Source organism: Bacteroides sp. Phil13 (genome assembly GCF_001940965.1).
Classification (GTDB): domain Bacteria; phylum Bacteroidota; class Bacteroidia; order Bacteroidales; family Bacteroidaceae; genus Bacteroides; species Bacteroides intestinalis.
The window spans coordinates 1-57,671 of the sequence record NZ_MSHA01000027.1 but is presented as its reverse complement, the minus strand read 5'-3'; the positions used below and the strand labels follow the sequence as shown (position 1 = coordinate 57,671).

Annotated in this window: 44 protein-coding genes and 1 pseudogene (1 of these 45 running past the window's edge); 28 read left to right on the top strand and 17 right to left on the bottom strand. The window is 42.0% G+C overall.

Going from position 1 to position 57,671, the window contains the following annotated elements; translation table 11 throughout:
* On the bottom strand, positions 1–557 hold the beginning of the coding sequence (locus BWI44_RS04070; protein WP_115502646.1) for a glycoside hydrolase family 28 protein. The gene continues 1,048 nt to the left of window position 1, outside the view; only the first 557 of its 1,605 coding nucleotides appear in the window; it begins with the start codon at positions 555–557; the stop codon falls past the left edge of the window.
* A 514-nt stretch (positions 558–1,071) separates the two neighbouring features.
* Here BWI44_RS04070 and BWI44_RS04065 point away from each other — a divergent pair.
* The gene (locus tag BWI44_RS04065; RefSeq protein WP_007666880.1) at positions 1,072–1,929 is read left to right on the top strand and encodes an enoyl-ACP reductase FabI; all 858 of its coding nucleotides are present in this window, start codon (positions 1,072–1,074) and stop codon (positions 1,927–1,929) included.
* Between the two features lie 121 nt (positions 1,930–2,050).
* Positions 2,051–2,755, top strand: coding sequence for an SAM-dependent methyltransferase (locus tag BWI44_RS04060; protein WP_044533562.1), 705 nt, complete (start codon positions 2,051–2,053; stop codon positions 2,753–2,755).
* Here BWI44_RS04060 and BWI44_RS04055 read toward each other — a convergent pair.
* The 8 genes from BWI44_RS04055 to BWI44_RS04020 all read right to left on the bottom strand — a co-directional run bounded on the left by BWI44_RS04055 (position 2,721) and on the right by BWI44_RS04020 (position 10,770).
* The gene (locus BWI44_RS04055; protein WP_195209845.1) at positions 2,721–3,839 is read right to left on the bottom strand and encodes a hypothetical protein; all 1,119 of its coding nucleotides are present in this window, start codon (positions 3,837–3,839) and stop codon (positions 2,721–2,723) included. The genes BWI44_RS04060 and BWI44_RS04055 overlap by 35 nt on opposite strands.
* A 57-nt stretch (positions 3,840–3,896) precedes the next feature.
* Complete coding sequence (gene lipA / locus BWI44_RS04050) at positions 3,897–4,766, bottom strand: lipoyl synthase (RefSeq protein ID WP_118308461.1); 870 nt, start codon at positions 4,764–4,766, stop codon at positions 3,897–3,899.
* Entirely contained in the window at positions 4,763–6,976 is a 2,214-nt protein-coding gene (locus tag BWI44_RS04045; protein WP_115502644.1) for a S9 family peptidase, read from the bottom strand. The genes lipA and BWI44_RS04045 overlap by 4 nt, the downstream gene beginning before the upstream one ends.
* A gap of 53 nt (positions 6,977–7,029) precedes the next feature.
* The gene (locus tag BWI44_RS04040; RefSeq protein ID WP_115502643.1) at positions 7,030–7,338 is read right to left on the bottom strand and encodes a HigA family addiction module antitoxin; all 309 of its coding nucleotides are present in this window, start codon (positions 7,336–7,338) and stop codon (positions 7,030–7,032) included.
* A gap of 4 nt (positions 7,339–7,342) precedes the next feature.
* Positions 7,343–7,654: a type II toxin-antitoxin system RelE/ParE family toxin gene (locus BWI44_RS04035; RefSeq protein WP_115502642.1), complete on the bottom strand. Its 312-nt coding sequence runs from the start codon at positions 7,652–7,654 to the stop codon at positions 7,343–7,345.
* Between the two features lie 162 nt (positions 7,655–7,816).
* The gene (locus BWI44_RS04030) at positions 7,817–8,578 is read right to left on the bottom strand and encodes a sugar isomerase domain-containing protein (protein WP_007666871.1); all 762 of its coding nucleotides are present in this window, start codon (positions 8,576–8,578) and stop codon (positions 7,817–7,819) included.
* Positions 8,579–8,613: 35 nt separating this feature from the next.
* Positions 8,614–9,759, bottom strand: coding sequence for an MFS transporter (locus BWI44_RS04025; RefSeq protein ID WP_118295491.1), 1,146 nt, complete (start codon positions 9,757–9,759; stop codon positions 8,614–8,616).
* A 51-nt stretch (positions 9,760–9,810) separates the two neighbouring features.
* Positions 9,811–10,770 carry an ROK family protein gene (locus tag BWI44_RS04020; protein WP_195209846.1) on the bottom strand — a complete coding sequence of 320 codons (960 nt, stop codon included), beginning with the start codon at positions 10,768–10,770 and terminating at the stop codon, positions 9,811–9,813.
* Positions 10,771–11,402: 632 nt separating this feature from the next.
* Between BWI44_RS04020 and mnmL the strand changes: the two genes are divergently transcribed.
* From mnmL to BWI44_RS03985, 7 genes are all read left to right on the top strand, one after another.
* Complete coding sequence (mnmL, locus tag BWI44_RS04015) at positions 11,403–12,332, top strand: tRNA modification radical SAM protein MnmL/YtqA (protein ID WP_195209847.1); 930 nt, start codon at positions 11,403–11,405, stop codon at positions 12,330–12,332.
* Between the two features lie 60 nt (positions 12,333–12,392).
* A complete protein-coding gene (locus BWI44_RS04010; protein ID WP_118221957.1) occupies positions 12,393–13,592 on the top strand; it encodes an FprA family A-type flavoprotein in 1,200 nt (399 codons plus the stop codon).
* A gap of 48 nt (positions 13,593–13,640) precedes the next feature.
* Positions 13,641–14,453, top strand: coding sequence for a glucosamine-6-phosphate deaminase (gene nagB / locus BWI44_RS04005; RefSeq protein ID WP_118295487.1), 813 nt, complete (start codon positions 13,641–13,643; stop codon positions 14,451–14,453).
* Positions 14,454–14,670: 217 nt separating this feature from the next.
* Entirely contained in the window at positions 14,671–15,327 is a 657-nt protein-coding gene (locus BWI44_RS04000) for a hypothetical protein (protein ID WP_021968056.1), read from the top strand.
* 47 nt (positions 15,328–15,374) lie between these two features.
* Positions 15,375–17,015: a sialidase family protein gene (locus BWI44_RS03995; protein ID WP_195209848.1), complete on the top strand. Its 1,641-nt coding sequence runs from the start codon at positions 15,375–15,377 to the stop codon at positions 17,013–17,015.
* A gap of 61 nt (positions 17,016–17,076) precedes the next feature.
* A complete protein-coding gene (locus tag BWI44_RS03990) occupies positions 17,077–18,756 on the top strand; it encodes a tetratricopeptide repeat protein (protein WP_171032180.1) in 1,680 nt (559 codons plus the stop codon).
* 151 nt (positions 18,757–18,907) lie between these two features.
* Entirely contained in the window at positions 18,908–19,321 is a 414-nt protein-coding gene (locus BWI44_RS03985; protein WP_007666854.1) for a DUF3244 domain-containing protein, read from the top strand.
* A gap of 136 nt (positions 19,322–19,457) precedes the next feature.
* Here BWI44_RS03985 and BWI44_RS03980 read toward each other — a convergent pair whose 3' ends face one another.
* The 4 genes from BWI44_RS03980 to BWI44_RS03965 form a co-directional block, all read right to left on the bottom strand.
* A complete protein-coding gene (locus BWI44_RS03980; protein WP_044155144.1) occupies positions 19,458–20,468 on the bottom strand; it encodes an AI-2E family transporter in 1,011 nt (336 codons plus the stop codon).
* A 51-nt stretch (positions 20,469–20,519) separates the two neighbouring features.
* On the bottom strand, positions 20,520–21,134 hold the full coding sequence (locus BWI44_RS03975; protein WP_007666848.1) for an L-threonylcarbamoyladenylate synthase: 615 nt from the start codon (positions 21,132–21,134) through the stop codon (positions 20,520–20,522).
* A gap of 73 nt (positions 21,135–21,207) precedes the next feature.
* Complete coding sequence (locus BWI44_RS03970) at positions 21,208–23,217, bottom strand: tetratricopeptide repeat protein (RefSeq protein ID WP_286811880.1); 2,010 nt, start codon at positions 23,215–23,217, stop codon at positions 21,208–21,210.
* Positions 23,218–23,250: 33 nt separating this feature from the next.
* Positions 23,251–24,036, bottom strand: a complete 786-nt coding sequence (locus BWI44_RS03965; RefSeq protein WP_286811878.1) for a Cof-type HAD-IIB family hydrolase — start codon at positions 24,034–24,036, stop codon at positions 23,251–23,253.
* 138 nt (positions 24,037–24,174) lie between these two features.
* Between BWI44_RS03965 and BWI44_RS03960 the strand changes: the two genes are divergently transcribed.
* The 10 genes from BWI44_RS03960 (at position 24,175) to BWI44_RS03915 (ending at position 41,798) form a co-directional block, all read left to right on the top strand.
* A complete protein-coding gene (locus BWI44_RS03960; RefSeq protein WP_138292670.1) occupies positions 24,175–25,053 on the top strand; it encodes a prenyltransferase in 879 nt (292 codons plus the stop codon).
* A 1-nt stretch (position 25,054) separates the two neighbouring features.
* Positions 25,055–25,672 (top strand): CPBP family intramembrane glutamic endopeptidase, encoded by a 618-nt coding sequence (locus BWI44_RS03955; protein ID WP_278705095.1) that lies wholly within the window; start codon positions 25,055–25,057, stop codon positions 25,670–25,672.
* Positions 25,673–25,719: 47 nt separating this feature from the next.
* Positions 25,720–26,886, top strand: coding sequence for a MalY/PatB family protein (locus tag BWI44_RS03950; RefSeq protein WP_118423062.1), 1,167 nt, complete (start codon positions 25,720–25,722; stop codon positions 26,884–26,886).
* Between the two features lie 47 nt (positions 26,887–26,933).
* Entirely contained in the window at positions 26,934–28,595 is a 1,662-nt protein-coding gene (locus tag BWI44_RS03945) for a hypothetical protein (RefSeq protein ID WP_286811871.1), read from the top strand.
* Between the two features lie 559 nt (positions 28,596–29,154).
* Positions 29,155–31,560, top strand: coding sequence for a TonB-dependent receptor domain-containing protein (locus tag BWI44_RS03940; RefSeq protein WP_195209201.1), 2,406 nt, complete (start codon positions 29,155–29,157; stop codon positions 31,558–31,560).
* A gap of 262 nt (positions 31,561–31,822) precedes the next feature.
* A complete protein-coding gene (locus tag BWI44_RS03935; RefSeq protein WP_502688826.1) occupies positions 31,823–33,349 on the top strand; it encodes a pectate lyase in 1,527 nt (508 codons plus the stop codon).
* Between the two features lie 30 nt (positions 33,350–33,379).
* Positions 33,380–34,681, top strand: coding sequence for a pectinesterase family protein (locus BWI44_RS03930; protein ID WP_195209202.1), 1,302 nt, complete (start codon positions 33,380–33,382; stop codon positions 34,679–34,681).
* Positions 34,682–34,916: 235 nt separating this feature from the next.
* Positions 34,917–38,147, top strand: coding sequence for a SusC/RagA family TonB-linked outer membrane protein (locus BWI44_RS03925; protein ID WP_044155142.1), 3,231 nt, complete (start codon positions 34,917–34,919; stop codon positions 38,145–38,147).
* A gap of 7 nt (positions 38,148–38,154) precedes the next feature.
* Positions 38,155–40,176, top strand: a complete 2,022-nt coding sequence (locus BWI44_RS03920; RefSeq protein WP_278705085.1) for a RagB/SusD family nutrient uptake outer membrane protein — start codon at positions 38,155–38,157, stop codon at positions 40,174–40,176.
* A gap of 32 nt (positions 40,177–40,208) precedes the next feature.
* Positions 40,209–41,798 carry a DUF5123 domain-containing protein gene (locus tag BWI44_RS03915; protein ID WP_229036170.1) on the top strand — a complete coding sequence of 530 codons (1,590 nt, stop codon included), beginning with the start codon at positions 40,209–40,211 and terminating at the stop codon, positions 41,796–41,798.
* 93 nt (positions 41,799–41,891) lie between these two features.
* Here the strand turns inward: BWI44_RS03915 and BWI44_RS03910 are convergent, their stop codons facing one another.
* A complete protein-coding gene (locus BWI44_RS03910) occupies positions 41,892–46,247 on the bottom strand; it encodes a hybrid sensor histidine kinase/response regulator transcription factor (protein ID WP_286811856.1) in 4,356 nt (1,451 codons plus the stop codon).
* Between the two features lie 162 nt (positions 46,248–46,409).
* On the opposite strand from BWI44_RS03910, the gene BWI44_RS03905 reads away from it, so the two are divergent.
* Genes BWI44_RS03905 through BWI44_RS03890 form a run of 4 tightly spaced genes read left to right on the top strand, consistent with a single transcriptional unit; the run spans position 46,410 to position 49,463 of the window.
* Complete coding sequence (locus BWI44_RS03905; protein ID WP_195209204.1) at positions 46,410–47,369, top strand: SPFH domain-containing protein; 960 nt, start codon at positions 46,410–46,412, stop codon at positions 47,367–47,369.
* Between the two features lie 10 nt (positions 47,370–47,379).
* Complete coding sequence (locus tag BWI44_RS03900) at positions 47,380–48,720, top strand: alpha/beta hydrolase (protein WP_138292662.1); 1,341 nt, start codon at positions 47,380–47,382, stop codon at positions 48,718–48,720.
* Positions 48,721–48,761: 41 nt separating this feature from the next.
* The gene (locus BWI44_RS03895; protein ID WP_007666806.1) at positions 48,762–48,962 is read left to right on the top strand and encodes a type II toxin-antitoxin system antitoxin; all 201 of its coding nucleotides are present in this window, start codon (positions 48,762–48,764) and stop codon (positions 48,960–48,962) included.
* An 18-nt stretch (positions 48,963–48,980) separates the two neighbouring features.
* The gene (locus tag BWI44_RS03890) at positions 48,981–49,463 is read left to right on the top strand and encodes a hypothetical protein (RefSeq protein ID WP_007666804.1); all 483 of its coding nucleotides are present in this window, start codon (positions 48,981–48,983) and stop codon (positions 49,461–49,463) included.
* A gap of 584 nt (positions 49,464–50,047) precedes the next feature.
* Here the strand turns inward: BWI44_RS03890 and BWI44_RS03885 are convergent.
* Complete coding sequence (locus tag BWI44_RS03885; RefSeq protein ID WP_138292661.1) at positions 50,048–50,662, bottom strand: response regulator transcription factor; 615 nt, start codon at positions 50,660–50,662, stop codon at positions 50,048–50,050.
* Positions 50,652–51,356 carry a hemerythrin domain-containing protein gene (locus tag BWI44_RS03880; protein WP_118221979.1) on the bottom strand — a complete coding sequence of 235 codons (705 nt, stop codon included), beginning with the start codon at positions 51,354–51,356 and terminating at the stop codon, positions 50,652–50,654. The genes BWI44_RS03885 and BWI44_RS03880 overlap by 11 nt, the downstream gene beginning before the upstream one ends.
* 167 nt (positions 51,357–51,523) lie before the next feature.
* On the opposite strand from BWI44_RS03880, the gene BWI44_RS03875 reads away from it, so the two are divergent.
* The 5 genes from BWI44_RS03875 to BWI44_RS03855 all read left to right on the top strand — a co-directional run bounded on the left by BWI44_RS03875 (position 51,524) and on the right by BWI44_RS03855 (position 57,369).
* Positions 51,524–51,886, top strand: a complete 363-nt coding sequence (locus tag BWI44_RS03875; protein WP_007666798.1) for a BlaI/MecI/CopY family transcriptional regulator — start codon at positions 51,524–51,526, stop codon at positions 51,884–51,886.
* A gap of 21 nt (positions 51,887–51,907) precedes the next feature.
* A complete protein-coding gene (locus tag BWI44_RS03870; protein WP_195209205.1) occupies positions 51,908–53,752 on the top strand; it encodes a TlpA family protein disulfide reductase in 1,845 nt (614 codons plus the stop codon).
* Positions 53,753–53,765: 13 nt separating this feature from the next.
* The gene (locus BWI44_RS03865) at positions 53,766–55,889 is read left to right on the top strand and encodes a M56 family metallopeptidase (protein WP_021967184.1); all 2,124 of its coding nucleotides are present in this window, start codon (positions 53,766–53,768) and stop codon (positions 55,887–55,889) included.
* Between the two features lie 15 nt (positions 55,890–55,904).
* On the top strand, positions 55,905–56,672 hold the full coding sequence (locus BWI44_RS03860) for a TlpA family protein disulfide reductase (RefSeq protein WP_007666795.1): 768 nt from the start codon (positions 55,905–55,907) through the stop codon (positions 56,670–56,672).
* Between the two features lie 91 nt (positions 56,673–56,763).
* Positions 56,764–57,369: a TonB-dependent receptor plug domain-containing protein gene (locus tag BWI44_RS03855; protein WP_195209206.1), complete on the top strand. Its 606-nt coding sequence runs from the start codon at positions 56,764–56,766 to the stop codon at positions 57,367–57,369.
* Positions 57,370–57,385: 16 nt separating this feature from the next.
* On the opposite strand, the pseudogene BWI44_RS03850 reads toward BWI44_RS03855, so the two are convergent.
* Positions 57,386–57,671, bottom strand: a pseudogene (locus tag BWI44_RS03850) (peroxiredoxin family protein); the annotation flags it as partial.

Genomic DNA, 57,671 nt, shown 5'->3' with positions numbered 1-57,671 from the left:
CTATTCCATTGACTGGAAGTTAGTTTACCCTTCTTTACCGGGCGCCAGCTATCACCAGAACCATCGAATACACCATTTCCTGTAATGGCTATGTTTTCTGCATTCCAGGCGGAAATAGGAGATTGACAACGACGTGTATTTAATCCTTCGAAAGAAGTTTCAATAATAGGATAGGCTTCAAAATCATCAGTAAATAGTATCAGAGCATTCATTTCCGTATACAGATTGACATTGCTCAACAGTTCGATAGGACCGGTCAGCCATAAACCTCCGGGGATAACTACCTTACCACCGCCTTTTGCATTTACCGCTTTGATAGCATCGTTGATGGCCTTGGTATTCAATACGATACCATCTCCTTTCGCTCCAAAGTCTATAATGTTGACTGTATAATCCGGAAAAGCGGGTTGTTCCACTTTCGGCATATCGAAAGGTAAATTCTCATAGATACTTTCATCTATATAATTTCCGTTTTGGGCGTTTACCGTATTCTGTACAGGTAATAACGGAAAGGATAGCGCTGTTAGCACCAATAGTTTTTTGACAAATGTGTTCATCTGTGATACTATATTTTAGTTATAAGTTATTCTTTATAAGTTATTCATTGCGGATTAACAGGTTTCTTCAACTTCCAACTTTTCATTTTTATTATCCTCCCGCAAACGGCTCTCCCGAGTGGTTTGCGAAAGAAATAATAAGTTAACCTAATTCTAACCTTAAATAAATATTATGAAAAAACCTCTTAATTACCGTTTGCAAATGTATCGGGCTTTAGCTGAAACCATGTGCACAATTTGTTGGTTTAGGTGGATTTTTTGTGGTTTTGGCCTTTTCTTTGTACACTTTCGGGGTTTTTATGCAGAAAGTTCATATCTTTAAATAAGATAGGCGGCATTTCAGCATAGCAAAAATAAGCAAGCTTATTTTGCTATGCGTTCAATTTGCACTATCTTTGCGGCCTCAAAAAACAGTAAACGAGGTGATAAGATACAAGTCGACGGGGAAAGGTACATAAAAGTAATACCTTGTTGACTTGCTTGCTGAAACCTCGCAAACTTTAATATTATAGGTATGAGTTACAATTTGTTGAAAGGAAAAAGAGGCATTATTTTCGGTGCTCTGAATGAGCAGTCCATTGCCTGGAAAGTAGCTGAAAAAGCTGTAGAAGAGGGTGCAATAATCACCTTGTCAAACACTCCGGTAGCAGTTCGCATGGGCGAAGTTTCTGCACTGGCAGATAAATTGCAATGTGAAGTTATTCCTGCTGACGCAACCAGCGTAGAAGATTTGGAAAATGTATTCAAACGCTCCATGGAAGTATTGGGCGGTCCAATTGATTTTGTACTTCACTCTATCGGTATGTCTCCGAACGTTCGTAAGAAACGCACATATGATGACTTGGATTATGATATGCTGGGTAAGACTCTTGATATTTCTGCCGTATCTTTCCATAAGATGATACAGGCAGCTAAAAAACTGAATGCAATTGCCGATTATGGTTCAATCCTTGCATTGAGTTATGTGGCTGCACAACGTACTTTCTACGGATACAACGATATGGCTGATGCAAAAGCATTGTTAGAGTCTATTGCGCGTAGTTTTGGTTATATCTATGGTCGTGAACATAATGTACGTGTCAATACCATTTCACAGTCTCCTACGATGACAACTGCCGGTTCCGGTGTGAAAGGTATGGATAAGTTGTTTGACTTTGCCAACCGTATGTCCCCACTGGGTAATGCATCGGCAGACGAATGTGCTGACTATTGTATCGTGATGTTCTCCGACTTGACTCGTAAGGTAACCATGCAGAACCTATTCCACGATGGTGGCTTTTCCAGCGTGGGCATGAGTTTGCGTGCTATGGCTACTTATGAAAAAGGGCTGGATGAATATATGGATGAGAATGGGAATATTATATACGGTTAATATATAATGATTAACGGTTAGTGATGAGTGATTAGTGACTATACAGCATGATGTTGTAGGGAAGTTAATCACTCATCATTCGTTTTTATCATTTATCACTAATAATAAATCATTTATCAACGTGGAAACTGCTCTTTATCTTTTACCTGTTACTTTAGGTGATACGCCGATTGAAACGGTATTGCCTTCTTATAATAAGGAAATTATTTTAGGTATTCGTCATTTCATAGTGGAGGATGTGCGCTCTGCGCGTCGTTTTCTGAAGAAAGTGGATCGGGAAATAGATATTGATGCGTTAACTTTTTATCCGTTGAATAAACATACTTCGCCTGAAGATATTTCCGGTTACTTGAAACCATTGGTAGCAGGGCAGTCCATGGGAGTGATTTCTGAGGCTGGTTGTCCGGCTGTGGCTGATCCGGGAGCGGATGTAGTAGCGATTGCACAGCGAAAGAATTTAAAGGTGGTTCCTTTGGTGGGACCTTCTTCCATTATCCTGTCTGTGATGGGGTCAGGCTTTAATGGACAAAGTTTTGTTTTCCATGGCTACCTTCCTATCGAGCCGGCCGAACGTGCTAAAAAACTAAAGACTCTGGAACAACGGGTCTATGCTGAACAGCAAACCCAACTTTTTATTGAAACTCCTTATCGCAATAATAAAATGGTAGAAGATATCCTGAGTAACTGTCGACCGCAAACCAAACTCTGTATTGCTGCAAATATTACGTGTGAGGGAGAGTATATCAAAACCAAGACTGTAAAAGAGTGGCAAGGTAAAGTACCTGATCTTTCTAAAATTCCTTGTATTTTTCTCTTGTATAAATAACATCTTTCAGGTGTTCGTATTCGTTCTCGAAGCAACAACTGAAAAAGTTCTTGTCTAAATTGTGTTCTATTTGCTGGAAGGTCCATAGCTTTCCATCTCTGGTTTGTTTGTCCCGCAAAAGATTCTCGTCTTCTATTTCAATAAGGAAAAGATAGATCAGACGATTGGTTACTTTATTCTCAAAATGATACATGATATTAAACTGCAAATCCTGTATAGGGGCTTGCGGAAACGATTGTTTAACGAGCCGCACAATGGCTTGCTCCAAAGTTTCTCCATATAAAAGATAACATTCCAACGGTATATCTACTTTCCCGGCATCCAGCATACAACGCTGAGATCTTGGACGGAGATACAACATACCATTGTGGGAAACGGCGATACGGATCACCGGGTTGATATATTCATTCTTCTGGTTAATGGCATCCACTGCCAGACTTCTGCCTATTACATCTCCTTTGGTATTCACTATAGGAACAAAAGCTGTATGTTTCATCATAATGTTGAAATACAGAATACCGAACTGGTTGAACAATATGCTTAGCAGGAATACAGCAGGTGGGCAATAGCGGAACAAGACATCACGGGATGTTTCGCTCAAGGGACCTGGTAGTAAAATTGCGATGAAAATGGCAAAGAAATGGAGGAAAGCAATGATTATTGTTACCCTTGTAGAAACGATAGCAGATTCTGCCCCTTGTGCAAAAAGTTGTTTGCAGCATTTCTTTGATTGGGAAATCTGGTGGGCGAGAAATCTTTTTCTATTCAGGAAGATGACAACTATCGGTATCAGAGCACTGATTTCCAATGTCAGTGGTAGCATTTCATGCGAACTGCAATCGCCAAATAATAGAGTCGTAAAAGTTAATAGCAGGAGCATTCCTGTAGTACAGTAAAGCAGAAAGTTTGGAATCTTGGCCCCTTTACCCCACATTGTATATAGGCTATAGAGGACTCCAACACCTGCACCGATGTAGATGGAAATGTCCTGGGTCGTAAATTCGCATAATACAATGGATACGATAACAGGAATAAATCCCAAAGACATATTAAATTTAGATGATAGAACTCCTTTTTTAGACATTGCTAACTTTATTTTGCCGTTACTTCATACATAACAAATAAGTAGAGCAATTGGTTTTTATTCTGTTCCTTTTTTATAGAACCGAATTTGTTTCTCGGCATGATAAGAAGAACGCACCAGCGGTGCACTCTCCACCTGGTCGAAACCTTTAGCGAGTCCTTGCTCTTTATACGAAACGAATTGTGTAGGAGTAACGTATTCTGCCACAGGATAATGCTTATGCGAGGGTTGCAGGTATTGGCCGATAGTCAGTATCTGGCAGCCTGCCTGGCGCAAGTCATCCATCAACTCTTCCACTTCTTCCGGTGTCTCTCCCAGTCCTACCATAATACCCGATTTGGTAGTTGTTCCGCTTGCAGCTACCTGGCGTATAACTTCCAGACTTGTTTCATAACGGGCAGCACTACGAACCAGGGGACTGATGCGTTTTACAGTCTCCATGTTGTGGGAGATGATTTCCGGACGGGCTTCAATAACTTGAGCTACCAATTCTTTTCTTCCTTGGAAATCGGGGATCAGTACTTCTACTGTCGTCTCTGGGTTGAGGCGTTTGATTTCCTGAATGGTACGTACCCAATGTGCGGCTCCGAGATCAGGTAAATCGTCCCGGTCTACGGAAGTGATTACTACATGAGATAATTTCATCAATGCTATGGATTCAGCCACATGAGTAGGCTCATTCGGATCCAATGGCAAAGGTCTGCCTGTTTGTGTGTTACAAAATTTACAGCAACGGGTACAGATATCACCTCCTATCATGAAGGTGGCGGTTCCTTTTCCCCAGCATTCGCCCATATTGGGGCAACGTCCGCTGCTGCAAATGGTGTGCAGGCAGTGGGAGTCAACGATACGTTTGGTTTCCGTATAACGTTCGTTGGCTCCAATGCTTATCTTGAGCCATTCGGGCTTACGTACTCTATCTTTCATTTCAGCTCTCTTTCAAAGAAATTCGTCAGCTTCGTATACAGATGATAGCGGGTGTTTCCACCATAGATACCATGGTTACGGTTGGTATACACCTGCATGTCGAACTGTTTGTTCAGTTGTACCAGATGTTCTGCGTATTCTGCACAGTTCTGGAAATGAACATTGTCATCAGCCATACCATGTACCAGCAAAAGGTTTCCGTTCAACTGATTGGCACGAGTGAAAGCGGAGGAACTTTTATAGCCTTCGGCATTCTCTTTGGGAGTACGCATGAAACGTTCTCCATATATCGTATCGTAATAATTCCAATCGGTAACAGCTGCTACGGCAACTCCGGCTTTGAATACGGGAGTACCTTCACTCATACTCATGATGGTCATGTATCCACCATAGCTCCATCCCCAGATGCCGATGCGGCTCTTGTCTACATAGGATTGGCTACCCATATACTGGGCTGTTGCCACCTGGTCTTTTGCTTCCTTCACGCCCAGGTTCAGGTAAGTGCATTTTTCGAAGTCTGCACCACGTCCGCCTGTACCGCGTCCGTCTACACAGACCACGATGAAACCACGGCTTGCCATATAGGTTTCCCAACTGATACTCCATGTGTCGAGCACTTGTTGTGAACCGGGACCGCTGTATTGATACAGCAATACAGGATATTTCTTGGATGCGGAGAAATCCGTAGGTTTCATCATCCAGCCATTCAAAGTTACTCCGTCCTGAGTCTGGAAGGTAAAAAATTCCTTTTGAGGTACGTTGTATTGTGTCAGGGTCTTTTTCAGATTATCATTGGTAACAAGTGTACTCAGCACCTTACCGGCATTGTCGTTTAGGGTAATGACAGTAGGAGTACTCAGATTAGAGTAACGATTCATATAGTACTTCATGTTCGTACTGAACTGGGCAGTATTGATACCGGGTTGTGTAGACAATTTGGTCTTTTTCCCTTTACGGTCTATCTTGTATACAGCTTTCCGCAGGGGACTTTCTTCATTACTGGTGAAGTAGAAGCTGTTATCGTCGGCATCCCAGCCTAAGAAATCTTTCACTTCATAGTTTCCGGCAGTAACTTGCTTAAGCAGGTTGCCCCCCATGCTATACCAATATAGATGATTGTAACCACTCTTTTCGCTCACAAAACTGAAATTCTCCGGATAGAAGATAATATTATCAAATACGGCTTCCTTTATATAAGCATCGCTTTCGTCGCGCAGCACTTGTTTGCAAACAGTGGAACGTGGGTCACCAAAGTACATGTCAAGGCGGTTCTGGTGGCGGTTCAGCGTTATAATAGCCAATTTGTTAGGATCATGTGTAAAGCGGATGCGCGGAATATATCCATCGGCATCCATCGGTACCTGCATTTTACGTGTCACTTTCGATTTAATATCAAACGTATGTACAGACACTTTAGAGTTAGCTTCTCCGGTCTTTGGATATTTATAGGTGTAATCTCCCGGATACTTTTTGAAAGCTGTGATATGAGGATTGCTTCCTGCAAAGACGGGAAAACTGTAAGAGGGGACCTCTGTCTCATCAAAACGGATATAAGCAATCATCTTGCTGTCGGCACTGAATTCCAGTGCACGGTTGAAGGAGAACTCTTCTTCATATACCCAATCGGGAATACCATTCAGTACGGCATTACGTTTACCATCCTCTGTCACCTGACTTTCACTGTTACCATACAGGAATTTGACCAGATAAATGTTGTTATCCCGCACGAAGGCAACCATGGTGCCGTCCGGTGAGAATACCGGCACCTGCTGTGGACCACCGTCTGAGAGCTTTTCTACAATGTTATTGATTTCTCCATTGATATTTCGTTTCAGACTGTATATATAATGTACAGCCGTATAAGAATGGCGGTAGATTGGTGTCGTTTCTGTTGCGATAAGTAATTTGGTGCCATCCGGTGAGAAACTATAACTATCGAATGTCTTGAACGTACATTCACGGGCAGTGGCAGCATCAAATAGTACTTCCACCGGTTTGCCTGTTTTGAAAGAGTATTTGATGATCTGTGTTCCTTCCGGATTCATCTGTGAATAATGTTCTCCGTCTCCGGGAATGGGAATAACTCCGTAAATGTTTTCTGCGCGGAATTTCCCCGATACGATGTCTTTTAAATCAAGTGCCTGGCCGCCTTGTGCGAAACTTGCCAATGTGCAGAGGCAAAGAAGAATTGCAATACTTATCTGTTTCATAATTGGGTTTTGATTTCTTTAGAGGGCAAATATAGAGATAAATAAAAGAAAGACTATAATAAGGTGGCGCACATCTTGCGTATTTCGTGCAACCTGTTGGCCAGTGCGCTTTCTTTACGAGCAACAGCCATGTTATAACGAGTTTGCATATTAACGAGTAGTTCCGCATTAATATCCAAAGCAGCTTCCACCATTAAAGCAAAGTCACTGGTTACGGGACGTTTCCCATTCAGTATCTCATTGAGCATAGTATAGGATACTCCTAAAACTTCTGAAAATTTCTTTTGGGAAATTTTACGGCATTCTAATTCTTCTTTCAAAACATCTCCCGGATGAGTTGGTATTCTCTTTATTGTATCCATAATTCTATTGATAATGATTGGTTATATCCAATACGGTACATATGGTTAAAACAGTCTCATTTCCTTCTTGCTTTACTTTGAATTCCAGTCGGTAATGATAGTCTATGCGTATGGAAAAACTGTCCTTACCACTCAGTGCCTCAAAATTCAATGAGTTGAAGACAAATAAGTCCTCAATTCTTGTTGCTCCCATTAAGGTATCTATACGTTTCTGGTATTTCTTTATTACAGATGTATCAAAGCGATGTTTTTTGTTTTTGCATTTGCCATCTTCATAAAGCTCACGCAGATAGTCTTTATCGTATTCAATAACCATTGTCTAACATTTATGCTACAAAGATAATCCTATTTTGATATATTCACTCATTTAGTGAATCTTTTTTCATTTTATTCATAAAGAAAAGCCCGTCCAGCTTTGTGGGGGCAAAGCTGAAACGGGCTACCGTCACTCATAGATAATGATTGAATTTTCTATTGGTTAGAGGATTTTTACTTTCTTCTGATATTCGGCAATAGCAGCATCCAGTCGTTCGTGGGCTGTCGTGTCTCCCGGAACGTTGTGAGACGGATGGATATACAGATGCACACCGCGATCTGCCAGAATCTCGGCAACTGTGGTGATAGTCATCCATACCATGGTAACGAAACTAAGGGTTGACAACGGACCTACTTTATCGAAATGATTCTTCAGAGGCACGGAAGCGTCTACTAAGGGCACGCAAGAGTCTACTACAATATCAGCAAGCTGGAACAGGTTTTTACCGCTGGAATGGCGGCTTGCTTTGTCACCTGTTTCTCCTGCCGAGCCGTAAACAATTACTTTCATGCCACGTTTCTTGGCTTCCAATGCGATGTCGATATTTACTGCATTGATGCCTGTGTGAGAAAATATCCAAATGCAATCTTTAGCGTCGAAATCATAGTTCTTCATAATTTCCTGTCCGTATCCTTCAGCTCTTTCCAGGAACAGGAATTGGTGGATACCCATCTGGCCGATGATTTGTGTAAAGAATGTCAGCGGGAGTTCGCACAGCGGGTGGAAACCGACGAAACTACCGATACGCGGATACATTTCCTCAACAGGGATAGTGGCATGGCCGCATCCGAACGTGTGTACCCAACGACCGGCTTCGATAGAATCTGCCATAACGGTGGCTGCCTTTTTGATATTCTCCAATTGCGTGGCTTCCAGTTTTTCCATGATGCCATGCGCGTTTTTTAACCATTCAAGTGCTAACATAATTTTCTGTTTTTTTAGGGGGTAAATAATTTCTTTTATTTGAGTGAACGTTTAAACAATAGAAGCATAATCAGCAGTGAAACTATCATCATATACGGGTATACAACGATGCCGTATCCCTGTGAGATAATTCCGGTGAGGCTGTTCAGTAGTGTCTGTCCGATAAGAGCGATAACAAGGGCTACACTGAATGCCGTTCCCGATAAGGAGGCATAACGACTGCCGATAATGCTGAGTATGACCGGGAAAGTGGATGCCAGCCCTGCCCCGATAAGTGCCATACCTATGGCAGCACGTGCAAAACCGGGTGCGAATGTCAAGAGTGCAAAGCCTGCTACAGCAGTAATCAAACTGGTTCGCAGAACTGTCTCTTGCTTAATCTTCTTGAAAAGGACTACCAGTAACAGGCGGGCAACGGTCAATCCGGCTACCATGCAAGTCAGCGCTATAAGTGCCCGGTTTTCGGGGATGCCGGTGGTTTGTCCCAAATAAAGGGTAGTCCAGTTGTTACAAACTCCTTCAATGCCACTTTGGAAAAAGAGGATGAAGCTAAGCAATAATAAACTACTTTCCTTTAATAGTCCCAATCCTTCCTTAATAGGGAATCCTTGCGGTTGTTTCGGGGCGGGGAAGCGGATGCCAAGGCAGAACAAAATGCCAATCAGCATGATCATACCTGTACCTTGCAGGATGATTTCAAAAGAATAGTATTCAGCCAGGAAGCTTAACAGTACGGGAATACCCAATGCACCGATGCCATAGAACGCTCCGAGCAGGCTGAGACGCGAGCCTTTTTCTGCTTCGTCGGAGATATCTGCTACCAAAGCATTGGTTTCACCATTCAGGATACCACCTCCCAATCCGATTCCTATAATAGAGACCTGTAATAGCGGAATACTTGTGAAGAAAGCAATTCCTTCCAGTCCGAACAGCACAATTAGACAACTGAGTAGCAGTAGTGCTTTATGGCCAAAGCGGTCTACAATAGGACCGAAAAGCAGGGAACCTCCCAGTAGGCCGAGAGGCAGGAACGTCACCAGTGCAGTTGCCTGGAGATTGTCCAGAGTCAGTTTGGTAGTGAGGGATGGTAGTACCGCCCCCAAAGTGATCATCGAAATGCCAAAGAAGCACATGCCGATGCACGCAGCTGTGAATACCAGATTCTTGTTGTAACTACTCATATCAATAAAGATGATAAGGTGATAAAATAATAAGGTGATAAGGCGGGGAGATTACTCATACAGGTGCTTTTTGATAGCAAGAAAAGCAGCTCCTATCAGTCCGGCATTACCGGACAACTGAGAGGCAACAAATTCCACCTGTTTGATGCTGAGCGGTTGTGCCCATTTGCAGGCTTCTTTGTAGATATCGTCTATGAAGATGGAGGCAGGGCCGAATACACCGCCTCCCCAGATTATTTTTTGCGGGTTTAGTAAGCTGACCAGGTTAGCCGAAGCCATTCCCCACATTTCTATAGCCTTGTGCAAGACAGAAACAGCAATCGGATCGCTCTCATTGTATGCATTGAATACGTCGTAAGCCGAAATCCGGCAGATCGGTTTCTGGCGCAAGCGCCCTTTATAAGCTTTATTTGCACGGACTGCGTCCCGTACTCTGGCTCCAATTCCATTTCCTGAGGCATAGTATTCAAAACAGCCGCAGGCATCATATGCTTCTTTATAAGGCGGTTGCAGTGCCATCCAGCCAGTGGCGCCGATGATATCGTTTGCCCCGTGCAATACATGTCCGTCAATGATGATTCCTGCACCTATACCTGTACCTACGGCAATGAACACTGCGCTGTGGCATTCTTGGGCTGCTCCCTGCCACATTTCTCCATACATATAGCAGGTGCGGTCACTGTCGATATAAATTTCAATACCCGGCGCGGTCACGGTACGCAGTACTTCCTGTAGCGGATAGTTTTCCCAACCGGGGATATTCGGAGCCCATACGCGGCCTGTTTGCGAATAAACGATGCCGGGTACACATACACCGACACCATCAATTTGAATGCGGCTTCTGCGGGCAATAGTCAGTAACTTAGCGAGAATTTCTGCAGCAAGCTTGCCTACTTCATGTCCTGTTCTTCCTTTTAGCAGGCGCTTCCGGTTGAACAACATACTTCCGTCGGGGAGGAAAATAGCACTGGCTATTTTGGTGCCGCCTATATCGAGAGCGATAGTAGCCATGGTAATTATAGTATTAATAGGTTGATTGACCGAGGTTTTAGGCAAAGCTATGAATTTATTTCGTTTTCCATGCCTGTAAACGGAAGAAAATGTGTGTAAAATACGTCACTAATCATTAAAATGTGTTTAGCAGAGTGCCCCTTTTACGTATATTTTATGAGGTAGGATATTGATAATCTGTAGGTGCAACATTTTTTAGTGCAGGTGAAAAATATTTATTTTATGTTCGTTAACAAATAGGCGGTTTGTGTATTGCAAGGTTATGATAGTACGGTGCGTAAACTAACTGAATAGAGACCAAAACCGGGGTTGGAAAGTATCTGGGTCGTATCAACTCCGTAGCAAATTCGGTTAGAAGTACCGCTATCCGAGTTTGCTACGGAGCAAATAGGGATTTGAACCCTCTTTGATACGGTTCTTGCAGGATGCTGGACAGCCTCTAATTCCGTTAACGGGTTTACTCCTTTTTTTAATAGGAAAGAGAAGGTGAAGGATGAGTCAGACTTAAATACACTTTAATTCTGAGGAAGGTGTATCAGTGTGAACAGTTCTGAATTATTCTTTTATTTGTAAACACAAAATGGCTTACTATTCAAAGAAAAGACTTATTTTTGTCATTAAATAACAGGGATATGGATACCTCACCTATACTATATAATGAATTTCCACTCTTTCTGAAGCGTTATTTTCCGTATAAGGTACAGAAGATATCGCTCAATGCCGGTTTCACCTGTCCAAATCGAGACGGTTCAAAGGGATATGGTGGCTGTACCTACTGCAATAACCAGACTTTCAATCCAGAATATTGCCGTACGGAAAAGTCCGTTACCCAGCAACTGGAAGAAGGAAAGATATTCTTTGCACATAAGTATCCTGAGATGAAGTACCTTGCTTACTTCCAGGCATATACTAATACTTACGGTGAGTTAGAAGCCTTGAAGCGGAAATATGAAGAAGCACTTACAGTTCCAGATGTAGTCGGTCTGGTCATCGGCACCCGGCCGGATTGCATGCCGGATGCATTGCTTCATTATTTGGAAGAGATCAATAAGCACACCTTTCTGCTGGTGGAATATGGCATTGAGAGCACGAATGATGCTACATTGTGCCGTATCAATCGCGGACATACTTATCAGGATACGGTAGATGCGGTAGAACGCACTGTCGGCTGTGGTATTCTTACAGGTGGGCACGTTATACTGGGACTTCCCGGAGAAAGACACGAAGATTTGGTGGCACAAGCTTCTGCTCTGTCACGTATCCCCCTTACTACTTTGAAAATGCATCAGTTACAACTGATACGCGGCACCCGGATGGCACATGAATATGAACAACATCCCGAGGATTTCCATCTGTTTGACGTAGAAGAATATATTGACTTGGTAGTGGACTACATCGAGCACCTACGCCCGGATTTGGTATTAGAACGCTTTGTCTCACAGTCTCCTAAAGAATTGTTAATAGCACCCGACTGGGGACTGAAAAATTATGAATTTAACCACCGTATACAAAAAAAAATGCGCCAGCTTGGAGCTTATCAGGGAAAGAAATATGAAATGTGAGAAAAAAGCCTTATTTTTGCGGCTGTTTGAATATAGAATCAATCTAAATAAAGAAGTTTTATGAACCAGAAGACTATGATAAAAGGAAAAATACACTATGTAGGAGTAAATGACCGTAACAAACACCTCTTTGAAGGTTTGTGGCCATTACCTTATGGAGTGTCTTATAACTCTTACCTGATAGACGACGAAACAGTGGCTCTGATTGATACGGTGGATGCTTGTTATTTTGAGGTATATCTCCGTAAAATAAAAAGCATCATAGGCGAACGCCCTATCCAATACCTTATCATCAACCATATGGAGCCCGATCATTCCGGTTCTATCCGCCTCATTAAGCAGCATTATCCCGATATTGTTATTGTAGGTAACAAGCAAACTTTCGGTATGATCGAAGGTTATTATGGAGTGACAGGTGAACAATACATTGTGAAAGATGAAGACTTCCTGGCATTAGGACATCATAAACTACGTTTTTATCTGACTCCCATGGTGCACTGGCCCGAAACCATGATGACTTTCGACGAAACGGAAGGTGTACTATTCTCCGGCGACGGTTTCGGCTGTTTCGGTACATTGGATGGCGGCTTCCTCGATACTCGCATCAATACCGATCGTTATTGGGACGAAATGGTGCGTTACTACTCTAATATTGTAGGCAAATATGGTTCTCCGGTACAGAAGGCTTTGCAAAAGCTGGGCGGTTTGCACATTACGACTATTTGTTCTACTCATGGTCCTGTTTGGACAGATAATATTAGTAAAGTAATAGGCATTTATGATAAACTGAGCCGTTATGCTGCCGATGAAGGTGTGGTAATTGCCTATGGCTCCATGTATGGCCATACAGAACAGATGGCGGAAGCTATTGCTGCTGAACTTTCAGCACAAGGCATCAAGAACATTGTGATGCATAATGTAAGCAAGAGTAATCCTTCTTATATTATTGCAGACATTTTTAAATATCGTGGCTTAATTATTGGTAGCCCTACTTACAGTAACCAGATTTATCCGGATATAGAATCTTTACTCTCTAAGATATTGATTCGTGAGATAAAAGGTCGTTATCTGGGCTATTTCGGTTCGTTCACTTGGGCAGGCGCTGCGGTGAAACGTATGGCTGAATTTGCTGAAAAGAGCAAATTTGAAATTATAGCCGATCCTGTAGAGATGAAACAGGCAATGAAGGATATTACTTACGAACAATGCGAACACCTGGCACGTTCTATGGCAGACCGCCTGAAGAAGGACAGGGAATAATTGACTGAAAATACCCCTAATTTATTAACCTGATAAAAAACAATTGCAATGAGATTAATCATTCAACCGGATTATCAATCCGTATCTAAGTGGGCTGCTCACTATGTAGCCGCTAAAATTAAGGCCGCTAATCCGACGCCTGAAAAACCGTTTGTCCTGGGTTGCCCTACCGGTTCATCACCGCTTGGCATGTACAAGGAGTTAATCGACCTGAACAAGAAAGGGATTGTTTCCTTCCGGAATGTAGTTACTTTTAATATGGATGAGTATGTCGGCTTGCCGAAAGAACATCCAGAAAGCTACTATTCTTTCATGTGGAATAATTTCTTCAACCATATCGATATCAATCCGGAGAATACTAATATCTTGAACGGTAATGCTGCCGATCTGGATGCTGAGTGTGCCCGTTACGAAGAGAAGATCAAATCTTATGGTGGTATCGACCTCTTTATGGGTGGTATTGGTCCCGACGGACATATTGCTTTCAACGAACCGGGTTCTTCTTTGTCTTCCCGTACACGTCAGAAGACGCTAACGACGGATACTATCATCGCCAATTCCCGTTTCTTTGATAACGATGTGAATAAAGTGCCTAAAACAGCCTTGACAGTAGGTGTAGGTACGGTACTTTCAGCTAAGGAAGTGATGATTATTGTAAACGGACATAATAAAGCTCTTGCACTCTATCATGCTGTAGAAGGTGCCATCACACAGATGTGGACCATCAGTGCATTGCAAATGCATGAGAAAGGTATCATTGTTGCTGATGATGCAGCTACTTTTGAATTGAAAGTAGGCACCTATCGCTACTTTAAGGATATTGAAGCAGACCACTTGGATCCGGCTTCTTTGCTGAAGTAATTTTTCATATAAAAGTAAATTGCGCAATTCGTTTTCCGCTGATAAGTGTGAAGCGGGTTGCGCATTTCTTTTCTGAATTGTCCACCTTTCATTAGAAAAATCTCTTTTTTAATGAGGTAATGTGCTGAAAATTAATTGTCTTTTGGATGTTAATTTTGTCCACTCTCTTTTGCTTGTTATTATCTTTATCATTCCTATCTTTATAGCTTCGAAATGAATGAATCGTTTGAATATGAATGATGCGGATTGCTCCTTTGATGACTTGCTGTGCCAATCTCTCTCATTATTCCACCAGTTCCGGTTGTATGACGACCGTATGGAAGAGGATAATGCTTTTAAATTCTTGAGAGAAGCGGAAAAAGTAGTCGCTGATAATAAAGATGGAGTCTGTGTGGCTAAATTGGGATGTGTAATAGAATGCCTTGCACACAGGTTTTATATAAATGATAATACAGACGGCATATTGGAAGAAGTGGATACTTTCCTGATTAAATTCTGGAAAGGGATAAAACAGCCTTCTTCCGAGGCATTCATTGCTTCTTTATGGGTTGGAGAATATTTTCTGTTACGTTTGAAAAATCCGGAATCCCGTTTCCGTAGCCGTAGTAAAAAGATGGTATCTAAAATTCTGTCGTTTATGGCAGATATGCTTCGCAAACCGGAAAAGCAAAAGGCACTCACCCTCTCTTCTGTCGTTGTTCTTGAAGAAACAGTGGACTGGATTAAAGAAATATGTGATATGCATATTTGTGAAAAGCAGCTTGTCGTTCTGCTGGAGAGGCTTTATCATCTTCAGGAAATAGGGATGTTACAGCAAGAGGAAGATGAAACAAAAAACACTTTGAGGCGGCAAATGTGGGATTTTTATTATTGAATGTTATCTTTGTAACTTCTAACATTCTTATTAACTTTATCTATACTATGAAGAAGCCGATATTTTTGCTTTTTATACTTTTCTGTTTATTGTGTGTCATCCCGGTGGTCCGGGCTGCAGATACAATTTTTATCCGTGAGACACAAGTTCCGGTTTTGATAGAAAGAGTGGATAATGTATTGTTCTATTTGCGTTTGGATGCAAAGGAAAGTACGATGTTGAACAGAGTCATTCTGAATTTTGGAGAAGATACTAATCTTTCTGATATCCAGTCGGTAAAGCTTTACTATAGTGGTACTGAAGCCCTGCAGGACAGAGAAAAAGGACGCTTTGCTTCCGTAGAATACATATCAAGTCATGCTGTCGGAAAGACTTTGGCGGCAAACCCTTCCTATTCCATTAAAAAGGCGGAAGTGATTGCCCCAAAAAAACACTTTATTCTCGATGCTAACCAGAAGTTGTTTCCGGGGATTAACTTCTTTTGGGTCAGTTTACAGATGAAACCGGAAGCTTCGTTGAATACTAAGGTCAGGGCAGCCATTGCTTCGGTTACTCTGGATGGTAAGGAAGCTCCTCTGAATGTTATTTCTCCGCAAAGTATTGAGCATCGGATGGGTGTAGGGGTACGTCATGCAGGCGATGATCTTTCGGCAGCGTATCGTATTCCGGGATTGGTGACTACTAATAACGGAACTTTATTAGGTGTTTATGATGTACGCTATAATAGTAGTGTCGATCTTCAGGAACATGTAGACGTCGGTTTAAGTCGTAGTACGGATGGGGGAAAGACGTGGGAAAAGATGCGTCTGCCTTTGGCTTTTGGTGAAACGGGTGGACTGCCCTCGGCACAGAATGGAGTGGGTGATCCGTCTATATTGGTAGATACGAAGACTAATAATGTATGGATAGTTGCTGCTTGGACACATGGTATGGGGAATCAACGTGCTTGGTGGAGTTCACATCCGGGGTTGGACCTGAATCATACGGCACAACTCGTCCTGGCAAAGAGTGCGGATGATGGTAAAAGCTGGTCAACTCCTATAAACATTACTGAACAAGTGAAATATCCTGCTTGGTATTTCTTGTTGCAAGGACCCGGACGTGGGATCACAATGGAAGATGGAACATTAGTGTTTCCCATTCAGTTTATAGATGCTACCCGTGTGCCGAATGCGGGTATCATGTATAGCAAGGATCAAGGTGAAACTTGGAAAATACATAATCATGCACGTACCAATACCACAGAAGCGCAGGTTGCTGAGGTGGAACCGGGAGTCTTGATGTTGAATATGCGCGATAATCGGGGTGGAAGTCGTGCTGTAGCAATTACGAAAGATCTGGGCGAAACATGGATTGAACATGAATCTTCGCGCAAAGCTTTACAAGAACCTGTTTGTATGGCAAGTCTGATTCATGTAAAAGCTGGTGACAATGTTTTAAACCGGGATTTACTCATATTCTCTAATCCCAATACAACGAAGGGACGCCATCACACTACTATTAAGATTAGTTTGGATGGAGGCGTAACCTGGCTGCCGGAACATCAGTTATTGTTGGATGAGGACAACAATTGGGGATATACTTGTCTTACCATGGTCGATAAAGAGACGATTGGTATCCTCTATGAAAGTAGCGTGGCTCATATTACGTTTCAAGCCATAAAATTGAAAGATATTGTTAGAGACTGATTCGCATAAATAGCTAAAATCACTATCTTTGGCACTGTTATAAAACAAGAAGACTTGAAACATGCGAAAGCACCTATATCTGATACCTGTATTATCATGTCTATTAGGACTTCTCTGGGCTTGTACTCCTTCTGCCGATAAAGCAGATGTTCTTCTGGTGCATGCCGGAGAGTGTATGGAGGCATATCCGGACAGTGCACTATATCTTTTGCAACAAATACCTCATCCGGATAAACTGCATGGTCGTCAACAAGCAGATTATGCCTTCTTGCTGACACAAGCGCGAGACAAGAACTATCTGGATAGTTTGCAATCTGATTCTCTGATAAAAATTGCAATAGATTATTATGAAGACCATAATGACAAGGTAAAGGCCGGAAAGGCTTCTTTTTATTATGGAACTATGCTTTCGTATCAGGATAAAAGTACGGAAGCAATGAATGCTTATCTGAACGCACAGATTTTACTGGAGGGAACTCAGGAGTATAAATTGCAAGGGCTGCTGGAGGAAAATATCGGAATGTTGAATTACAACCAAAGAATGTATGATGCTTCTATCCTGAACTTCAGGAAAACGGTTGATTACTATAAATTGGCAGGGGATACTTTAGGCGTCGTATATGGATACCGGAATCTGGCCCGTGGATATATGATGAAGGCCAGTAATGACACTGCCAGACGCTATGTGGATGAAGGATTGAAACTTTTGCCGGATACTACTCACCGGGTACGTTCCTCTCTTTTTCAGATACTTGGAATCATGGCTGAAAAAGAGAAAGATTATGAAGCAGCTATTGGCTTCTTCTGGAAAGCTCTTTCGAGTGATTCTAATACTTTTAGTCAATATCATTATTATATATCCTTAGGTAAGGCTTATCTGTCTATGGGAAATTTAGATGAGGCCGAACGATGCTTCAAGAAAGTGGTGAAGAGTAGTAAGAGGTATACACAAGCTGGAGCATATAATTATTTGTCTGGGTTAGAAAAAGCAAGGAAAAACTACAAGGATGCTCTTTTTTATAAAGAACAATCCGATTCTTTGTTGGAGATTGTACATAATGAAGACTTGCGGAAACAGATATTAATCCTGCAAAAAAAATATGATAATGAGAAGTTAAGAATGGAGAATGAACAGATTAAGTTGGAAAAAGAGAGTCAGTTCTACTTAATTTTGTTAATTACTATTCTAATGGTGATTGCTATCGTAATAATCAGGACTAAATATAGAAGACGCTTTCAGCGGAACATCGATACAATCAGGAAAAATCAAGAGGAAATAGAAGAATATGCATTCCGCATAGGTGAGTATAAACAGAAGAGTGAAGAAGAGCAGTTAGCAAAAAAGAAGAAGATTGCCGATCTGAACGGAAAAATAATATTATTAACTGCAGAAAATAAAGAGCTACGCGAAAATACATGCATAAAAGCTTCTTGCGTATTAGAACAGCTGAATAAAGGAGAACTGATCGTTCAGAGAATGACTTTGGAAGAGAAGCGGAACCTCTTTGATTTTATGGACTTGATCTTCGCAAATTTTATATCCCGTTTAAATTCAAACTATACTCTGACAAAAACAGATCTTATCTTGGCGACCTTACTGAAGGTAGGATTTACGACTAATCAGTTGATGTTTGTTTTCGATTGTGAGCGGAATTCTGTTTACCGGATGAAGCTAAGACTAAAGGAACATTTGTGTATAGACAAAGAAAAGTCATTGGAAGAGTTTATTTTATTCTTTTAATGGGGGCGTTTTTTGTCCATACTTTCTTGAATGTTTTTATTCTATTGCTTTGATTAATAGTGAATTATCTTCCCGTTTTTTGTCCATATTCAATTTTAGGTTATGTGGCTTTAGAGCTTTATCTTTGAGCCAAAATTAAACAATAAAAGCAATGAAACTAAAGTCTGTTTTATGTCTGGTAGGATTTTTCTTCCTGTTTACAGTTAATGCCCATTCATCCATGATTGGTGATTTGGAAATAGTAGGTGAGATTACTTTATCTGGTAATGATATTCCTTTTGAAACAAATTCTGATGATGGAAATAGGCACCGTTCAATAACCCCTGATATTCCTATTATTGCAACGTTGTGCGGGAATAATTTGGTAGAAATCAATTTCTTTGCTGCTGTAGGCGAAGTTGAAATAACCATTACTCAAGATGGTGTTCCGGTGTATACTTCTTCTGAGAATATCACTACTTCTATTTTGAAGAATATTCAATTGTCATCTGATGTGACTGGAGCATTCTTGATAGAAATAAAAGGAGATAACGGGGCTTATGCTTATGGATGGTTCAATCTATAAGTCCCGGCATCACAGACACTGTTACTATATTTTCATTATAACTACTGGTTAGGGTGTTGGATACTCAACTATCTAAATACTCTACAGGCGGAAGTTCCTCTGTTGATAGAGGGATTTTCCGCCTTTGTTTTTTTATCTATTTCGACTTATCCAGATACTCTCTTTTAAACATATCTACGAACAAGAAGAATAATGAGAGTAATAGCGGTCCGAATATGACTCCCATAAATCCGAATAGAGACAATCCGATAACTACCCCGAAGATAGTGATTAGCGGGTGTATATCAGCCATTCTTTTTTGCAGGATAAAGCGTATCAGGTTATCGAGCTGAGAAATAATCAGAGTTCCGAATATAGCCAGGCCGATGCCATTGAAGAGATCGCCGGATAATGCCATATAGACAGCAATCGGGAACCAGACCAAGGCTGTACCTACCATAGGGATGACTGTTGCAAGGCAGGTGAGAAATCCCGTTAACAGAATATCCGGAACATCAAAGAACCAGTAACCTATCATGGCCACTCCACCTTGTATGATTGCCAGTAAGGGAATGCCAACCGCATTGGAGTGTACAATCATTTTTATTTCTCTTACTACATGATCTGTATTCGACTTATTAAAGGGAAGTATGTCACTGATGTATTGCTCCATCTTTTGTCCGCCTATCAGCATGAAGTATAGAACAAATACCAATACAAAGAGATTGACGGCGAAGCTACTGATACTACCCATTACGAATTGTCCTATGGCAGGCAGTGCAGAGATAATAAAAGAAGTGGTATCTTTACCCAGAACATCATAGCCAGTCCTGTCTTTTATGATATTTGCCATATCTTCAATGGGGGCAATAATGCTTTCAGGATCCAAATTGATATCTTGTAGCTTGCTGACTAATAGCCATACAGCCAATGCCAAAGGTACTAAGAAGAAGAGAATGGCTTCAGTGGTAATGAGGGTAGCAGCAATGCTTCGTTTCATGTTCCGCTTGTCGGTCAGATGTATCATCTGCTTTCTGACTAGTATGTAGATAGTCAGTGCACCTAATAGACCACCCAGAAAGGGAGTAATCTGTAAAAACAGGATTATCCCCAGTCCGATGATAATAGTAATTAGTGAATATTTCCAGTATTGTTCTTTTGTACTCATATCCTTTTTGACTGTTTTCTTAAGAAACAAACAAAATGGGTATTTGGTTGGTTACCCTTCATTCAACCAGCCTTTTCCTTGTCGCACAATTTCTGTCTCTCCATTGGTACAGTCCACAATGGTAGAAGATTCTGTGCCACCGATTCCACCGTCGATAACCAGATCGACAAGGTCACCGAACTTTTCATCGATTAATTCCGGGTCGGTACAGTACTCCATGTCTTCATGTTCTTCGTGAGGTAGGGTAGTAGTCATAATAGGGGCATCCAGAACACGGGCTATCTCCTGGATAATGGCATTATCAGGCATACGGATACCAACCTCCTTCCGGTTACGGAATATTTTAGGCAAACGGGTAGTGCCGTTCAGGATGAAAGTGAAAGCACCAGGCAGGTTCCTTTTCATCAATTTGAATGTATTGTTATCTACTTTGGCATATTCACTGATGCTACTCAGGTCATAGCAAATAATAGAAAGGTTGTTTTTGCGCGGATCAATTTCTTTGATACGACAAATACGTTCGATAGCACGCTCTTTCAGCCCATGGCAACCAATGGCATACATGGTGTCGGTGGGATAGATGATAAGTCCACCGTCATTCAGAATATCCACTATCTGTTGCAGGTCTTGTGGATTGTTGTTCTTTTCGTACAGTTTTAGAAGCATAGGACTGGTTGTTAGTCTATATATAATAACACAAAAGTAGATAATAAGTTTCTTATTATCAAATAAGTGTGGCTTATTTCTTGGATGATTTTTTTCGAAGTTCTTCTGCCAGCCTCCACTGTAATGCAGCTTCTACTTCTTTTCCTGCCTGCATCAGGGCATCGCCAAAGAGTTCGTGTGCTCCGGCATGGTCGGGTTTCAGGGTGGTAGCCTTGTCCAGATCGGCAATAGCGCCTTCTGTTTCCTGTTGTTTCAGTCGCAGTTTTCCCCGGTTATAGACAGCTTTAAATTCTGCCGGACGTAGTTTTACTGCCCGTGTGAGGCATTCTTCCGCTTCAATATATCTTCCGTCATTGAAGAGGGTGATTCCTTTGCGTATCCACGCATCCGCATATTCGGGATAGAGTTCCAGCGCCTTATCATAGTTGGCAATAGCGGCACGGGAGTCATGGGCAAGAGTGATAGATTCATTGCCCATAAGGTAATACTCTCGTGCATAGGCTTGCAGTCGTTTTTGCTGTTCGGCCATCTGGGCTTTTAGTTGATCGTTGTTGTCACGTAGCTTGTTGATAACACCTAACTTGCGACGGATGAGGCGTTGTATAACAGGCTTTTCTATGTCGTATCGGGAGTGTATAGCCTTGAAGAAATGATTGAGAAAGACTTCGAAATCTCCTTGGTCAAAAGCTTTGGTCGCAGCAGCATATTCCACGTCGGCCTGTGCTTGTTTCAGGGCGCGGTCTATGGCTTGCCGGTTGTTAAAGCGTTCGGCAAAGTTTACTATTTCCGGGCGGACAAAGATATCAGCGCGGTTGACAGGTTTCTTTAGCTGGATGCCTTCCAATGAGGTGCAACGACTGAGGGCAACATAGGCTTGCCCACCGGCGAACACGCCACCGGTGAAGTCGATAACCACACGGCTGAAAGTCAGTCCCTGACTTTTATGAACAGTGATTGCCCATGCCAGCCGTACGGGGAACTGAGAGAAAGTACCCAGGACTTCTTCTTCAATCTCTTTTTTCTTTTCGTTGTATTTATAGCGGATATTTTTCCAGTGTTCCGGCTTGACGTCACATTCTTTTCCATCATCGGTGATGACGTAGAGAGTTTCTTCTATTTCATCGAAGCCGCTGACTATGCCAATAGTACCATTTACCCAGCGGCGGTCGAAGTCATTTTTGATAAAGATAACCTGAGCTCCCGGTTTCAGTACCAGTTCGCGCGATGTGGGCAGGCTGCTTTCAGGGAAATCTCCCGTGACTTCACCTCGGAAGGTAACAGAGTCACCGGGTAGTTCTGCCAGTTTCCGGTCGTTGATGTAGTCTACGTTATCGCGGCGTGTGGCGAGGGTGATGTACATATCTTCCTCATTTTCCTCAATGTCAGTGCCATAGCGCGTATTGAGTAATTGCAAGTCGGCTGCACCGGCGGTGTTACTGCGGATATGGTCCAGAACACTGACAAATACTTTATCCGTCTGACGATACACCTTTTGGAGTTCGATGGAAACAAGGTCTATCTGGCTGAAAACTCTTGCAGAGAAAAAGTAGGGAGTAGGATAGAATCGGTTTAATATTTCCCGTTCATCCCCTTTAACGACAGGCTCGAGCTGGAAAACATCACCTACTAACAGAAGCTGTTTTCCACCGAAGGGCTCACGCAGGTTGCGTGAATAGACTCGCAGGATGCGGTCTACGGCATCGATAATATCCGCCCGTACCATGGAAATCTCGTCGATAATGATAAGTTCCAGTTCTTCCAGTAACTTTCGCTGCGGCTTGGTATACCTGAAGAATTCATGGATGCGCCCGCGTTGCAGGCTCAGGTTCGGATCATCGGGTAGCAGAGGATGAAACGGTAATTTGAAGAAACTGTGCAAGGTGCTGCCACCGGCATTGATGGCGGCAATACCGGTAGGAGCCAATACTACATGTTTCTTTTTTATATTCTCGCAGATGTATCGCAGAAAGGTAGACTTACCCGTACCTGCTTTCCCGGTTAGAAATACGGACTGGCGAGTATATTGTATAAGGCTCAGGGCATCCTGAAACTCTTTATTGTTGGTATCTATTGACTGCGTCAAAATTAAAAATTAATAATTAAAAATTAAAGGAGGCTATATGACGGAGAAATGTTTGAGCGCATTGGCTATTCCGTCTTCGTCCACTGAAGTGGTGATGTAGTTGGCATGTTCTTTCACTTCATCCACTGCATTACCCATAGCCACACCAATGGCTGCATGGCGTAACATGCTTACATCGTTGCCGCCATCTCCGAATGCCATCGTCTCTTCCAGACGAATGCCGAAATGACGAATAATTTCGTCGATTCCTTTTTGCTTGGTATTTCCTTTTGCGGTAATGTCGGCAAAAGCGGGGAACCAGCGTCCAGCTTCACAACCGGGAAGTTGTGGGAGAATGACTTTCTCTTGTTCCAGTGTGATGAATGGAGTCATCTGGAAGATTTCCCGATGAATAGCCTCTTTAGGAGTTTTAACAGGGAGTATATCTACTTTCAGGTAATCATTGAATATCTTTTTCACCATCTCATCCGGCTGGCAAACACAGATATCATGCTCGCCTACAAAGATACAGGGGAAATTCTGTTCAGAAGAGATGCGCGCCATTGTCTGTACGTCAGTGGCAGGAATTGCACTCTTGTAAATCACTTCTTCGCCTACGAAACAATATCCGCCGTTCATGGTTATATAACCATCTATGAGTCCACGGTCCTGCAAGGCAGAAAGGTTGTTGATAATAACAGCAGGACGTCCCGTAGCGATAAATATCCGAATACCTTTGGCTTTGGCAGCGGCGATGGCTTCGATGGTGGTTTCGGGGATAGCATGTGTATCAAAACTCACTAAAGTGCCGTCGATGTCAAAAAACAGGGCTTTAATCATATATTTTTTTATTTTACTTGGATGCAAAAGTACTCAAAAGTGAGGATATTTTGTACTTTTGTCTCCTAAAGAAATCGTAAATAGTGACTATACATTAATAAAATAGCAAAAGCTGTTTTGAACGTAGTTAAATCGTAGATGAAAAAGCATTCTTTCAAAGATTGGTTGATCGCTGTACGCCCTTGGTCATTCCCGGCGTCGGCAATGCCGGTGATTGTGACGCTGGCGTATTTGTATTGGGCATACGGGGTAATAGAGTGGGCGAACGGACTGCTGGCGTTGGTCGGTATTGTTATTTTCCATGCTTCGGGAAATGCATGGAGTGATTATTTCGACTTTGAACGAGGAGTGGACCGCGTAGATACCTTCGGTGTGAAGACCCTGACGAGTGGGCAATTCATGCCATTGGAAATACGTAATCTGGCTATAGGATTAATGGTACCGGCAGTGATTATCGGTCTTTGGCTGGTTATGCGTACCGGACTTCCCTTGTTATGGATAGGAGTTTGCGGTGCCATGTGTTCATTGCTCTATCCGTGTCTGAAGTACCGGGCTTTCGGTGATTTTGTTATTTTCGTGGCTTATGCCATTCTGCCTACTTTGGGAATAACTTATATAACAATGGGGAAATTCCTGCCTGATGTATGGTTGATCATTGTTCCGGTAGGATTGATAACAGTAGCCATCCTGCATGCTAATAATACGCGTGATATCGGTACGGATGTACGGGCAAAGATCAGTACTCTTGCTATGAAGTTGGGAGTGAAGACTGATATTTACCTCTATATGTTTGAAGTACTGTTCCCATTTTTGTGGATTGCGATTTGTGTACTACTGGGCTACTTCCCATGGTGGTCTCTGCTGACTATAATAGGAATTCTGCCGGCTATAGCCAATGCGCGTACCATGTTGCGGTTACAGAAAGAAGGGATTATTGTAATCTCTAATCTGGATGAAAAGACTGCGAAACTGCAACTCTTGTTCAGCTTACTGTTTACGGTTACATTTTTAATATAGTATGAAACGAATTATTATCCCTTTATTGATAGCTGCTTTCTTGTGGTTTTTCATGTTCTCTCCCTGGACAAGCGGCATATTCAACTTCTGGACAGCAATGAGCTTTTCAGCGGTTATACTGATGAATATGTCTTTTGCACTTCGTCCGCAGTGGTGGGTAGAAGATGTGAAGTTCGATTGGAAGAATATTGCCGGAGGTGTGGCCTTGTCCGTTGTATTATGGGGAATATTCTGGGTAGGGGATAAAGCTTCTGCCTGGCTTTTTGATTTTGCCCGCCCGCAGGTGGAACTTATTTATGGTATGAAGACCGGGGAAAATCCCTGGCTACTCTCTATACTGCTACTCATATTGATAGGCCCTGCAGAAGAAATCTTTTGGCGTGGCTATGTACAGAATGCACTATCAAAACGTTGGAACCCGAATACAGGTTTCATTGTGACGACGCTGGTCTATGCCTTGGTGCACATTTGGTCGTTTAACTTTATGTTGGTGATGGCAGCATTGGTAGTTGGAGCTATCTGGGGGCTGGCTTACAGGCTGTATCCGCAGAAGTTAGGGACACTGATCGTGTCGCATGCGGTGTGGGATGTGGCGGTGTTTGTACTTTTTCCGATATGAGAATGGGTACTATGATTTGTGTGGCTTACGTAAATAGAAATAGAACGATGAAATACAATTTTGATGAAATCATTGAACGCCGTGGTACCAACTCCGTGAAGTGGGATGGCGTAAAAAATATCTGGGGACGTGATGATTTACTCCCTATGTGGGTAGCTGATATGGATTTCCGCACTCCGCCTTTTGTAATGGACGCTTTGAAAAAGCGCCTGGAACATGAGGTGTTGGGATATACTTTTGCCTGTGAAGAATGGTATACTTCCATTTGTGCATGGTTGCGCGATCGTCACGGATGGGATATATCCCGTGAGATGTTGACATTTGTCCCGGGGATTGTTCGTGGACAGGCTTTTGCCTTGCAGTGTTTCACTAATCCGGGCGATAAAGTGATGGTGATGACTCCTGTCTATCATCCTTTCTTTCTGGTGACCGAACGCATGGGCCGTGAAGTGGTATATTCGCCTCTGGAACTATGTGACGGACAGTATCATATTGATTTTGATCGTTTCCGCAAAGACATACAAGGTTGCAAAGTGCTCATTCTGTGTAATCCTCATAATCCCGGTGGGCGTGTCTGGACGGCGGATGAACTGAGAGAAATAGCTGCCATTTGTTATGACAGTGGTACTTTTGTAATCTCTGATGAGATACATGCTGACCTGACTCTACCACCTTATAAGCATCATCCGTTTGCTACGGTTTCTGAAAAAGCAGCTGCAAATTCTCTTGTTTTTATGGCTCCCAGTAAAGCATTCAATATGCCGGGGTTGGGCAGTTCGTATGCAATCACTGTTGATAAAGGTATTCGTGAGCGTTTCCAGACTTTTATGGAAGCTGGTGAGTTTTCCGAAGGACATTTGCTTGCTTATATCGGTGCGGCAGCGGCTTATATGCATGGTGCAGAATGGCTGGAACAGATGCTCGACTATATAAAAGGAAATATAGACTTTACTGAGAACTACCTGAAAGAATATATTCCGGGCATCAGTATGATACGTCCGCAGGCTTCTTACCTTGTTTTTCTGGATTGTCGCGCTTTAGGGCTGACACAAGAGGCATTGACTCGTCTTTTTGCAGAGAAAGCACACTTGGCTCTGAATGATGGAACCATGTTCGGTGTGCCGGGAGAAGGTTTTATGCGATTGAATATCGGTTGTCCCCGTTCGGTGCTGGAGCAGGCTTTGAAGCAACTACGTGATGCGGTTGTACAGTGATTTAGAAAGGAGACTATACCTTTGTTGCCTGTGAAGGGCTATACTATATGAAGAAACTCTTATATCTTTTCATCATAAGTAGTATTCTGCTGTGTGCTTGCAGGCATACGGACAATACTACTTCGCTTCGCCAGGCGGATGCAGTGATTTATGGAAATTCGGATAGTGCTATGAAGCTTCTGTCATCAATCAAGAATCCGGAGCGGTTGCCGTTTGAGGAAAAGATGCTGTATGGTTGGCTGCGTACATTTGTGCATAATGTACGGGGAAATTCCATGACGGAGGACTCTCTGATTCTTCCGGCATTCGATTACTTTGTTGCCGGTCCGGACACGGTGAAAATGCTTAATTCATTTGTGTTGAAATCCAAGTATTTATATTGGCAGAAAAGACATGAAGAAGCTATGTCTGTACTTGATAGTGGTATCGCAGCAGCTACAGCCTGTAGAGATACTTATCTGATGGTCAGCATGCTTGCTGAGAAAGCTAACAGGCATGTATATGTTGATAAGGACTATAAAAAGGCAATAGAAGCACACCTCCGGGCGATTGCTATTCGTGAAGATGAAGGATTGTACTATTCTTTGGGTATTGCCATGGGACTGCAGGGGAATGATTCTGCTTCTTACTATATGGACCGGAGCATTGCGTTGGTGGAGCAGAAGAAGGATACGGCTCGCTTGGTACATTATCTGCGAAACTATGCACAAATGTTGTCTTATATCGGCAATGATTACGAAAAGGCAGCAGTTGTTTCGAAACGCTTGCGAAGCCTGACGCCGGACGGAGGGCAGATTGCAATGACTGATCTGGTGCTGACAGAATGTTTTCTAAAGATGGGAAAACTTGATTCTGCCCAATATTATCTTGACCAGGGCAGATCGCTGCTTGCTTGTCAGGAGAAGTTTCTGACCACAGAAAATATGATGAATTATTATCAGGGATTGATAGATTATACTCGTCATCGCACGTTTGACTTCCTGAAAGTGATGCGATATAATGACTCTGTTCACAATGCCCTTTATGCCTTGCAAAGTACTATCCGGCGAAAGGACGAAAGCAAAGAGTCACTTTCGAATGCTAACTTGATGCTGACGGTGGAACGGCAAGAGGCACAGCTGACATTATTAGGTTGTTTGCTGTTGTTGGTTGTAGTAGGTGGCGGGGCCTTTTTTTATATCCGGAGGCGTCGTCATCGCTTGATTGAGGCGGAAGAACGTATTGAAACACTAAATCGCTTGCTGGTAGATGCTACAAAAGGAGATGATGAACAGAGAGTTGCCGGAAGTACTGATAAAGAAGTGGAAGATGGACAGTTTTTCCGAAAGATACTTTTGCAACAGTTGGGCATTATACGCTTGGTTGCTACACAACCTACATCTCAAAATCAGGAGTTGCTTCGTCGTATATCCGGTATCACGAACCGCGAGTTGCCGGTAGAAAGCCTTTTAGTGTGGGAGGATCTGTATCCCGTAATCGACCGTATATATAATGGGTTCTATACCCAAATGAACCAGCGTTTCGGTTCTGTGCTTATTGATAAGGAACAGCAGCTTTGTTGTCTGCTTTGCGCAGAATTCTCGACGAAAGAGATTAGTGTTGTGACACAACAAAGCATTCCAACCATTTATCAGCGGAAGACAAATATCCGAAAGAAACTTGGAATGGGAGAGAAGGAGGATATTGTCGGGTTCATTTTAGAGAAATAAGGCTTGTTTTCTCGTCAACTAATTCATATCCGGAAAGAAATGAACTAAATGCAATAGCTAATTCCTTTCTTAGGCATTCCTATGCTTTTTCCCTTCCAACGGTTAGCCTTTTCCATCCGAACGCTTATTCTTTCCACCGTGGAGTTTCTTTCTTTCCACCATGGTGGAAAGAAAGTTTCCCCGTGATGGAAAGCAACTTTCTCCATGGTGGAAAGAATAAGTACCTACTACAATTTTCCTTAACCGTCGCAGCGAAAAGGGATAAAAGTGGCGATGCGGCGGCTTAACCTCTGAAACTTAATATTATTTATGCGGATCAGGAGTTGGATTGTGTTCATAACCCAGCAAAAATGAACCCTTTCTTCAATGCATATAGATAGTATATAGACCTTAAAAAGGTAAATATAGAGAAAGAAGAGTGTAATTTATTGATAATGAGGTGTGCTGGTGCTGCTGATATAGAACTTTTATATCCTGATATAGACCGTTTGAGATACGTTTCACCCTTAAATTTGCATCAGGTAAAAACGAAAAGTGAAACATTAAAATCAATCAAACGATGAAAGCAAATTCAATGAAGTCTATTGGGAGAAGACTTACGTTCTTATTCCTTATGTTATGTGTAGCAGTTTCTATTTCTGCTCAAAGCTATCAACTCTCCGGTTGCGTACAAGATGAAAACAATCAGCCGATGGAAGTAGCAAACATCCTTTTAAAGCAAGCTAAAGACAGTACATACATTACAGGTATGCTGACGGACGCACAAGGTTGTTTTACTTTTACTCAACCTAAAGGGGAATATCTGTTGCATATCACTCTAATCGGTTGTGAAGACATCTACCTGCCTGTCTCTTTACAGGAAAATAAGAATGTAGGTATGCTCACTCTGAAATCCTCTTCTACCTTTTTAAATGAAGTGACTGTTACAGCCGCCCGTCCGGTAATTAAACGTCTGGTGGACAGAGTGGTTTTTGATACTCACAACTCCATTGCCTCTGCCGGTGGAAATGCACTCGACCTTTTGCGCGAAGTACCTGGTTTGCGTGTAGGACAGAATAGTATTGATATTATAGGTAAAGGAGGAGTGAAAGTGTATATCAACGACCGTGAAACGAAACTTTCCGGCGACGAACTGATCGACTATCTCCGGTCTTATGACGCTTCACAGATACAGAAAGTAGAAGTGATCACCACTCCACCGTCCAAGTATGATGCAGCAGGTAATGCAGGCATCATCAACATACGCCTGAAATCGCGTCCTAAAGATTACTTGGGAGGTACGGTATCCACTTCGTATAATGTCGGTGAGAAGGAAAATTACGGCTATGGCGGAGTAAATCTGAATATCAGTAAAGGCCGTGTATCCTCATTCGTCAATGCAGGTACCACACAAGGTAACTATGAAACGCGTGAAGCAAACCGCCGCTATTTCGCCAAGAATACCTGGGACGGACGTACGGATTACAAGAAGTATATGCAGAGTTATTATGGTCAGGCAGGTGTGGACGTTGCTTTGGAGCGTAACTGGACTGTAGGCCTGCAAGCTGTTTATAATTATGGTAATCCTAAAGATGCCAAAGCCGTTTCCGTTACGGAAGTTTATGATGTAGCTACTACCCGTTTGGATTCTCTTCTGTTCTCAGATAGCAAAGAAGGAGGCAAGTCCGATCGTCTTAACTTGAATTTCCATACAGATAAGACTTGGGGTGATAAAGGCAAAAAGATGAGTTGGGATGTGGACTACCTGCGTGATAACCGGGATAGTTATATGGGCTTCCTGTCCGAAACTCAGACTCCTGACGGTGTAGCAATACCTGGAACCAATTTTGATTATAGCTATCTGCAAGACCGTAAGGTAGACGTATTCTCTTCTGCACTCGACTTTACACTTCCGTTTGAAAAGTATAAGGTAACTGCAGGTGCCAAGGTCTCTTTCACAGATACCCGCAATCGCATCAATTATGATACTTCGGACCCGACACTGGTGCAGGATGATTACTTCCATTATAAGGAACAGATTTATGCCCTTTATGCCGATTACAATCGTGCGTTCTCCAAACAGTTTTCTATGCAGTTGGGCGTACGTATGGAGCACACCCGTACTACCGGTATTTCCGAGTCGGCGAATAAGACAGACAAGCATGATTATACCCGTCTGTTTCCTACGCTCTACTTCTTGTACTCACCTAATGAACTGAATGCATTGAATCTTAGTTTATCCAACCGTATTTCACGCCCCTCGCAGAATATGGTGAATCCGTTCCCTTTCTATCAGAATAAGTACACTTATGCTTGTGGAAAGGAAGATTTGAAACCGAGTTATACGTATAATGCCGAATTGGGATATACATTTAAGAACAATCTTAATTTTTCCGCTTTCTATTCTTATTCGGACGATGTATTCTTCCAGGTGGTAGGTTTGGATCCGGAAACAAATGTCAGCTCTTTCCTGTGGGATAACTTTATGGAAACGCACTCTTTTGGATTGAATAATTCATATACATTCCGTACAGGATGGATGCAGGCTTATGTACAGCATGGGGTAAACTATAGCCGTACGACTTCCAGCGCTGCTTCCACATCTGCCGAAGAGAAAGGATGGGCCTATAATGCCAGTTTGCGCAATACGTTCTTCTTCAATTCGAAGAAGACATTCATTGGAACGCTTTCCGGCTGGTTCACTTCACGTCAATATAGCGGGGTTTATCTGATAAAGCCTAATTACGGTATCAGTGCAGGTTTGCTTTATCGTATGCTGGATAATAAACTCAGTCTTAGCCTGAATGTGAATAATATCCTGATCAGTCATTCCAAACTTGAGACGGTATCCAACGGTGTCCGGATGACGACGGATAATCAGTTTGCCTTTACCGGTTTCCGCATCGGTGTCTCCTACACATTTGGTGGAGATATCCGCAGCAAAGGGCAACGTAATAGTAACTCAGATATTCAGAATAGATTATAAATATTGCTTTCATCGTTTTTACCTATTTGAAAGCACTCCTGTAACGGGAGACGGGCGGCTTGTCGATATGAGACGGAGGTTTCAATCGGGAAGCCGTCTTTTGGTGTGAATGTGGTTTGATAGGTGGTTTTCGCCGTTTTATAGCATCAGTCCCCCTTTTCTATCAGTTTTTCCCCCTCTTTTTACTATGGATTCCTCACTTTTGCATCACATGAACCAATCTTAGAAGAGAGTATATATGAAAAACGAAATGAAAAACAGAATGAACGGGGCGTACATTATACGTTTCTTATGTCTGGCCTTATTCCTGCTTCCAATCATACCGGCAGGAGCGAGTGTCCTGCCTGATGATGAACAAACGGAAACAACAAAGGAACTGATAGCTTTTCCCGGCGCCGAAGGCTTCGGGCGGAATACAACAGGTGGCCGTGGAGGCAAAGTCTATCATGTAACGACTTTGGAAGATGGTCTGCAGGAAGGGACGTTACGCTACGCCCTATCACAGGAGGGAGCACGTACGGTTGTCTTTGATGTAGCTGGAACGATCTTCCTGGATAAACGCCTTGATATCATTAATGGGGATTTAACCATTGCTGGGCAGAGTGCGCCGGGACAAGGTGTCTGTATAGCCCGTTATCCGGTAACTATCAATGCTGATAATGTAATAGTCCGCTATTTGCGTTTTCGTGTAGGCAACGAAGGAGGTGGAGAGCCTGACGGACTTGGAAGTACAGATTGCAGGAATCTAATCATTGACCATTGCTCTATTAGTTGGTCGGTAGATGAATGTTGTTCTATATATGGTGGTGAGAATCTGACTGTTCAATGGTGCCTGGTTTCCGAAAGTCTTCGCACAGCAGGTCATGCTAAAGGCAAACATGGATATGGAGCCATCTGGGGAGGAGCAAAAGCTTCTTTTCATCATAATCTACTGGCACATCACGAAAGTCGTGTACCCCGTCTGGGACCTCGTCCATTTACTCAGGAACGCAAACACATGGATATGAGGAATAACGTATTCTACAACTGGGCTGGAAACGGTTGCTATGGCGGAGAAGGCATGTGTATCAATATTGTGAACAATTATTATAAACCAGGACCGGCTACACCGAAAAACAGCCCTGTCCGCTACCGTATTGCCGCCATAGGAGTACGCACAAAGAAGTATTGCACGAATGCAGACGGCACTTCCAATGCCTGGAAACCAATGGAACACGTATGGGGGAAACTCTATGTAGACGGCAATATCATCGAAGGAAATGAGGAAGTAACCCAAGATAACTGGACCAAAGGTGTTTACGGGCAAATCAATAATGCTTCTTGTGACAATACATTCACAAAGAAAGTGAAAAAGGAAATGCGTCTGTCCGAACCTCTGGATGCAGGCATTATCACTACTCATAGTGCAAAACAAGCTTATGAGCTCGTATTGGATCAAGCGGGATGTTCCAGGCAACGGGATGCCATTGATATACGTGTTATAGAAGAAACTAGAAACGGTACGGCTACCTATATCGGTAGTGTGACAAAAGGAGCGGAAAGTGTTCCCGGCCTGATAGACTTGCCGGCAGATGTGAAACCGGAAGGAGCCACCAACCCTTGGCCTACATTGAGCGATGGAGGCATTACAGCCGATGAACTGCGGGATACTGATGGAGACGGCATACCCGATGTTTGGGAAGCGGCCCATGGACTGAATCCGAAAGATGTTTCCGACGGTATTGCCACTACATTGAGTAAAGAAGGTTATACCAATCTGGAAGTTTATCTGAACGGCCTGGTAAAGTAAAATTCAAACCAATTATTAAATATATTAAGTATGAAGAAGATAATTCTTACGGCATTATTTATGGGCATTTTATTAGGAGGTCATGCCCGGAATACTGCATCACCATTTCAGGCTGTAGTGGCCCAGGATGGTAGTGGTGACTACACAAGCATTCAGGCTGCTATTGATGCAGTACCCGACAACCGGCAAGAGCCGTGGTTGATTTTCGTAAAGAACGGTTCGTACCGGGAACATGTGGTAGTACCCGAAACCAAAACGTATGTCCACCTGATCGGTCAGGACAAGGATAAAACCATCATTCATCATCTCCTGAATGTAGGTGGAAAGCCTGAAGAAGGTACAGAACCGGCAAAGACGGCTTTTTGGAAACATTCAGTTCATAATCCTTCTTCCGAAGTCTATAAGTTTGAGGGAAGCGTTGTTAAGGTGAAAGCCGATCATTTTTATACTGAGAATATCTCTTATGTGAATGATTGGGGAGTAGAGAGCCAGAATGGTCCACAGGCATTGGCTATGAGCAGCCAGGCAGATTGTGCAGCGTTCAATAACTGCATTTTCCGTTCTTTTCAAGACACCTGGATGACTTCTACTAATGATTCTCACCGCCACTATGTGAAAGACTGTTGGATTGAAGGTGCAGTCGATTATTTTTATGGTGGGGGAGATGCTTTACTTGAAAACTGTACATTATATAATGTACGTAGCGGTTCTGTAATTGTCGCTCCCTGTCATAAGGATGCAAAGTTCGGATATATTTTCCGTGATTGCATTGTGGATGGCAATGCCTCTGCTGCCGACGGTAAACAGAAGTTGGGGCGTCCCTGGCACAACTCGCCGCGTGCTGTCTATATACATACCACTATGCGCATTCCTCTTGCTCCCGAGGGTTGGACCAATATGGGAGCTATTCCCGGATTATTTGCAGAGTATGATAGTCGTGATGCCGAAGGTAATGTACTCGACTTGAGCCTACGCAAAACAGAATATGACGGACGCGGACCAAATAACCCGCCAAAAGGCTCTTGTCGTGCTATCGTTACCAAAGAGGAGGCGGATAGCTATGTATACGAACGTATCATTCCGGGTAATGACGGATGGGATCCTCGTACAATGATGGAAAAACTACCGGCTCCGCAGAATCTGAAAAAACAAGGAACGAAGATTACTTGGAAAGCTGTATCCGATGCTGCCGGTTATATCATTTTCGATAATGATCAGGTGGTGGGTTTTGCTCAAAAGCCGGTTTTCGAAACAAGATTCGTGATGAAAGGAAATTTAAAAGTACGTGCGGTCAATCGTTATGGTTCATTAGGACTTGAGAGTGCTCTTTAAGTTAATGAATCGTAATGGCACTATAACACATTGACATTTTTTGCATGTGAGATCCCGGGCTTGTGAAAGTCTGGGATTTTTTGTGTAACCCCCTTGTATTTATTGTTCTAACAGATATTTTCCTCTTTTTCCGATAGTTTTTACTCCTCTCTCCATCCGTAAATTGTCACATTTGCAACAGGAAAAAATATGTGAAACTAAATCCTTTATTAATGTGAAACAAAAATCTGTAGAAATGAAAAACAAGTGTTTTGTATGGCTAATGGCTATACTGTTGATGGTTCCTATCGGACTGTCTGCACAAGAGATTACTGTTAAAGGTAATGTGACAGACTCCACGGGAGAAGGTGTTATCGGTGCATCCGTTGTAGAAAAGGGTAATGCAGGTAACGGAACGATTACCGATATAAACGGTGATTTTACTCTGAAGGTCAGTGGCAAAGGTAAGAAACTGGTTATCTCATATATAGGTATGCAGGCCCAGGAGATAGATGCCGTTGCCGGGAAGACGCTAAGTATTAAGCTTCAGGACGACTCTAAAATGTTGGATGAAGTAGTCGTTGTAGGTTACGGTACGATGAAGAAGAAAGACCTGACCGGTTCTGTTTCTTCTATGAACGACAAGGTACTGAAAGATATCCCTGTAACTTCTGCCTTGCAGGCTATGAGCGGACATCTGGCAGGTGTGAACGTAACGGTAACGGACGGTTCTCCCGATGCCGAAATCAAAGTACGTGTACGCGGTGGTGGTTCTATTACCCAGGATAATTCTCCGCTTTATATCGTAGATGGCTTTATCGTGAAGAATATTAATGATATTCCTCCCGGTGACATCCAGGATATCAGTGTATTGAAAGATGCTTCTTCTACGGCAATCTATGGTGCCAAGGGTGCTAATGGTGTAGTTCTGGTGACTACAAAGAGTGGTAAAGCCGGTAAGACAGTGGTAGATGTGAATTCTTATGTTGGTATAAAGAAAACCTACAATCTGACGGATGTCCTTTCTCCTTATGAATATGTATATTATCAGAAGGAAATCGATTCGAGCCCGAATGTATCCAGTGCAGGCTTCTACAGCATGTATGGTATGTGGGATGATATAGACCTTTACAAATACCGTGAAGGTATCGACTGGCAGGATCAGCTGTACGGCAATACCGGTGTACAGAAGAATTTCAATGTATCGCTTTCGGGTGGTACGGAAACTATGCGCTACAATATCAGTTATACACGTGATGATGAAGATTACATCATGTTGAACTCTAACTATGTACGTGATAACTTCAACATTAAGCTGAATAAATCTTTTGGTAAAGTCATTGATCTGGACGTTACAGCCCGTACCACGAATACGGTGATTGATGGTCCCGACGTATCCGGTGGACGTAAGCTCCGTGATGGTGTCAAGTATGCTCCGGTAAAGAGTATAACGACTTTGTCTATGGAGAACCTGGTGGGTACCAGCGAGGAGCTCGACTGGGCAGAATCTGCCAGTATGTTGAATGATCCGATTTACAACATTACCAATGAGTTTAAGAAACAGTACTCATTTGTTAATTCTTATAATGTCGGTTTGACATTCCATATCATCAAAGGTTTGGATTATCGTGTTCAGGGTAGCTACTCTTACGAGAAAGCACATACGGATAATATCTGGTTGAAGAAGACCGGTGAATCTAATGCTAATGGTGGACAGCCCGTTGCCAAACGTGAATATACCGATGGTTATCGTTTTACGATACAGAATCATCTGACGTATGATTTTACGGTTGCAAAAGATCACCGTTTCAATATTATGTTTGGACAGGAGATTTTCTCCGGCAAATCGGACAAGATGACCCTTCAATCCAAATTCTTCCCGAAGGACTTTACAGCAGAACAAGTATTGGCTATGTGGAATTATGGTGAACCGTTGCCTACTTATAATGATATAGGTGAGCCGTCGCGTACCTCTTCTTTCTTCGGTCGTCTGAACTATACGTTGAAAGACCGTTATTATCTGACTTTCACAGCTCGTGAAGATGGTACAAACGTATTTGCTCCGGGCAAACAATGGGGTTTCTTCCCCGCTGGTGCTTTGGCATGGCGTCTGTCTGAGGAGCCTTTTATGGAAGCTACTAAAAGTTGGCTTTCTAATGCTAAGCTTCGTTTAAGTTACGGACAGGTAGGTAATGCACGTGTAGGTTCTTACTGGCGTCAGCAATACAGTTTCGAAAGCTCTGCAAACAGACTCTACTATATCGGTGAGAAAGTGCAAAGTGGTTTGAAACCAACCAATACACTCCGTAACGAGAACCTGACTTGGGAAACCAAGACTTCTGCCAACATCGGTTTGGATCTGGGATTCTTTAATGATAAAGTGAATGTGGTAATCGATGCTTATAAGGATGTAACTAAGGATTTGATTCTGGCTGTGGATATCCCGACTCATTCCGGTTACGGCACTCAATACCGCAACCTGGGACAGACTACTAACAAAGGTGTGGAGTTGACAGCTAACTGGTATGCCGTTGAAACTAAGGACTTCAACTTGTCATTGGGTTTCAATATCTCTTTCAACCGCAATACTGTTGACAAACTGGATGGTTCCGACTCTATGATTGCTACTTCCGGCTGGGGAGTAAGTATCGGTTCGGATGATTATCGTGCCATTGTAGGTAAATCCATTGGTCAGATCTATGGTTACAAACAAGATGGTTTCTATTCTTTCGATGACTTTACTTTTAACGAAGAAACGAAACGTTGGATCATCAAACCGGGTGTAGCCGATTGTAGTGATATTATCGCAACCAGCGGTAACTGGTTTGGTCCTGGACACATGAAACTAAAGAAATTGACGGATGATGGTTCTGATAAAGTCACTACGAATGACCGTACCGTCATTGGTAATGCCATGCCGAAACATACCGGTGGTTTCAATATCAATGCGGACTATAAAGGCATCGACTTTGGTGTACAGTTCAACTGGAGTTATGGTAATGACATTCTGAATGCCAATAAAATAGATAATACTACGTATGCAGGTTCCAAGAAGTATCAGAATCTGAGTAGCGATATGGCCTTGGATAAGCGTTTTACCACTATCGATCCTGAAACCGGTTACAATATCATGTATGGTGAATATGCGAATCCGGCACGTTTGCAGGAAATCAATCAGAATGCTACGATCTGGCATCCATTGATGAACTCTACGGTCATGACGGATTATGCTATCGAAGATGGTTCATTCCTTCGCCTGAGTAATCTTACAATCGGTTATACTTTACCGAAGGCTTGGACTAAGAAGTTCCTGGTTGAGAAGTTGCGTGTATACTTCACTGGTTATAACCTGCATTGTTGGACAAAGTATTCCGGACAAGATCCTGAGGTAGATACCCGTCGTAGCACTCCATTGACCCCGGGTGTTGACTACTCTGCTTACCCGAAAGCTCATTCATTCTTATTTGGTATTAACCTGACACTCTAAAAAACTAATGATCATGAAGAAATTATATATATTAACTTTGGCAGCTGCCATGCTGATCACTACTTCATGTGATGATTTTCTGGCAACTGACACCCCCTCCAAACAAAGTAACACAAATGTGTTCAATACCGAGGCTATGGCCGAGGCTGCCCTGATGGGAGTTTATGCTACCATGTCCGATACGTATGTTTACGGACAGAAAATATCTGTGAACTGGCAGAATATCAGTGATACGGAAAATTGTAACCTTTATCTGACTAACTATAAAGAAGTAAACAGCGACTATGGTCAGAACCACTATTATGGTAATTCCGGTAACTCTACCACTCGTTGGAACAATATCTTCCGTTTTGCAGAACTTGCTTCCGCTGCCGTAGAGGGAATGCGTGAAGGCGAATTGCTGAAGACAAACCCGACTGTCGGCAAACCGTTACTGGGTGAAGCTTTGACTCTGAGAGCATTGGCTTATTTTGAATTGGTGCGTATCTATGGAGATATTCCTTATAAGAAAACAACTTCCAATTCTGACCTTTCCAATGTATATATCGGTAAGATTGACCGTGATACTGTATATGCCGACCTTGTGAAGAACTTGCAGGAAGCCATCGAATACCTGCCTTGGTTAGGTAGTGGTAAAGCTTCTACTGCTGAACGTATCAGCAAAGGTTTTGCTAAAGGCCTGTTGGCACGTGTGGCCTTATTTGCAGGTGGATGGTCGTTGCGTGATGGTAATCAATTCCCTGATATGCAGCTGGAGAAGCATCCTACCATCCCTGAAATGAATGGATATTATGTAGGTCGTGTGAAGAACTATAAAGAGTACTATGAAATAGCAGCTAAACAATGTGCTGAAATTCTGGGTGATCCTGAGAATCCGCATCAATTGGACCCTGACTTTGAGAATATCTGGAAAACGGTAAATCATCTGGATCAGAATCCTTATAATGAAAATCTTTATGAAGTTGGTTTAGGTGTAGGTAATACCGGTGACGTGGGTACTCTGATGGGTTGGGAAGTTCAACAAGGCTCTATGTACGGACAGCAAGGTATGGGTAGTAGCTATGTTACTTCTACAATTTATTACTTCTATTCTTTTGGTAAGACGGATAAGCGCCGTGACGTTACATTGACTTTCGGTCGCTGGCGTAAAGAGAATTATGAGGATTTGAGTCTGAATGCTACGAATGTACACTATGCTAAATGGCGTATGTACTGGACCAGTGAAACCTATCGTGCCCTTCACCTGGCTGCTGCCGGCCGTGTGGCTACCGGTATCAACTGGATTGTAATGCGTTATTCTGATATTTATCTGATGTTTGCTGAGGCTATGAATGAGCTTTACGGACCGGATCATCAGAATACAACGGCAGGTATGACAGCCCGTCAAGCTCTGGAAAAAGTACGTGAACGTGCATTTGGATCCGGTTCTTCTGAAATTGCGAAGTATGATTCTGACTTCTTCAATGCTATTGTGAATGAACGTGCTTGGGAATTTGGTGGTGAAGGTGTTCGTAAAATGGACCTGATTCGTTGGGGGCTGTTGGATAGTAAGATTGAAGCTATGAAAGAAAGCCTTTGCCTGATGCTTGATAACCAACATCCGGTGACCATCTTTGATAAGACTTATCAGCCTTCGGATTTCCCGACTGTATTGTACTATAAGATGCGGACAGATGATAAACTGTATGTGGATTATTCATCACCTAATTATTATCAGGAACTGGGTACGGCTCCTGCAGGCTATGAAAAGATTGACTGGTTTCCGAAAACTTATGCAAAACCTGAAACCGGGTCAGGCACTACTTATCGTGACGAACTTGCCAAGATTCTGGTAATGGCTACTGGTATCAATGCATCTTACGACTATAGTGCATTACTGGGAAAACTGAAGAATGGTGGTGAGATTGGTGATATGTTGAAACAATATCCTATTGGTAACGGAACTTGTAACTATCGTCATCCTTATGCTATCTATGATACGGATATTTATCAGTCCAAGGGCTTTTTGGTAAATTCCTATGGTTATTAATAAACGGACAACAGAATTAAAAAATGAAGATTATGAAACTTAAAAGCATATTCGCATCCCTTGTCATGACAGCCGCACTCTTTTCTTCGTGCGACCGTGACGTAAACGATTGGGAAGTGGCCACCGGTGAGAACCGTTTGTTTAAGCCTTTGATTTTCGAGGCAAGTACGTTGAAGCCTACTTCCATTCAGATTAAACACACTAAAGTAGTTGACGCTGCTAACTATGTATTTGAATTCAGTAAAGATGCCGACTTTGCAACGATTGACAAATCTGTTGTTATTCTGGCTGATACTCTGACTCCGTTTGCAGATTCAAATACAGCGATGAAAGTAGAATACCGTACTTGGTTTGAAGGGCTTGATGGTACTACCAATTATTGGGTACGTATGCATGCTGAGAATGCAGATGCATCATTAAAGTCAAAGTTGAGCTCATTTACCTTTATCACTCCGGCGGAACAAATATTCAGGAGTTACAGACCTACAGTTAATAGCCTGACTTTCCTTTGGGAAGAGACAGATCGGGTTACGAATCTTGTATTGATGAATGAAGATAGTACAGTAGTTGAAAACCGTGTGCTGACTACTGCTGAGATACAGAATGCTGCTGCAACATTTGAAGGTCTGGATATGGGAGTACCTTATATTGCTCAGATTTTCTACAATGAAGTATTACGTGGAACGCTGAATACGAAAACTTCAGGTTCGTCCGGCAGTCTGATTTTTAATATCAATATACCAGGTATTACTGCTGAGGATATATCAACGGCTTTGGCGGGGCATGCTGCTGAAGGGACTAAAAAAGTTACTGTGAATTTTGCATCTGGTATGGAATTTAATATGGAGGGAACCATTACAATTCCAACGGGTATACAGGATATTAGCTTTGTTGGTTCGGAAAATGCAAGTGGCAAGTTGTCTCAATTGAATAAAGTTTATTTTGCTATCGAAAGCGAAGTGAATGATGTTAATTTTGAATATCTCAGCATGAACTCCGATGGTGGATTTATGTTCCAGGTAGGTGCGCAGAAGTTCCACGATATTACTTTTGAAGGCTGTGAAGTGAAACAAGTTAATTCTGCTGTCCGTCTCCATAGTGGTGCAGAAGGTAATAGCGTTAACTTCAATAACTGTTGGGTGTCGAACACTGGTGGTTGGAGCTTCCTCAATGTAGGTTCAGGCTGTACAATTCCTGCTATCAATGTTACGAATAGTACATTGACTGAATTCAATACCCGTATTGCCGATATACGTGTGAAGACTGATATCAAATTCAAGAATGTGACTTTGGTAAATATTGCAGAGAAGATGACTCACCTTTGGTTACTTGACAACAACTCCAAACCGACTGTGACTATTGAAAACTGTATTTTTGCCGGTCCTAATGGTGGTCAGAAGCTGCACTCTACGAATGGTAACTATAGCAATGTTACTATTTCCTATGGTGGTTCTTACAAGACAAATGATTTAATAGAAGATTCTCGTCCGCTGGATGATATTACGGTTGTGAACCTGGATATCTATGGCTTGTTTGTAGATCCTGCCAATGGCGATTTCCACATCAAACAAGGTGCTGGATTTGCAGGAACCGGAGTAGCGGGAGACCCGAGATGGTTTTAATAAGTAGGTATTAGATTCAGGATAAGATTCTCTCAAAAAGGAAAGTCCGGACTTTTTTAAGCCCGGACTTTCTGTTTAAATGCTTATCACTAATCATTTTTTCCCTTCTTTGTATTCCGAAGGTGTCATCCCCACCTGCTTCTTGAAGCATTTGCTGAAATACTTGGGATCGTTGAATCCCGTCATATATGCTACTTGTGAGAAGTTGTATTCTCCGCTATCTATCAACTGTACGGCACGTTTGATTCGGATTTCCCGTATGAAATCCACTGGTGACAGGCCGATGATAGATTTCAACTTTTGATAAAAGACGGTACGTCCCATATTCAGTTTCTGTGCAAACTCCTCGATGGTCAGGTCGGAATTATCCATTTCTTTTTCCATAACTTCCATTACTTGCTGCATGAATTGTTCATCGAATGGAGTGATTTGCGGCTGTGATGGGGATATGTCAATAGATGGTGCAGCGGGACTTTCCTGTTTTTCAGACCATTGTTTCCAGAGAATATCCTGTAACTGCTTGCGCTGGTGTAGCAACGATTTGATACGTGCTTTCAGATAAGTAGCACTGAAAGGCTTGGTGATATAATCGTCGATCCCCTGTTCCAATCCGGAGATGCGGTCATCCAATGATGATTTGGCGGATAAGAGGATGATGGGGATATGACAGATTTCTCTGTTTTCTTTAATGTTCTTCACCATATCCAGACCGTCCATTACAGGCATCATAATGTCGCTGATGATAAGATCAGGAACATGCTCTTGTGCACGTTCTAAACCTTCTTGACCGTTAATTGCCTCAATGACTTTGTAATTTTCCGAAAGAATAGTATGCAAGAAGCTCCGAAGCTCCATATTGTCTTCCACAATCAGAATGGAAATCGGATCAACTTTGTCGGTATCCATAGGCATATCCTGAGATACCTCGTCTATTTCATTGTCGGTTTCTGTAGAAGCTCCGTCATTCAGAATGAATTCAGTGTTTTCATGAGTTTCATATATTTCCTGTCCCATTGGCAGGGTGACAATAAATTCACTACCCACTTCGGGCTGGCTCTTTACTTCAATACTACCACAATGCAACTCTATTAATTCTTTTACGAGTGACAAGCCGATGCCGGAGGAAGGTTGTAATATATTGTATTTCACTAAAGTTTCAAAGCGTTGGAAAAGCGTTTGTTGCTTCTTAGGGTCAATACCGATTCCCTCGTCAGCTACGGATACAATCAGCTTGTCTCCTTCCACATTGGCATGAACAGTAATAGACTTGTTGGCAGGCGTATATTTGAAAGCGTTGGACAACAGGTTGAAAATTATCTTCTCGAATTTATCCTGATCAATCCAGGCAGATATTATCTCCTGGTTTATCTGTAATTGATAGTTTATATTCTTTTCTTCAGCAATAAGACGGAAATTATCCATTACCTTTTCCAGCAAGACAACCACATTGGTCTTTTCCAACAGTACTTTCATCTTCTTATTCTCTATTTTACGGAAATCCAGAATCTGGTTTACCAAGTGGAGCATACGTTCCGTATTTTTGTGTACCAATGTCAGGTGTTTACGTGCATTGGCCGATAGAGTCGTTTCATGTTCTAATACTTCGGTTACCGGACTGGCTATCAGTGTTAGCGGGGTGCGTAACTCGTGAGATATGTCAGTGAAGAAACGTAGTTTGATGTTTGCCAGTTGTTGTTCCAGATTGATCCGGTGGCGCAGACGGTATATATAGAGAATGATATAAACGATCGTTGCAGTCGATACTATGAATAAAAAGGCATAAAGTATCCATGCCCAATAGGTCTCCCAGAATGTAGGGAGCACTATAATAGGAAGAACACGTGTACCGCTTTCCATCCATACTCCATCGCTGTTGGTGGATCGTATCTGCAGTTCATAATCTCCGGGAGGAAGGTTGATATAACTGGCAGACCGACTATTGTCTACTTCATTCCAGTTTTCTTCCAGACCTTTCAGACGATAAGCGTAACTGATGGATTGCGGATCAATGTAATCCAGCGCAGCAAACTGGAAGGTTACATTTCGTTCGGAAGGTTTCAGCTTTAATTCTTTCAGATCATCAATATCCAGATCCTGGGAAGCTCCTTGTATCTTGAGTCCAGTGAATACGATAGGAGGAACATAACTACTTTTTTGAAGCTGCTCAGGGAATATCCTCAGAATGCCGATATCTGTTCCCAGTAATAGCTGGTGATGTTGGCTCTGCACCGGAGCGGCTTCGGTGAAGTATAGATCTTGTTGCAGATATTTCTTGTCGTAATGTTCAAAGGTCTCTTTGTCCGGATGAAAACATGCCAGTGCATTTTCTGCTATTATCCAGAGATTCCCTTTATTATCTTCTATCATGGATTCCACAAGGTCTGAGGGAAGGCCGTTTTGGGTAGTGTATGTTTTAAATTCTATTTCGTTGCTTAGCAGGTTCTCGGATAATATTTTATTGAGACCTCCGGTAAATGATAGGACATAGGTATCTTTCCGGCTGTCGGTATAAATGTAGATGACATCGTTGCTGCAAAGGCTGGATACTTTATCAGGGATACGTATGTTTCGGTAGAATTCAATTTGTTCCGGTTGTGTAAATTCACTGGAGAAGGTGAGTAAACCCTCTGTTGTTCCCACCAATAATACTTGGTTTGCTTCAGTGATGTACCGGACTTTGGCAAAGCGATCTTTCGAATATCCCGTTAATTTATTGCCGCTATGCAGAAAGCGTATGTTTCCTTCCTGCGTTTCTTCAATCAGGTTCAATCCGCCCCCGTAACATCCTACCCATATACGTTTTTTGCTATCCTGAAAGATGGTATAAATACTGTTGTAGCTTAAACTGTACGGATCGTCCTTTTGATGGGTGAACTGGCGTATTTTGAAACGGTTTTCTCCTGTTCTTTCCAGACGGAAAAGTCCGTCCTGTTTGCTACCCATCCAAATGATACCTTCTTTATCTTCCATGAAACAATAAATGTTCTTGGAAAACGACACAGGATTAAGACTGATAGTTCCTTCCGGAGTCAGATAGCCCTTCAGACTACCGTCCGTCCGATATATCCTGACAGAGCCTTTTTTGGTAGATGTCCAGAGATTCTTTTCCTTATCTATAAGAAAAGCACGGGTCTCGAAGCCGGTGTCAATGGATTGCAGGTGGCAGGCGTGCGGGAAGAAAGATATCTTGGTAACATCCCAAGTATTGCAGAACCATAGGTTGCCCTGGCGGTCCAGGAAGTAGTTTAGAATGTTGGGATTATACTTCGAATTTGGATTGTCGTAATCTGTATAATAGGGTTTCAACTGGCGGTTTCTCCGGTCGTAGTAACAGAAACCACCCTGATGGGGGACCATCCACAAGGTTCCCTGTGAATCTTCGAAAATGAAATCACGGTTTACACGTTCGGCATTCGGCAGATCCTCCTTGGGAGTGATGTAGTGTTGCTTATCTTCTGTAACCAAGTTATACCTTACTACTCCCGGGGTATCGCCAAACATCCATAATTCTCCGTGATGATCTTTGAATACGGATAATACTTTGGGAGAAGGTTTGGTTGAAGTACGAGGATCGATAAGTCTGTATCTGCCTTCTCCGGCAAAAAATATATATAAACTTTCATCTGTACAAAGCCCAATACTATCTTTGCCGAGATTCTGCATGGAATTAATGGTATTAGAAGAGAGGAAAGGTGCTTCATTAAACTGTAATTGCTGTGTCTGGGGGTTATATATCACCAATTGATTGTCATCGGATATCAGATATATCTTACCATTATTTTCTTGAATGCTCTTGAATGGTATATCCGATTCAATTTTCTTTTTGCCGATGATGGATATTCCTTTATCAGTCAGGATCCACTCATCTCCTTCACTGTCCTGATGTACAGTGATAATGTGACTCCCTTTCAGATTCTTTTGTTCCGGACTGTAAAGAGTGATACCTTCTCCTTCTTTACAACTCAGTTCGTCGATTCGGAATGCTTCCTGTTCGCACAGAATCCAGCTGATACCCTTTGGTAGAGCATAAATGGTACGTACGGCATACGTTTGTTTGCTCTGGTTTTCGTAAGGACGCAGAACATCTATAAACTTCTCGCTACGTGTATCGAACAGATAAACGCGGAGATCATAAGTCTGACACCAGATGTCACAAGTCTGAGTCTGAGTGATGGAAGATAGGCGGTTGCTCGTCAGGTTGGAGCCGTCTCCTGGAAATGCTTTGTAATTTTTGAAGGTATACCCGTCGAATTTATTCAGACCATTCCAGGTTGAGAACCAGATAAGCCCTTTTGAATCTTGTACGATGTTCGTTACCGTTCGCTGTGCTAATCCATTGTAAGCAGAGAAATGTTGTATCTGGCACACTGGTTGGGCAGCAGCTTTACAGGTAATGAAGAGTATAAATAGCAGTAAATAAATAGTTTGTGATAGAATGTACTTTCTCATTGTATGACTGATTGAGTTTTCTTATGCAAATATACAACAAAAACTACTCTCTTCCTTAATATTCTTTAATTCCCCGGAAAATCTTCTTAGATTGCTTGTTTATATGCTTGATAATTCGATATATTTGTGATATTAAAATGATATCAATTAAATCTATAAAGTATGGAAGCAAAAGAATTGAATTTTAATGGATTTAAGATGAACGGTTTCTTAGGATTATTCATTCATCTTATCGTGTTGCCGGCACTTATTTTCTTCGGCTTTATCACATGTATTCCGACAGCGGTTGTAGCTGGTATCCTTTGCATTGTCTGGTGCATCATGTTTGCCGGTTATATGCAATTGGAACCGAATGAAGCCCGGGCTATGGTGTTCTTTGGTAAATACAAAGGAACATTTAAAGAAACAGGCTTTTTCTGGGTTAATCCATTCCTGGATAAGAAGAAGCTCTCTCTTCGTGCACGAAATCTGGATGTGGAACCTATCAAGGTGAACGACAAAATTGGTAATCCTATTCTGATTGGCTTGGTGCTGGTATGGAAACTCAAAGATACCTATAAGGCTATGTTTGAAATTGATTCACAGACCATGGCATCTTCTGCACATACCGTAACAGGCAATGCGAATCAAATTAGTATAGGTAATGCAGTTGCCAGTCGTATGAATGCCTTTGAGAACTTTGTAAAGATACAAAGTGATGCCGCTTTACGTCAGGTGGCCGGGCAATATGCTTACGATGATAACGAAGCGGATACTGAAGAGTTGACACTTCGTTCCGGCGGTGAAGAAATAAATGAGCAATTGGAACAGAAATTGAATGAACGCCTTGCTATGGCAGGTATGGAAGTAGTGGAAGCACGTATCAACTATCTGGCTTATGCACCTGAAATAGCTGCAGTGATGCTTCGCCGTCAGCAGGCTTCAGCTATTATCACTGCCCGCGAGAAAATAGTGGAAGGTGCTGTTTCCATGGTAAAAATGGCTTTGCATAAACTTTCCGAAGAAGAGATTGTTGAATTGGACGAGGAAAAAAAGGCGGCTATGGTCAGTAACCTATTGGTAGTGCTTTGTGCGGATGAGGCTGCACAACCAATTGTAAACGCAGGTACATTAAATCATTAATTCGAATAGTATGAATTTCTCTTTTTTATATAAGTGGGCATTAGTGCTCGGCTTATTGCTGGGACATGTAGTAGCGGTTTTTGCTCAGGATGCAAATATAAATCGTGCAGAGCATGTATATGAATTGTTTGTAGAAAATCAGGCTGATAGCATCCATGCTCTCCTGAACAAGAATTTGCAGGAAAAATTATCTCCGGAAGTTTTTAGAGATATGTTCAAGCAGTCGGAAAAGCAGTTCGGGAAACTTCAGTCCAAAGGCGAATGGCGGAAAGAAAGCGCTGAGGGGATTACGCTCTATCATCGTGATTTGAAGTTTGAGCGTTACGACCTTCGTTTCCTGTTGTCTTTCGATGCTGATGGTGAGATGAATACGATTCGTCTAATGCCTGTGCCTGCTGCTTCTACAGCAAAGCCGGTGGTTTATAATAAAGAGAAGATGCTGGAACGGGATATAACGGTTGGAGCGGATGGCTTTAAACTACCCGGGACAATAACATTGCCTGTAGGGAAGAAAAAGGTTCCTGTGGTAATTCTCGTACATGGTTCCGGTCCGCAAGATCGTGATGAGACTGTTGGACCGAATAAACCTTTTCGTGATTTAGCCTGGGGATTGGCGGAACGTGGCATTGCAACGATCCGTTATGATAAACGTACGAAAGTCTATGGTGCCGCTTGTGTACCGGAAGGTCGTGAAATTGATTATGACACAGAAAGTGTGGATGATGCTATAGCTATTGTTGCTTGGGCGAAGACGTTGCCGGAGGTTGATGCTGACAGTGTTTATGTGTTAGGCCATAGTTTGGGTGCCACACTTGCCCCTCGTATTGCAGAACGGGCCGACGGATTGACTGGAATTATTCTTGTTGCTGCTTTGGCCCGTCCGTTTGAAGATGCAATTGTTGAGCAGATGACCTATATTTCTTCTTTGACAGATTCTTCTGCCCGTGCCAAAGAACAGATTGCTGAAATAAAAAAGCAGGCAGATAATATAAAGAAGTTGGGTACACCGGATTTTGATGACAAACTTCCTTTGCTATTGAATGTTCCTCGTCCCTATTGGGAATTTGCTAATGCTTATAAACCTGTGGAAGTGGCATCTAAATTGACTTTGCCTATGCTGATCTTACAAGGTGAGCGTGATTATCAGGTTACTATGCAGGATTTTGGCTTATGGCGTTTTGGACTTCTGCGTAATAAGAATGCTTTCTTTAAATCTTACCCTAAACTTAATCATATGTTGCAGGAAGGTAGTGGTAAGGCTACTCCATTTGAATATAACCAGGCATCACCTGTAGTGGGATATGTTATGGACGATATTGTATCATTCATCCATAACGGAAGTCTGTTATGATACAAAGTCAATAGTAAATTGTTTAATTGTAAAATAGAATCGTGGCTAAAAAAGAAACTTCAACCAAAAGCTTTGTCTTGCGTGTAGATGCAGCGACTATGGATGCTATTGAAAAATGGGCAGCCGATGAGTTTCGCAGCACTAACGGACAGCTTCAGTGGATTATTGCTGAGGCTTTGCGGAAGAGTGGGCGGATGAAGAAAACTAAAAATATTCCTCCGCCTGAAGAACCGGAATCGTAATTTATAATTCATATTTCTATGTTAAATCTTGGTCCTTATTCAACAAAAGAGTTTCCTAATATCCGTGTATATCCTACCGTAATAGACCGTATACTGGAAGGTGTTGCAGTTTTATTAGCTGTTGCTGCCTGGGGGTGTGCTATATGGGTGTATACACATGCAGAAGATAAGATTGTAGCAAACTTTTCTCTGTTTGCTGCCGGATTAGGTACTTTCTGTCTTCTTTTGGTAGGTTTCTCTGCGTATCTCCCTATCCGCTGGATACGTTTTCCGGTACGTATTACGGAACGTAATGTAGCAGTGCAGTATCTTATGGCAGTTCGCATTGCCCGGATATTAAATGTTTGTTTAACTTTGCTGTTTCTTACTCTTGTCTTTAGTAAAGTTGAGGTGGAATATGGTATTCCACAAGGCCTGTGTAATATAATAACAGGAGCTGTCGGTGGTTTGCTGATATTGGTGCTTATGGTGTATTATATTTTGGCGTTTAAGTATAAATAGGGATGTTTGCAGGTCTATATACCTAATTATGACTACTGCCTTCTTTCATTATACCTTGTTTTAGGGATTGCGGCATCTTCGTAAATGCCCTACTTTTGCATCATCAGATTTAATGAATTAGTTAGTCATAATTACGTAACCACTTTTATTAAGGAAAAAAGGTTCCCGTCTTCCCCGATGTGATATCGTGAAAGAGCGGGGATTTTTTCATTTAATGCCCTGTTGGCAAGAAGTTAAGAGTTTGTCAGCAGGAAGTTAACTCCTTGTTGACAAACTCTTAACTTCTTGTAATCCTGAAAAAGTAGTCATAATATTCTTGTTTTCTGTCTATTCTCAGTATGTTTTCATCTTTGTGCTATTGATCAACACAAACAGATAAAAATGAAGTTGGATTTAATAAGGAGGAAGATTGTGTAATGCAAGACTATTGTAGTTAAATATGCAAGAGAAAGTTATTAAATAATGGTATCTGGTATTGAGGAAAGTAGAAAGAATCATTAATTTGTAGTAGTGTTGGGAACTTTAGGAACCAATACAATAAAGATTTGAGGGTATGTCAGGAGTATTTCCTGATGTACCCTTTTTTATAAGTTATCCTTAATATCTTGCAATTCTACCAATTTATTCACAATGGCGTAAATAGTCAAACCTGCCGGAGAATGTATTTGCAGTTTACGGGCGATATTTCGGCGGTGAGTGATAACCGTATGGATGGAAAGATAAAGTTGGTCGGCAATGGCTTTGTTGGTCATGCCTTTCACGACACAGGTAATGATTTCTTTTTCTCGTTGGCTGAGTGTTTCTTGTTCACTCTCTTTTTCTTCTTCTTCGTCAGTGCACAGCAGTTGGTTTATTTTAGTGGCAATGGTTTCCGGATCATCGCATATCGAGAGATGGTCATCGTATTCTTTTAATGAATTACTGTCGATCACGGAACATACAAGGGCCAGATATTTAGTTTCCACCTTCCCATTTTCTGCCTTGAATGCAGGAAGATCAAACCAACCACCAAAAGCAGGGTTGACAATCAGTATATCGGGTGTATGCAAATGTATGTAACTTTGCAAAGATTCTGGGGAAGAAACCTCTATAGGCATTACATTCAGATTAGGCAGGCGCTTCAATACTGTCGTAAGTCCGCTTCGGATGATGACAGAAGTTTCAGCGACTGCTATCTTTACAGAAACATTATTGTTCATTTTTCAATCTCCTTTCCAGTTGGGCTACAGCAGGAACAAACATATAGTCTTCTACCTGGCAGTGTGAAGCAAGGTCATGTTCGCAGTTGAAGATGTCAAAAAGAACAGCATTAAGCTTGTTGTTGTTCTCTTTTTCCGGATAATATTTAATGATGATATTTTTCAGTTCGGTCAGCTTGGATTCAATCTGATTGTGCTTGCTGGCAAAAGTTGCTATATCATAGTTTTCAGCAAGTTTACCTTCAAGCAGCTTTTCGACATAGGTGAACACGGCCTCGTTTTCATATTCCATGTGGCGGCGTACCTCTTTGGCATATTCATCGAAAAATTTCAGAATGAGATAAGCAATATTGTCCGTACCCGAACAATCGATAGATTCGATCAATTTACGACGGATAACAGGTAATTTAAAATCGAGGAAATAAGTATGTGCCCGTTTTAGGTAATCCATAAGTGCTGAGATAGAAAATACATTTTCATCTCCACTATAGGTATATTGCTCTTCGCTGATGAAATTGGCTACTGCGAGAAAGGTGCGGTAGTCTACGCCTTGTGCCTCACAAACGTCCTTTACACTCTTATCTCCAAATCCCAGGGAGAGCCCAAAGCGGCTCATAACCATTAATAAGGAGTAGTTATCACAGATAAGGTCGCTCATTTTGTCTGTGGCGCGATACTTATGCGGTTCATTCATTGCAGATTATCCTTTCTTTCTTTGTTAATTCGTGCGCAAAGTAACGACTTTTTGATGAAGATTACAATCGCTATTTGTAGGTATTTTAGTGTTTAGTCTTATTTAACGAGAAAAATTAGTTTATAAACTAAATATTTTAGTTCTTTGCGAAAAACAAATGAAGCGTTATGAAAGGATTGACTGCGAAAGAAGAAGAAATCATGGGATTTTTCTGGGAGAAAGGTCCGTTGTTTGTGAAGGAAATGCTGGCTTTTTATGAAGAGCCCAAGCCGCACTTCAATACTTTGTCCACAATTGTAAGAGGTCTGGAAGATAAAGGTTTTTTGGCGCATAAGACTTACGGTAACACGTACCAGTATTATGCTGTGCTAAACAAGGAGGATTTCAGCAAAGGAACACTGAAGAAAGTAATCAGTAAATATTTCAATAATTCGTATCTTAGCGCAGTATCTTCATTGGTAAAAGAAGAAGATATATCACTGGAAGATTTGAAGCAGCTGATTGCAGAAGTGGAGAGAGGGAAGATATAGTAACTTTAAATATCGAAGATTATGAAAAACATTGCTATAACTTGTTTAGTGTTGGTAGCTGTTTGTGCAGGCTTGCAGGCGAAGAAGGTGGTGAAAGCTCCTTATTTCATGGCAACGAGTACCAACCAAATAGAATTCCAGAAAGTGACATTAGGGAAAGATACGACATGGATAGAGGCTAAAATATATTCCAGACCGGGTGAAGGAATAAGAATAGACTCGACTGCCGTTGTACAGGTGGGGGAGAAAATGTATGCTTATCTGGGTGGCGATGGATTTTCGAAAGAGTTTTGGACAAATCTTCCGGCTTCGGGTGAGTTGGCTGTTACTTTGAAGTTTGAACCGATTCCTATGGATGCGGAAAGTCTCGACTTTTATGAAATGCCTGCAAAGAAGAGTGAAGGATGGAATATTTATGGGGTGCGTCTGGATGGTAAGAAGCCGGAAATCGGAATACCTGAGAAACTGTTGAATCAGCAATTGGATTATTCTCAGCCTTTGCCTGACCCTGATTTGAAAAATGGAAAGACGGTGATTCGCGGACAGATATTAGGTTATAATCCGGCATATGGAACTACTCTGAATTTCAATTGCAGTGACTGGTTCTTTTTTGATGTATTTGGTCAATCCCTTCCGATAGCTGAGAATGGAAGCTTTTATTATGAAACAAACTTGATGATACCGGGTGATGCTACATTGCGTGTGGGACGGAAGAGGTTTGAGATATTTTTGGTACCGGGTGGTGAGCTTGAAATAACATTTAATTTACCGGAAATTTACTGGTCAGAAAGCCGTTTGTTCGGGAAGAAAGATAGAAGACCACTGGTTTGGTTCGAGGGTACGTATGCCGGTCTGAATACTGAATTGACAAAGTATGCAGGACTGACGAGTCTTTACAGTGCGGATAATTTTTATGAGAATATTTGCGGTGTCACTCCTGCCCAATATAAAAAGTATGTGACGAAGATTTACGAAAAAAATCGTGATGAAATACTAAAGAATAAGTTACTGAGTGATGCTGCACGTACATACATGATAAACAATCTGGAAATGTCGTATTTCTTTGCTATCAAGGGGTATAAGGGTACAATCAGTTATGCTCCGATGATCAGTGGAAAAAAAGGAGTGAAGCGGGCGGATATGACGGTAGGTGAGAACTATTATGATGATATCCTGAGATTGGATTTTATTCATTCTCCTTATATACGATATGGTGGTTATCCTGATTTTGTCCGTGCTGCAACCGAAGATTTCAAAGGTAAGTTTGAACCGCAACCTATCTGGGAGGATATCTTACGGGCGAAACCTCTAGTATCTATTCTTGCCCGCTTGAAACCATTGTCGGAGAAACAGATGTTGACATTGGATAGTATATCTGAACCGGAAATCAAGAAAGCTTTGACTATCAGAAATCAGAAAGTGATGGATTTACTTGCAGAGAGCGCAAAGAAAACTGGTTACACGATCTGCCAGCTTGATACGGCAGTTACAGCGGACAGTTTGTTAGCAGTTATCACTCGTCCTTATCGTGGTAAAGTGGTTCTGATAGATATGTGGAATACTTGGTGTGGTCCTTGTATGCGAGCTATGAATAGTTTGAAACCAGTTAAAGAAGAACTGAGAGATGTAATATATGTCTATGTAGCGGATGAAAGTTCACCCGAAGGGAAGTGGAAAATCACAATACCTGATATTCATGGAATTCATTACCGGATTACGAATGAACAGAGTGCTGCATTAGGCAAGTTATATGAGTATCCAGGAATACCTACATACTTTGTGATAGATAGGGAAGGGAAGCTTTCATATAAAGTTACAGGTTTCCCCGGTGCGGAAAAGATGAGAGAAGAATTGATTAAATTATAAATTGTACATCCATATGGGAATTTTCTTTGTCTATATACTGAAGTCGTCAGTTTGTCTGGTGGTATTTTATTTATTCTACCGATTATTGCTGAGTCGCGAAACGTTTCATCGTTTCAACCGGGTGGCGCTACTGAGCATTCTGTTGTTATCGTGCCTTTTACCATTGGTAGAGGTAACCGTAGAGGAGCAGACAGAAGTTCATCAAACCATGATGACTTTAGAACAGTGGCTGATGCTGGCAGATATGATGAACACGGCTGATACTACGGATTTGCAGGCAGAGGAAGTGACGGTGACTTGGATACAGGTTGCATTGTTGGTGTATCTGGCAGGAATTTTACTCTTTGCCCTACGCAACGGATATTCATTGTTGAAATTAGGCGGGTTACTAAAATCTGGTAGGAAAGAGAACTTAAGTAAATATATCGATGGGGGAGAGAAAGTGACCCTGATAGTACACGACCGTGATATAGCTCCGTTCAGTTGGATGAAATGTATCGTTATTTCGGAAAAAGATCTGGATGAGAATGGTCGGGAGATACTTATTCATGAATTGGCTCATATTCAAAATCGGCATTCATGGGACTTACTGGTGGCGGATATCTGTATCTTCTTCCAGTGGTTCAATCCGGCTTCATGGTTGCTGAAACAGGAGTTGCAGAATATCCATGAGTACGAGGCTGATGAAACGGTTATTGAAAAAGGCGTTGACGCGAAGCAATATCAACTATTATTAATCAAAAAAGCTGTCGGCACAAGGCTCTACTCTATGGCCAACAGCTTTAATCACAGTAAACTTAAAAAACGTATCACTATGATGTTAAAAGAAAAATCGAATCCGTGGGCAAAATTGAAGTATTTATATATACTTCCGGTAGCAGCTATTGCAGTAACAGCTTTTGCCCGTCCTGAAATCTCAGAAACTGCAGAAGAGATTTCTGCCGTCAAAGTTAATGATTTGACAGCAATTGTGGAAGCAAAAGCCATAAAAAGTACGGAAGAGTCAGTGCAGATAAGTACTGTGTCGCAAGATACGGTAAAGGTGAATTATGTACCAACAGAAGTGAGTCGGAAGTTGCAAGGTACAGCGGTCTTTGAAGTGGTGGAAGAAATGCCGGAATTTCCAGGTGGTGTGGATGCCATGATGGAATATCTCCAGAAGGAGCTGCGTTATCCGGAGTCTGCAAAAGAAAAAGGGATTCAGGGGCGTGTGACGGTACAATTCATTATTGATAAAGAAGGAAATGTGACGAATTCTAAAGTAACCCGTTCGGTAGATAAGGATATGGATGCTGAAGCTATCCGGTTGGTAAAGGCAATGCCGAAATGGAAACCAGGTATGCAGAAAGGGAAGGCGGTAGCAGTGAAGTATACGGTTCCGGTGGTATTTAGGCTGGAAGGTGGAAAGACGGTAAATTCACAGGTGACTGTGAACTCGAAGGTGTCAGAATTCTCGGTTCAAGGTATGAATAATCCTTTGTACATTGTTGACGGTAAAGAAGTCACTTCGTCAATCCTTTCTGCTTTAGATGTGAATAAGATAGAGAGTATGACTGTTCTGAAAAACGAATCAGCTACTGAAGTGTATGGTGAGAAAGGAAAGAATGGTGTAATCCTAATTACTCTGAAAGGAAGCGCTGAGAAGTCTATTACCTTATCAAATAAAAGTTCAGTAGTTAACGTACCTGGATTGAAAGGTGTTTATTTGAATAACCGAAGGGCAGAGTGGGAGGATGTAGATATATTTGTTGATGGTGAGAAGATAGAAATGGCTGGGAGAGCATTGGATGAAGTTGTACCTCCTAATCGGATTGAAAGTATCAGTGTTGAGAAAGAAAGAAATGAAGCTGGAAGAGGTAAAATTTATATTACTACAAAGGCAAAAGAAGGTGTTGAGAAAACGTCTGTTCGGGGTGATATGAAAGTAGAAGGTTTTGTACAGGATAAGGATGGAGAGCCTATTGTGGGGGCTACTGTTCTTATTGAAGGAACCAATATGGGAACAGTCACCGATGTAGATGGACGTTTTGTAATGTCTGCTTCAAAAGAGGATAAGTTGGTGGTTTCTTATATTGGTATGAAGGGTACCAAGGTAAAAGTTGCATCGAAAGTGACGATTACTTTAAAAGATGAATAATCAAGAATATTTTATATGGAAAGGAATTCTCTCTTTTTGTTTCTCTTTATGATGTTTGTTTGGGCGGGGCTTTGCTCTGCCCAGACTACTGGTGACAAGTTTGTTCTCATTGACGGATGCTTTTTCAATGGCATGCCACCGGGAGTTCGGAATGATGAAGGAGCTCAAATGATTATGTTGACAGATGAAAAAGGACATACAGCATTGGAGATACGTCTGAATAAGGGGAAAAAATTACCGGATTATGCGATGAAATACCGGGTTCCGGTAGAAAAAGTACCCGGAGGGGAGGAGCTATTGATGATCTCACGTTCCGGGACACAAAAACCGATGGCGGTTGCCGGAAGTAATACGATTACTCTTGATAAATGGGTAGGTAGGCCATTTCCGGATTTTGAAGTAAAGGATACGGCAGGACGGGTATGGACAAAAGCGGATATTCTCGGAAAGCCTTTTGTGCTGAACTATTGGCATACAGGTTGCCGGCCTTGTATCAAAGAGATGCCGGATTTGAATGAATGGATGAAGATCTGCCCGAATGTGACTTATTTTTCTACGACTTGGAATACGCCGGAACAAATAAAGAAGATTGTGGAGAACCGTCCTTTCCTTTTTACGCATATTGCCGATGAATTATTTTTCTTCAATCTGTTTAAAGTACAGGTTACACCGACTACAGTGTTGGTAGATAAGAAAGGTATTATACGCTATTGGGAAGAAGGTACAAGCGAGAGTAAACGAGCATATCTGCTTGATAGGTTAAAGGAATTATCTGCTGAATAAATACTTTGTTTCTTATTTTTTTGTTTAAATCATTACTTTTAAGTATTTTTGTTTGAGACGGTTTAGATTCTATCACTTAAAAGATAATGCTATGAGACAAAGAAAACAAATTCACCAGGGATATAGCTTCTTTTGGGGAGTATTTCTATTATTAGTAATGTCTGCCGCTATATCTATTCATGCTGAAGCCCCTTTCATGAAGGAGCTTGTAATTTTCAAAGATACTTTGAAGAATGACACACTTGTGACACAGTCTCCGAAGAAAGATGGTACATTGGTTATCAGAGACCGTATTCCTATTCCATCCAATGAGCCTTTATACATTGTAAATGGGTTAGAGCTTCCTTATGAAATCTTTGCGGCATTGAATCCTATGCACATTGAAAGCATTGATATTTTGAAAGATGCTTCGGCTACTGCTATTTATGGTACACGTGGAATAAATGGAGTCATAGTTCTGAAACTGAAAACTCCACAGCAAGTGAAGGAAGAAAAAACGATTAAGCAGATTGATGAGTTGCTGAAACCGAGAGGTGTTGACAGGCGAAATGCACGTTATTATATTAATGGAAAAGAAGTTCCGGCCAGCACTGCGTATCAAACGAACATCGAACAAATGGAAGTGAAAACCGGTGCAGACGGAACTTTGGAAATCTATATTAAACCAATGATTTTCATAAGGGGAGAATATGAATAAGAAATTATCCGCCTTTTTATTTACCCATCTCCTTTTCTAATAATTCTTTGAGGGGCTGATAGATGCCGCTATATCCCCTCAGAAGAGTTTTTCCTTCGGGTGAGATAACCATCAGGATAGGAACTCCGTTGAAGTAATAATCATCGGCAATAAAGCTATTTTCCTTTTGATTTGTATATACAGTGGCCCAGGGTGGATAAAACAGTGAAGCAACTTCTGAGTCTTGAGAAAGAGTTTCTGGTTGCTTATCGCCAGTGAATCCTAAGATTTCAAAACCTGACACTGTCCACAATTTTGTGTAA

Coding starts and splice junctions, on each gene's coding strand:
- BWI44_RS04065 (WP_007666880.1), top strand. CDS start 1,072: ATGAGTTACAATTTGTTGAAAGGAAAAAGAGGCATTATTTTCGGTGCT.
- BWI44_RS04055 (WP_195209845.1), bottom strand. CDS start 3,839: ATGTCTAAAAAAGGAGTTCTATCATCTAAATTTAATATGTCTTTGGGA.
- lipA (WP_118308461.1), bottom strand. CDS start 4,766: ATGAAAGATAGAGTACGTAAGCCCGAATGGCTCAAGATAAGCATTGGA.
- BWI44_RS04045 (WP_115502644.1), bottom strand. CDS start 6,976: ATGAAACAGATAAGTATTGCAATTCTTCTTTGCCTCTGCACATTGGCA.
- BWI44_RS04040 (WP_115502643.1), bottom strand. CDS start 7,338: ATGGATACAATAAAGAGAATACCAACTCATCCGGGAGATGTTTTGAAA.
- BWI44_RS04035 (WP_115502642.1), bottom strand. CDS start 7,654: ATGGTTATTGAATACGATAAAGACTATCTGCGTGAGCTTTATGAAGAT.
- BWI44_RS04030 (WP_007666871.1), bottom strand. CDS start 8,578: ATGTTAGCACTTGAATGGTTAAAAAACGCGCATGGCATCATGGAAAAA.
- BWI44_RS04025 (WP_118295491.1), bottom strand. CDS start 9,759: ATGAGTAGTTACAACAAGAATCTGGTATTCACAGCTGCGTGCATCGGC.
- BWI44_RS04020 (WP_195209846.1), bottom strand. CDS start 10,770: ATGGCTACTATCGCTCTCGATATAGGCGGCACCAAAATAGCCAGTGCT.
- mnmL (WP_195209847.1), top strand. CDS start 11,403: ATGGATACCTCACCTATACTATATAATGAATTTCCACTCTTTCTGAAG.
- BWI44_RS04010 (WP_118221957.1), top strand. CDS start 12,393: ATGAACCAGAAGACTATGATAAAAGGAAAAATACACTATGTAGGAGTA.
- nagB (WP_118295487.1), top strand. CDS start 13,641: ATGAGATTAATCATTCAACCGGATTATCAATCCGTATCTAAGTGGGCT.
- BWI44_RS04000 (WP_021968056.1), top strand. CDS start 14,671: ATGAATCGTTTGAATATGAATGATGCGGATTGCTCCTTTGATGACTTG.
- BWI44_RS03995 (WP_195209848.1), top strand. CDS start 15,375: ATGAAGAAGCCGATATTTTTGCTTTTTATACTTTTCTGTTTATTGTGT.
- BWI44_RS03990 (WP_171032180.1), top strand. CDS start 17,077: ATGCGAAAGCACCTATATCTGATACCTGTATTATCATGTCTATTAGGA.
- BWI44_RS03985 (WP_007666854.1), top strand. CDS start 18,908: ATGAAACTAAAGTCTGTTTTATGTCTGGTAGGATTTTTCTTCCTGTTT.
- BWI44_RS03980 (WP_044155144.1), bottom strand. CDS start 20,468: ATGAGTACAAAAGAACAATACTGGAAATATTCACTAATTACTATTATC.
- BWI44_RS03975 (WP_007666848.1), bottom strand. CDS start 21,134: ATGCTTCTAAAACTGTACGAAAAGAACAACAATCCACAAGACCTGCAA.
- BWI44_RS03965 (WP_286811878.1), bottom strand. CDS start 24,036: ATGATTAAAGCCCTGTTTTTTGACATCGACGGCACTTTAGTGAGTTTT.
- BWI44_RS03960 (WP_138292670.1), top strand. CDS start 24,175: ATGAAAAAGCATTCTTTCAAAGATTGGTTGATCGCTGTACGCCCTTGG.
- BWI44_RS03955 (WP_278705095.1), top strand. CDS start 25,055: ATGAAACGAATTATTATCCCTTTATTGATAGCTGCTTTCTTGTGGTTT.
- BWI44_RS03950 (WP_118423062.1), top strand. CDS start 25,720: ATGAAATACAATTTTGATGAAATCATTGAACGCCGTGGTACCAACTCC.
- BWI44_RS03945 (WP_286811871.1), top strand. CDS start 26,934: ATGAAGAAACTCTTATATCTTTTCATCATAAGTAGTATTCTGCTGTGT.
- BWI44_RS03940 (WP_195209201.1), top strand. CDS start 29,155: ATGAAAGCAAATTCAATGAAGTCTATTGGGAGAAGACTTACGTTCTTA.
- BWI44_RS03935 (WP_502688826.1), top strand. CDS start 31,823: ATGAACGGGGCGTACATTATACGTTTCTTATGTCTGGCCTTATTCCTG.
- BWI44_RS03930 (WP_195209202.1), top strand. CDS start 33,380: ATGAAGAAGATAATTCTTACGGCATTATTTATGGGCATTTTATTAGGA.
- BWI44_RS03925 (WP_044155142.1), top strand. CDS start 34,917: ATGAAAAACAAGTGTTTTGTATGGCTAATGGCTATACTGTTGATGGTT.
- BWI44_RS03920 (WP_278705085.1), top strand. CDS start 38,155: ATGATCATGAAGAAATTATATATATTAACTTTGGCAGCTGCCATGCTG.
- BWI44_RS03915 (WP_229036170.1), top strand. CDS start 40,209: ATGAAACTTAAAAGCATATTCGCATCCCTTGTCATGACAGCCGCACTC.
- BWI44_RS03910 (WP_286811856.1), bottom strand. CDS start 46,247: ATGAGAAAGTACATTCTATCACAAACTATTTATTTACTGCTATTTATA.
- BWI44_RS03905 (WP_195209204.1), top strand. CDS start 46,410: ATGGAAGCAAAAGAATTGAATTTTAATGGATTTAAGATGAACGGTTTC.
- BWI44_RS03900 (WP_138292662.1), top strand. CDS start 47,380: ATGAATTTCTCTTTTTTATATAAGTGGGCATTAGTGCTCGGCTTATTG.
- BWI44_RS03890 (WP_007666804.1), top strand. CDS start 48,981: ATGTTAAATCTTGGTCCTTATTCAACAAAAGAGTTTCCTAATATCCGT.
- BWI44_RS03885 (WP_138292661.1), bottom strand. CDS start 50,662: ATGAACAATAATGTTTCTGTAAAGATAGCAGTCGCTGAAACTTCTGTC.
- BWI44_RS03880 (WP_118221979.1), bottom strand. CDS start 51,356: ATGAATGAACCGCATAAGTATCGCGCCACAGACAAAATGAGCGACCTT.
- BWI44_RS03875 (WP_007666798.1), top strand. CDS start 51,524: ATGAAAGGATTGACTGCGAAAGAAGAAGAAATCATGGGATTTTTCTGG.
- BWI44_RS03870 (WP_195209205.1), top strand. CDS start 51,908: ATGAAAAACATTGCTATAACTTGTTTAGTGTTGGTAGCTGTTTGTGCA.
- BWI44_RS03865 (WP_021967184.1), top strand. CDS start 53,766: ATGGGAATTTTCTTTGTCTATATACTGAAGTCGTCAGTTTGTCTGGTG.
- BWI44_RS03860 (WP_007666795.1), top strand. CDS start 55,905: ATGGAAAGGAATTCTCTCTTTTTGTTTCTCTTTATGATGTTTGTTTGG.
- BWI44_RS03855 (WP_195209206.1), top strand. CDS start 56,764: ATGAGACAAAGAAAACAAATTCACCAGGGATATAGCTTCTTTTGGGGA.